At 56.5% G+C, this 57671-nt stretch carries 49 protein-coding genes (2 of these 49 only partly in view); 29 read left to right on the top strand and 20 right to left on the bottom strand.

Features of this window, described 5'->3' with window-relative positions; genetic code table 11:
• From ACZ5AM_RS05425 to ACZ5AM_RS05415, 3 genes are all read left to right on the top strand, one after another.
• On the top strand, positions 1 to 1969 hold the 3' portion of the coding sequence (locus ACZ5AM_RS05425; protein ID WP_464914052.1) for an NB-ARC domain-containing protein. The gene continues 278 nt to the left of window position 1, outside the view; 1969 of the gene's 2247 nt are visible here — the last part of the coding sequence; the start codon falls outside the window, past its left edge; the stop codon is at positions 1967 to 1969.
• 81 nt (positions 1970 to 2050) lie between these two features.
• Positions 2051 to 2674: a type IV toxin-antitoxin system AbiEi family antitoxin domain-containing protein gene (locus tag ACZ5AM_RS05420; RefSeq protein ID WP_464914051.1), complete on the top strand. Its 624-nt coding sequence runs from the start codon at positions 2051 to 2053 to the stop codon at positions 2672 to 2674.
• Positions 2661 to 3611, top strand: a complete 951-nt coding sequence (locus tag ACZ5AM_RS05415) for a nucleotidyl transferase AbiEii/AbiGii toxin family protein (protein ID WP_464914050.1) — start codon at positions 2661 to 2663, stop codon at positions 3609 to 3611. Before ACZ5AM_RS05420 ends, ACZ5AM_RS05415 begins: the two co-directional genes overlap by 14 nt.
• A gap of 378 nt (positions 3612 to 3989) precedes the next feature.
• On the opposite strand, the gene ACZ5AM_RS05410 is transcribed toward ACZ5AM_RS05415, so the two are convergent.
• On the bottom strand, positions 3990 to 4352 hold the full coding sequence (locus tag ACZ5AM_RS05410; RefSeq protein ID WP_464915826.1) for a hypothetical protein: 363 nt from the start codon (positions 4350 to 4352) through the stop codon (positions 3990 to 3992).
• Positions 4353 to 4736: 384 nt separating this feature from the next.
• Between ACZ5AM_RS05410 and ACZ5AM_RS05405 the strand changes: the two genes are divergently transcribed.
• The 8 genes from ACZ5AM_RS05405 (at position 4737) to ACZ5AM_RS05370 (ending at position 24554) form a co-directional block, all read left to right on the top strand.
• Positions 4737 to 5456 carry an MBL fold metallo-hydrolase gene (locus tag ACZ5AM_RS05405; protein WP_464915825.1) on the top strand — a complete coding sequence of 240 codons (720 nt, stop codon included), beginning with the start codon at positions 4737 to 4739 and terminating at the stop codon, positions 5454 to 5456.
• Complete coding sequence (locus ACZ5AM_RS05400) at positions 5456 to 5701, top strand: DUF504 domain-containing protein (RefSeq protein ID WP_464915824.1); 246 nt, start codon at positions 5456 to 5458, stop codon at positions 5699 to 5701. Before ACZ5AM_RS05405 ends, ACZ5AM_RS05400 begins: the two co-directional genes overlap by 1 nt.
• A gap of 85 nt (positions 5702 to 5786) precedes the next feature.
• A complete protein-coding gene (locus tag ACZ5AM_RS05395; RefSeq protein ID WP_464915823.1) occupies positions 5787 to 6545 on the top strand; it encodes a YchF/TatD family DNA exonuclease in 759 nt (252 codons plus the stop codon).
• 16 nt (positions 6546 to 6561) lie between these two features.
• On the top strand, positions 6562 to 6867 hold the full coding sequence (locus tag ACZ5AM_RS05390) for a DUF3216 domain-containing protein (protein WP_464915822.1): 306 nt from the start codon (positions 6562 to 6564) through the stop codon (positions 6865 to 6867).
• A 210-nt stretch (positions 6868 to 7077) separates the two neighbouring features.
• The gene (locus ACZ5AM_RS05385; RefSeq protein ID WP_464915821.1) at positions 7078 to 7905 is read left to right on the top strand and encodes a CGP-CTERM sorting domain-containing protein; all 828 of its coding nucleotides are present in this window, start codon (positions 7078 to 7080) and stop codon (positions 7903 to 7905) included.
• Positions 7902 to 21389 (top strand): Ig-like domain-containing protein, encoded by a 13488-nt coding sequence (locus tag ACZ5AM_RS05380; protein WP_464915820.1) that lies wholly within the window; start codon positions 7902 to 7904, stop codon positions 21387 to 21389. Before ACZ5AM_RS05385 ends, ACZ5AM_RS05380 begins: the two co-directional genes overlap by 4 nt.
• Positions 21390 to 21687: 298 nt before the next feature.
• Positions 21688 to 23082, top strand: a complete 1395-nt coding sequence (locus ACZ5AM_RS05375) for an ATP-binding protein (RefSeq protein WP_464915819.1) — start codon at positions 21688 to 21690, stop codon at positions 23080 to 23082.
• 86 nt (positions 23083 to 23168) lie between these two features.
• Entirely contained in the window at positions 23169 to 24554 is a 1386-nt protein-coding gene (locus tag ACZ5AM_RS05370; protein WP_464915818.1) for an ATP-binding protein, read from the top strand.
• Here the strand turns inward: ACZ5AM_RS05370 and ACZ5AM_RS05365 are convergent.
• Positions 24533 to 26080: a dihydropteroate synthase-like protein gene (locus ACZ5AM_RS05365; protein WP_464915817.1), complete on the bottom strand. Its 1548-nt coding sequence runs from the start codon at positions 26078 to 26080 to the stop codon at positions 24533 to 24535. The genes ACZ5AM_RS05370 and ACZ5AM_RS05365 overlap by 22 nt on opposite strands.
• 90 nt (positions 26081 to 26170) lie before the next feature.
• Between ACZ5AM_RS05365 and ACZ5AM_RS05360 the strand changes: the two genes are divergently transcribed.
• From ACZ5AM_RS05360 to ACZ5AM_RS05340, 5 genes are read left to right on the top strand one after another with little or no spacing between them, the layout of a single operon-like run.
• The gene (locus tag ACZ5AM_RS05360; RefSeq protein ID WP_464915816.1) at positions 26171 to 27841 is read left to right on the top strand and encodes a helicase HerA-like domain-containing protein; all 1671 of its coding nucleotides are present in this window, start codon (positions 26171 to 26173) and stop codon (positions 27839 to 27841) included.
• Positions 27842 to 27850: 9 nt separating this feature from the next.
• A complete protein-coding gene (locus tag ACZ5AM_RS05355) occupies positions 27851 to 29263 on the top strand; it encodes a metallophosphoesterase family protein (protein ID WP_464915815.1) in 1413 nt (470 codons plus the stop codon).
• On the top strand, positions 29260 to 31923 hold the full coding sequence (gene rad50 / locus ACZ5AM_RS05350) for a DNA double-strand break repair ATPase Rad50 (protein WP_464915814.1): 2664 nt from the start codon (positions 29260 to 29262) through the stop codon (positions 31921 to 31923). Before ACZ5AM_RS05355 ends, rad50 begins: the two co-directional genes overlap by 4 nt.
• Positions 31910 to 33160 (top strand): DNA double-strand break repair nuclease NurA, encoded by a 1251-nt coding sequence (locus tag ACZ5AM_RS05345; protein WP_464915813.1) that lies wholly within the window; start codon positions 31910 to 31912, stop codon positions 33158 to 33160. The genes rad50 and ACZ5AM_RS05345 overlap by 14 nt, the downstream gene beginning before the upstream one ends.
• A gap of 5 nt (positions 33161 to 33165) precedes the next feature.
• Positions 33166 to 33888, top strand: coding sequence for a DUF72 domain-containing protein (locus tag ACZ5AM_RS05340; protein ID WP_464915812.1), 723 nt, complete (start codon positions 33166 to 33168; stop codon positions 33886 to 33888).
• Positions 33889 to 33964: 76 nt separating this feature from the next.
• Here ACZ5AM_RS05340 and ACZ5AM_RS05335 read toward each other — a convergent pair whose 3' ends face one another.
• Both ACZ5AM_RS05335 and ACZ5AM_RS05330 read right to left on the bottom strand, forming a co-directional pair.
• A complete protein-coding gene (locus ACZ5AM_RS05335; protein WP_464915811.1) occupies positions 33965 to 34156 on the bottom strand; it encodes a 50S ribosomal protein L37e in 192 nt (63 codons plus the stop codon).
• A 21-nt stretch (positions 34157 to 34177) separates the two neighbouring features.
• A complete protein-coding gene (locus tag ACZ5AM_RS05330) occupies positions 34178 to 34408 on the bottom strand; it encodes an LSm family protein (protein WP_464915810.1) in 231 nt (76 codons plus the stop codon).
• Positions 34409 to 34564: 156 nt separating this feature from the next.
• Between ACZ5AM_RS05330 and glyS the strand changes: the two genes are divergently transcribed.
• Positions 34565 to 36274, top strand: a complete 1710-nt coding sequence (glyS, locus tag ACZ5AM_RS05325; protein WP_464915809.1) for a glycine--tRNA ligase — start codon at positions 34565 to 34567, stop codon at positions 36272 to 36274.
• On the opposite strand, the gene ACZ5AM_RS05320 is transcribed toward glyS, so the two are convergent.
• The 3 genes from ACZ5AM_RS05320 to ACZ5AM_RS05310 all read right to left on the bottom strand — a co-directional run bounded on the left by ACZ5AM_RS05320 (position 36271) and on the right by ACZ5AM_RS05310 (position 37699).
• Positions 36271 to 36588: a HepT-like ribonuclease domain-containing protein gene (locus ACZ5AM_RS05320; RefSeq protein WP_464915808.1), complete on the bottom strand. Its 318-nt coding sequence runs from the start codon at positions 36586 to 36588 to the stop codon at positions 36271 to 36273. The two genes, glyS and ACZ5AM_RS05320, sit on opposite strands and share 4 nt — an antisense overlap.
• Positions 36589 to 36607: 19 nt before the next feature.
• On the bottom strand, positions 36608 to 36907 hold the full coding sequence (locus ACZ5AM_RS05315; protein ID WP_464915807.1) for a nucleotidyltransferase family protein: 300 nt from the start codon (positions 36905 to 36907) through the stop codon (positions 36608 to 36610).
• Between the two features lie 138 nt (positions 36908 to 37045).
• On the bottom strand, positions 37046 to 37699 hold the full coding sequence (locus ACZ5AM_RS05310; RefSeq protein ID WP_464915993.1) for a hypothetical protein: 654 nt from the start codon (positions 37697 to 37699) through the stop codon (positions 37046 to 37048).
• 93 nt (positions 37700 to 37792) lie between these two features.
• On the opposite strand from ACZ5AM_RS05310, the gene engB reads away from it, so the two are divergent.
• A complete protein-coding gene (gene engB, locus ACZ5AM_RS05305; RefSeq protein ID WP_464915806.1) occupies positions 37793 to 38404 on the top strand; it encodes a GTP-binding protein EngB in 612 nt (203 codons plus the stop codon).
• Here engB and ACZ5AM_RS05300 read toward each other — a convergent pair.
• Positions 38351 to 38812, bottom strand: coding sequence for an Lrp/AsnC family transcriptional regulator (locus tag ACZ5AM_RS05300; RefSeq protein WP_464915805.1), 462 nt, complete (start codon positions 38810 to 38812; stop codon positions 38351 to 38353). The genes engB and ACZ5AM_RS05300 overlap by 54 nt on opposite strands.
• A gap of 129 nt (positions 38813 to 38941) precedes the next feature.
• Here ACZ5AM_RS05300 and ACZ5AM_RS05295 point away from each other — a divergent pair, with 129 nt between their 5' ends.
• The 3 genes from ACZ5AM_RS05295 to ACZ5AM_RS05285 are packed head-to-tail and all read left to right on the top strand — an operon-like array spanning position 38942 to position 41302.
• Entirely contained in the window at positions 38942 to 40036 is a 1095-nt protein-coding gene (locus tag ACZ5AM_RS05295; protein ID WP_464915804.1) for a Clp1/GlmU family protein, read from the top strand.
• A 44-nt stretch (positions 40037 to 40080) separates the two neighbouring features.
• Positions 40081 to 40911, top strand: a complete 831-nt coding sequence (locus tag ACZ5AM_RS05290; RefSeq protein WP_464915992.1) for a geranylgeranylglycerol-phosphate geranylgeranyltransferase — start codon at positions 40081 to 40083, stop codon at positions 40909 to 40911.
• A gap of 10 nt (positions 40912 to 40921) precedes the next feature.
• The gene (locus tag ACZ5AM_RS05285) at positions 40922 to 41302 is read left to right on the top strand and encodes a ribonucleoside-triphosphate reductase (RefSeq protein ID WP_464915803.1); all 381 of its coding nucleotides are present in this window, start codon (positions 40922 to 40924) and stop codon (positions 41300 to 41302) included.
• A gap of 22 nt (positions 41303 to 41324) precedes the next feature.
• On the opposite strand, the gene ACZ5AM_RS05280 is transcribed toward ACZ5AM_RS05285, so the two are convergent.
• The 5 genes from ACZ5AM_RS05280 to ACZ5AM_RS05260 all read right to left on the bottom strand — a co-directional run bounded on the left by ACZ5AM_RS05280 (position 41325) and on the right by ACZ5AM_RS05260 (position 45006).
• Complete coding sequence (locus tag ACZ5AM_RS05280) at positions 41325 to 42131, bottom strand: OB-fold nucleic acid binding domain-containing protein (protein ID WP_464915802.1); 807 nt, start codon at positions 42129 to 42131, stop codon at positions 41325 to 41327.
• On the bottom strand, positions 42128 to 42514 hold the full coding sequence (locus ACZ5AM_RS05275) for a replication protein RepA (RefSeq protein WP_464915801.1): 387 nt from the start codon (positions 42512 to 42514) through the stop codon (positions 42128 to 42130). The genes ACZ5AM_RS05280 and ACZ5AM_RS05275 overlap by 4 nt, the downstream gene beginning before the upstream one ends.
• Positions 42515 to 42519: 5 nt before the next feature.
• A complete protein-coding gene (locus tag ACZ5AM_RS05270) occupies positions 42520 to 43599 on the bottom strand; it encodes an OB-fold nucleic acid binding domain-containing protein (RefSeq protein ID WP_464915991.1) in 1080 nt (359 codons plus the stop codon).
• A 125-nt stretch (positions 43600 to 43724) separates the two neighbouring features.
• Positions 43725 to 44321, bottom strand: a complete 597-nt coding sequence (scpB, locus tag ACZ5AM_RS05265) for an SMC-Scp complex subunit ScpB (RefSeq protein WP_464915990.1) — start codon at positions 44319 to 44321, stop codon at positions 43725 to 43727.
• Positions 44322 to 44394: 73 nt separating this feature from the next.
• A complete protein-coding gene (locus tag ACZ5AM_RS05260) occupies positions 44395 to 45006 on the bottom strand; it encodes a CGP-CTERM sorting domain-containing protein (RefSeq protein WP_464915800.1) in 612 nt (203 codons plus the stop codon).
• Between the two features lie 93 nt (positions 45007 to 45099).
• Here ACZ5AM_RS05260 and ACZ5AM_RS05255 point away from each other — a divergent pair, with 93 nt between their 5' ends.
• Positions 45100 to 45906, top strand: a complete 807-nt coding sequence (locus tag ACZ5AM_RS05255; protein WP_464915989.1) for a sugar phosphate isomerase/epimerase family protein — start codon at positions 45100 to 45102, stop codon at positions 45904 to 45906.
• Between the two features lie 33 nt (positions 45907 to 45939).
• Here the strand turns inward: ACZ5AM_RS05255 and ftsY are convergent, their stop codons facing one another.
• Together ftsY and ACZ5AM_RS05245 are read right to left on the bottom strand one after the other, a co-directional pair.
• The gene (gene ftsY / locus ACZ5AM_RS05250) at positions 45940 to 46953 is read right to left on the bottom strand and encodes a signal recognition particle-docking protein FtsY (protein WP_464915799.1); all 1014 of its coding nucleotides are present in this window, start codon (positions 46951 to 46953) and stop codon (positions 45940 to 45942) included.
• Positions 46954 to 47049: 96 nt separating this feature from the next.
• Positions 47050 to 47535, bottom strand: a complete 486-nt coding sequence (locus ACZ5AM_RS05245) for a hypothetical protein (protein WP_464915798.1) — start codon at positions 47533 to 47535, stop codon at positions 47050 to 47052.
• Positions 47536 to 47686: 151 nt separating this feature from the next.
• Here ACZ5AM_RS05245 and ACZ5AM_RS05240 point away from each other — a divergent pair, with 151 nt between their 5' ends.
• The 4 genes from ACZ5AM_RS05240 to ACZ5AM_RS05225 all read left to right on the top strand — a co-directional run bounded on the left by ACZ5AM_RS05240 (position 47687) and on the right by ACZ5AM_RS05225 (position 52515).
• Positions 47687 to 49006: a BMP family lipoprotein gene (locus ACZ5AM_RS05240; RefSeq protein WP_464915797.1), complete on the top strand. Its 1320-nt coding sequence runs from the start codon at positions 47687 to 47689 to the stop codon at positions 49004 to 49006.
• 68 nt (positions 49007 to 49074) lie between these two features.
• Positions 49075 to 50601: an ABC transporter ATP-binding protein gene (locus tag ACZ5AM_RS05235; protein WP_464915988.1), complete on the top strand. Its 1527-nt coding sequence runs from the start codon at positions 49075 to 49077 to the stop codon at positions 50599 to 50601.
• Positions 50570 to 51628 (top strand): ABC transporter permease, encoded by a 1059-nt coding sequence (locus ACZ5AM_RS05230; protein WP_464915796.1) that lies wholly within the window; start codon positions 50570 to 50572, stop codon positions 51626 to 51628. Before ACZ5AM_RS05235 ends, ACZ5AM_RS05230 begins: the two co-directional genes overlap by 32 nt.
• Entirely contained in the window at positions 51628 to 52515 is an 888-nt protein-coding gene (locus ACZ5AM_RS05225) for an ABC transporter permease (RefSeq protein WP_464915795.1), read from the top strand. Before ACZ5AM_RS05230 ends, ACZ5AM_RS05225 begins: the two co-directional genes overlap by 1 nt.
• Positions 52516 to 52527: 12 nt before the next feature.
• Here ACZ5AM_RS05225 and ACZ5AM_RS05220 read toward each other — a convergent pair whose 3' ends face one another.
• The 5 genes from ACZ5AM_RS05220 to ACZ5AM_RS05200 form a co-directional block, all read right to left on the bottom strand.
• Entirely contained in the window at positions 52528 to 53511 is a 984-nt protein-coding gene (locus ACZ5AM_RS05220; RefSeq protein ID WP_464915987.1) for a metal ABC transporter solute-binding protein, Zn/Mn family, read from the bottom strand.
• Between the two features lie 74 nt (positions 53512 to 53585).
• Positions 53586 to 53891: a hypothetical protein gene (locus ACZ5AM_RS05215; RefSeq protein ID WP_464915794.1), complete on the bottom strand. Its 306-nt coding sequence runs from the start codon at positions 53889 to 53891 to the stop codon at positions 53586 to 53588.
• A 12-nt stretch (positions 53892 to 53903) separates the two neighbouring features.
• Entirely contained in the window at positions 53904 to 54551 is a 648-nt protein-coding gene (locus ACZ5AM_RS05210) for a phosphoribosyltransferase (RefSeq protein ID WP_464915793.1), read from the bottom strand.
• Between the two features lie 60 nt (positions 54552 to 54611).
• Complete coding sequence (locus ACZ5AM_RS05205; RefSeq protein WP_464915792.1) at positions 54612 to 54863, bottom strand: hypothetical protein; 252 nt, start codon at positions 54861 to 54863, stop codon at positions 54612 to 54614.
• A 102-nt stretch (positions 54864 to 54965) separates the two neighbouring features.
• Complete coding sequence (locus tag ACZ5AM_RS05200; protein ID WP_464915791.1) at positions 54966 to 55427, bottom strand: hypothetical protein; 462 nt, start codon at positions 55425 to 55427, stop codon at positions 54966 to 54968.
• A 97-nt stretch (positions 55428 to 55524) separates the two neighbouring features.
• On the opposite strand from ACZ5AM_RS05200, the gene sppA reads away from it, so the two are divergent.
• The 3 genes in view from sppA to ACZ5AM_RS05185 are tightly spaced (at most 4 nt apart) and all read left to right on the top strand, a layout consistent with a single transcriptional unit that may run on beyond the window.
• Complete coding sequence (gene sppA / locus ACZ5AM_RS05195) at positions 55525 to 56514, top strand: signal peptide peptidase SppA (RefSeq protein ID WP_464915986.1); 990 nt, start codon at positions 55525 to 55527, stop codon at positions 56512 to 56514.
• A gap of 4 nt (positions 56515 to 56518) precedes the next feature.
• Entirely contained in the window at positions 56519 to 56989 is a 471-nt protein-coding gene (locus ACZ5AM_RS05190; RefSeq protein ID WP_464915790.1) for a PH1570 family protein, read from the top strand.
• Positions 56979 to 57671 carry the 5' portion of an AI-2E family transporter gene (locus ACZ5AM_RS05185; protein ID WP_464915789.1) on the top strand. The gene runs 315 nt beyond the window's last position, so only the first 693 of its 1008 coding nucleotides appear in the window; its start codon is at positions 56979 to 56981; the stop codon falls past the right edge of the window. Before ACZ5AM_RS05190 ends, ACZ5AM_RS05185 begins: the two co-directional genes overlap by 11 nt.

The raw sequence follows: 57671 nt of genomic DNA, 5'->3' as shown, positions 1-57671 counted from the left end.
GGAGGAATCCGGCGAGGTTCTTCTGGAGCTCAAAAAGGCCCCCGGGATAGAGAACTTCGTGGGGAGGGATTCTGAACTCAACCTTCTCCGGAGTTCCAGGGGGGTCGTGGTGGTATACGGGATGGCCGGCATAGGGAAAACCTCGCTGGCGGCTAAGGCGTTTCCATCGGCCTACTGGTACTCTTTCACAGGCCTCGAGGACTTTTACTACCTCGCCAGGCAGATCGGCCTGTTCTTCAACTCCCTCGGATGGACCGACCTGACTGAGTACCTCAGGGGCGGGGGAAGGGAGGAGGCGGACGTTTTCGAGCTCGTCAGGAGGGGGCTCGAAGAGACCGGGATCACCGTGGTGCTAGATGATCTCCACAAGTGCGGCGATGAGAGGGTCTACAGGGCGCTCTCCTACATGGCGGGGAGGCTGGAGAGGGGCAGGGTGGTCGTGACCACGAGGGTAAAGCCAAACCTGGGCGTGGAAGGGGTTACGTACCTTCAGCTCGAGGGGCTGAAACCGGAGGAGGCATACGAGCTAGCGAAGCTCAAGGGGAGGGAGATTAGCCCAGAGGAGTTCGCTGGCATTTACGAGCTAACCCTCGGCCACCCCCTGGCGTTGAACCTTCTAATAGAGAGCAGGGTCAGGGAGAGGAAAAGTGAGAACCTCTTCGACTTCCTCTTCGGGGAGGTTTACAGGGAGCTGGGCGAAGACGAGCGAAAGATGCTCTCCATCCTGGCCCTCTTCGACGAGCCCCTGGAGTACGAGGCCCTCAAATCACTTTACGGCAAGAAAAACGCGTTTTCCGTACTCTACACCCTCCTCAGGCGCGGCCTCGTGGAGAGGAAGGGCGACGAGTACTCGATCCACGAACTGCTGAGGGGCTTCGTGAGGGACGTCGCGGGCGTGGATGAAAGGACTTACTATAGGGCCTACTCGGACTACCTGGCCGGGAAGATGTCCCCCACCGACTTCCTCAAGGCCATGAAGTACGCCATCGCCTCAGGGGACCGCGAGAGGATCCGGAAGCTGGTGGAACTCAGGGCGAAGAAGCTGAGGGCGGTCGTCACGGACTTCCCAAAGGCCTACCTGAGGATCCTCTCGCTACTCCCCGACGAGCCTGCGGTGAAGCTTGAGATGGGCATGGTACACTTCCAGAGGGGACTCTTTGAGAAGGCCAAAGGGCTGTGGCTGGAGGCGGAGCCCGAACTGGAGGGGTTCTTAAAGGGTGAGGTCGAGAGCCTCCTGGTTGACGTGTGCATCGAGATGGGTGATATGGAGTGCGCCGGGGAGAGGCTGAAAGCTTTGAGGGTTATCGCAGAGGAGCTTAACGACCAGTACACCTGGCTCTCATACCACATCGAGAGGACGAAATACGAGTTCTACAGGGACAACTTGGAGGGGGCCCTCGACAGCGCTCTCCGAGAGCTTGAGATCGTCAAGGGGCTGGGGGAGATAGAGGAAGAACCGCTGGTTCTCCTCCACATAGGCGACATATACTCAGAGATGGAGGAGAGGGAAAGGGCGGCCGAGTACTACACCCAGGCGCTTGAGCTCGCGAGGGCTTACGGGATAAGATTTCTGGAGCACACGGCCTACATGGAGCTGGCGAAGGCCTACTACGGCATGGGGAGGTACGAAGAGGCCGTTGAAAACGCCACCAGGGCCGTGGACTACTTCAGGAGGATAAGGAACTACAGGCGGGCCGTTGACTCCATAGCCTACCGCTGCGTGTCCCTCATCGCCCTTGGGAGGCTCGATGAAGCGGAGGAGGACGCTAAGGAGCTCATCAGGATGGCCCACTCAACCGGCTACCCTCTAGGCTGGTCGGGCTACATCTTCCTGGGGACGATAAGGGAGCTTAGGGGAGAGGACGGGAGCGAGTACTTCGAGGCCGCGAGGGAGCACCTCAGGGAGAACGAATGGCTCTACGAGGCTGTTCTTGAGGAACTGGGGAAAGCCGGGCCGAGAAGAAGTTGAGACTAGGAGTTTCAAGTTAACAGCTTTTCTTATTATCGATTAACCATTAACTTTTTTAAGGGTTGATTGATAACATTAGCCATGAAGCTCATAACCCGGTTCATTCTTTCGAGATATGGAGGAAAAGTAATTACCCGGAAGGAGCTGGAGGAAATCTGCAAAAGATTTGGAGAGAGCTCTGAGTACATTGTAAACTACTACATAAGCCGGGGTTACCTCGTTAGAATCCTGCGCGGGGTTTATTATGTAAAAACACTGGAGGAATACAAGTTTGGGAAGACCCCGGATCCAATGGCTCTAATCGCAAAGGCCATGAACAAGTTAAAGCTGAAGTGGTACTTCGGCCTGTACACGGCTCTGAGGTTGAACGGAGCAACCTACGAGTACTACTCCCGGATTTTTCTGGTAACGCCAGTGATAACCAGACCAAAACCGGTTGAAATTCTCGGTGAGAAAGTTCAGTTCGTCAAGCTGAAGGAACCCCTGATAGGCTTTGGAGTGGTTAAACGTGGAGGAATCCGGTATTCAGACTTGGAAAAAACCCTGCTGGACTTCATTTATCTAAGACGGTACAACAAACGCCTTAATGCAGATGCAGTCGTAAGGGAATACATTGCAAAGGCCAGAAAAGAAAAACTGGTGGAATACTCTAAGGCCTATCCAAAGTCAGTTCAAAGGGAGGTTGAGGCCATTGTTTCCAGGTGATGAGTTCACGGGCTTCATAATCCGGAAGACCGGCATCAAAAAACCGCTGCTCGTGAGAAGAGACATCCTCCTGCACGCAATCCTGTGGGGACTCTACGAGGAAGAGAGGTTCCGTGAGCGGTACTTTTTCAAGGGCGGAACATGTCTGGTTAAATGCTATCTGGGCTATTACCGCTTCAGCGTTGACCTCGACTTCACGTTTCCACTACGGGGCAAGCTCTCCCGCTCGGAGAGGAGGAAGTTGATAAGCTCTGAGGTGAGATGGCTCTCGGAAAAGCTCGGTTACACGGCCGAAGAGCTTGGCCTGGACTTCAGGCCTTTTGAAGGAGAATCCTACGATCGAAACTTCGTCCACTTTGAGGGGAACGAGAACAGGAAGATAGTATTTTTCCATCTGTTTATGCCAACGGGTGAAGTTGTGAAGATTGAGGTTAACTTTTTCGAGCCAGTACTGTTCGGAGAAAGGAGAGTGCAAGCTAGAACGCTTCTTGAAGGGGTTAAGCTTGAGAATGAAGAGAGGGCATACTTCTTCGAGGAGCTTGGGAGGTACTCAACGCTTCCAGTCACGGCGTATTCTCCTGAGGAAATTCTGGCCGAGAAGATTAGGGCTATTTTAACGCGGAGAGTTCAGAAACTGAGGGATTTCTACGACGTTTTTATGCTTTACAAGGCCGGTTATGACTACTCGGACGTTATAGATGAGGCCGTTGAGAAGATACGGTTCAGCATGAGGTTCAGTCCTGAAAGGACCAGCGAAAATCTGCGGGCGAATCTGGAATCAATTCGGAATGGCAGGTTCAATGTTACACCCGAGCTTGTGGAAAACGAGCTTGAATTGGTTCTCACAAGACCTCCTGAGTCCGAGTTTCAGGAGTTCATGAATAATTTTCTGGAGGTTCTTTCCGAGATAGACCTGAGTAGAATTCTGAGAAAATAAAAAGAGGACCACATGGGCTCTTCAGCTGAAGTATCTGCATTTAATTAAACTCCCAAGAAGGGACTTAAAGCGGCTAGAGGTTCCAAAACCACTAAGAGGTACGAAACAGAAGAAACATGTAGGTCTTAACATCAAAAAAGGAAGCAAGCTAATTCAAGCGAAAACTAGGGGTTTTTCATAGGTTAGCGTTGTTTGTGAAGGATTGTTTCAGTATCTGTTTTAGAGTTGGAGATGGTGCCATGTGGTTAGTACGACTCTGTCCTAGAGGGTTTCGAGTTTAGATTGAACTAAACTCGAAAAAGCGTATGTATTGCCCCTTTTTGCAAACTTTCTGCTGCCTCGTGGAAACTCAAAATGGCAAAAAGAAAAAGGAGAGACTCACAAAGCTGGGAGAGGATGCTCCACATCCTCCGTAACTGATAGAACATCTTGAAGAGGCTTTTTGAAACTATGTAACGCTGATATTCTCGGGATTAATTGTTCAAGTTCTTCCTCTGAGAGCATGTAGCCTATCGTGTCTCCCTGTGTGGATACAATTAGTACTATTTCGCCGTATCCCTCGAGGTAAAATTCTTCGAGCTTTTTCTCAATGTTGTCATCCAGCCCTTGGATTATCGTCTTCGCGTTTACAGGGATTAACATCTTATGCTCGTTCTTGTTCAAAGTTAGTGAATTTTCTTGGAGTGCAAGTTTTACTGCGCCCTCCGCATACTCATACCAGACTATTATTCTACGCGACATTGGACCTCACTTCATCAAGTAACATTAGTGTTTTGAATAAAAAGTAGTGTAGAATTTTTTAGGGATGGTTTTTTGGTAATGAGACTTAATTTTTCTTGTGATTCACTGAGTTATGTGAGGCGATGAATTTTAACCTGTTTGAAAATTTTTAGGGGATAAAACCTTTTTAAGGCCGTTTGAGAGAGCTAATTAGAATTGAGGCGATGAAAAGGGGAGTGTGGACGATGAATTTCACTCCGCTCTAAGAGCTTTGTTCAGAAAATAAAGCCCGTTTGGGGCTTTTAGATTTTCGGGGCGATGAAGAGATTCATCCCTCCTGACTGGACTGCTCCCCAGAGATGATGACGCGGTCCCCCCTCGAGCCCCCTTTTTGGAGGTGAGAGCTTGAGGATAAGCTCCATAGAGGAGTTCCCGCGGGAACTGGTGCCGGTTGAGATTCCTCCCCACACGGTGATGCTCCGTGGAATCGCGTGGGACTCCAACGTCTATCTCGTTCGGGATAAAAGAGAGGCCCTAATAATCGACACCGGCACCGGTGTGAACTGGCACGTCTACACCGGAATCTGGGAGCGGGAAGGCTATCTCGACGGGGTGAGGAAAGCCGTCATCTTCAACACCCATGAGCACTTCGACCACGTCGGGGGAAACCGGCCGCTGGGAGAGTGGCTGAAAAGCCAGGGCATCGAAGTTCTCTTCGCGGCCCACGAGATAACCGCAAAAACACTGGAAAGAGGCGACGACTACGTTATCCTAGCATACTCCTACGGGCGGAAGTTTGAGCCCCAGAAGGTCGACATCAAGCTCAAGGAGGGGGACAAGCTCAGAATCGGCTCGTTGGAGCTTGAGCTGATCCACACGCCGGGTCACACTGCCGGGAGCTCCTGTCTCTACCTCGGCGACAGGGAAACGAGGGTTATGTTCACCGGCGATACGCTCTTCAGGGGTACCGTCGGGAGAACCGACCTTCCGACCGGAAACGGCCGGGAGCTGAGGGAAAGCCTCGAACGGCTTTCCGAGTTCGAGATTGATTTCGGCCTCCCCGGCCACGGGAGGTACATAGACGACTGGAAGGGGAACCTTAGAGAGATTCTGGGGTGGCTATGATGAGGAAAGGCTCCGTGAAGGAGGTTCTGGCAAAGCTCAAGTACGATCCGCGTGAGGACGAGAGGGATTACTACGTTGTCATCGAGCACCGGGGTGCGTATGGAGACGTCAAGAAGATCCCCGTGGATATGATAGAACTCGGACACGGCTACTTCTTCATTGGAGAAGCCCAGATACCCTACCACCGCATCTTAAGGGTCGTGAGAAAGGACGGAAGGGTGATCTGGGAGACGAGGAAGCTCTGAGGTTCGATTTCGGTGGGCACATCCCGCTTACATTTCGAACATCCCGCAGGAAAAAGCTTTTCTACTCCCCGCTGAATCACCCAGCATGATAGACGCCCACGCGCACATCGAGATGTTCAAGGGAAAAGCCCCAGAAGTCGTTGAGGAGAGCAGGAAGCACATCAGAGCGGTCGTCGATTCCATCACCGAGTACAGGAAGTTCCACGTCTGGAAGAGCTGGGAGCTTCTTAAGCCGTACTTCGGCTTCGTCCAGCCAACCCTCGGCTACGCGCCTAACGAAGCACGAAGGGGCAACTGGGAGAAGGTTAAGAAGGTTGAGGACTTCATCCGCGAGCACTCCAACGAGATAGTCGCCCTCGGCGAGATAGGGCTTGACTTCTACTACGCGAAGACTGAGGTGGAGAGGAGAAACCAGAGGGAGATCTTCCACCACTTCCTCAACCTGGCCGTTGAGCTGAACCTTCCCGTCGTCCTCCACGCGCGCGATGCAGAGCGGGAGGTCTTCGAGGCGATTCAGCGGGCGGGGGTTAAGGCTTACTTCCACTCCTACAGCGGGCCAAGGGATCTGGCCCTTGAGATAGCCGAGAACGGCCACATCATAGGCATAAACACCGGGATAGACTTCATCCCGGCCGTGAGAGAAGCCGCTGAAGTCCTGCCGCTTGAGAGCATCGTCGTGGAAACGGACAGTCCGTACATGAGTCCGTACAAGGGCGAGAAGAACTATCCCTGGAACGTGGAGTACGTGGTGAGGAGAATAGCGGAGCTTAGGGGACTGGAGTTTGGGGAAGTGGAAAAAATCACAGAGAGAAACGCGATCAAGTTTTTCGGCCTCAAGCTCTGAGGAAGGAGGGGATGAAATGGGCATCGGAGTTCCCGAGGTTGAAGAGGTTAGGAAGTTGCTTGAAAAGCTCGACGAGAGGGCACTCATCGCGAGGCTCGACTCCTTCGTGGCGCTCAACGAGGGGCTTGAGACCAAGAAGGGAAAGGAGTTCATAGAGGTCTCGATACTGGGCTTTTTGGAGGGAGTGCTGACAGCGCTAAGGGGGAAGTATCCGGGGAACAAGGACGTTTCGGAGCTTTACAATCAGGTCGTGGAGAGGAGGGCAGAGCTTGACAGGCTCTTTCGGAAGCCGAGGATCCCCTACTTAGAGGAGACCGAGTGAGGAATAGTGAACAATGTGGAGCTGATGTGGGCAGGGAACGCCCATTGAAGCCTTTTCAACATTTTGGAGATCAACCAAAAGGTTATTATAGCATGAGAGCTTATTTTAGGGCATGATGCGGTAGTGTAAGGAGAGCCCGGACTGCGGGCTCAAATAAGTTTTTTGTTCACAACTTTCGCGGCCCAGGCTCTTCTGAGGAGGGTGTGAAAGATGAGAAAGCGCGCTCTACTTTTGATTTGTGTTCTCTTAGCCACTTACTTAATCTGGGGATTCGTTGGTGTTCTGCACGCTGTCCAAGCTGGGGGAGACTACGCCTTCTACGACGACTTCAACGACAACAGCCTCAACACGTCCAAGTGGACCGAGGATTTGGTTGGGAGCGGGAACTCCTTTGCGGAGAAGAACGGAGAGGCGGAATTCGTTGTCTTCGGGCACGGGGGCTGGGAAAAGGGGCACTCAACGCTCGTGAGCAGGTGGATAGAGCTGGGAAACTGGGAGTCGATAACCATCACAGGCAGGTGGAAGTTCACGGATCCGCATACGGCGGAGATGGTCATGGGCATAGACGGGCCGGCAAAAGGGCAACACATCTGGGTGCACTACGTGAGCTGGGAGGGCCCGAAGATAACCTACAGGTACGGCAACGCCTCAAAGAGCGAGGGCAGGGAGATACCCACGGAGTACGTTCTCTTCAAGCTGGTGGTCTACCAAGATCGCTTCGAGTTCTGGGAGGACGGAAAACTTGTAACGACCATCAAAACGGACTGCATGAAAGATGCTGGAAGGATAAAGCTCACGATAGGCGGCTGGGACGCTTCACCCTTGGTCTCTCACGTCTATTTCGACGATGTAGGCGTGAGCTACGAGCCGATGGTCACGAGCACCCCAAGTGAAACGACCACGTCAAGCAACAGTCCAAGCGAGAGCGCAACGACTTCGGAGACGAGCAGCAGGACATCGGGCAAAGGAATCTGCGGTCCGGCGGCTGTGGCGCTTCTTCCAATAACTGTAGCGGCCCTTTGGAGGAAGCGGAGATGAGAAAGGCATCCATTCTGATTATCTACCTGCTGCTTGCTTCATATCTCAACGTGGGGCTTGTTGGGGTTCTCCCCTTTGTGCATGCCGACGGGAGCTATACCTTCTACGACGACTTCAACGACAACAGCCTCGACACAAGCAAGTGGACCGAGGACGTGGTTGGGAGCGGCAATTCCTACACAGAAGCGAACGGAGAGGCCCAGTTCGTCACCTACGGCCACCAAGGCTGGGACAACGGCCACGCGACGCTGGTGAGCAAACCTATTGAGATAGACAACTGGAGTTCGGTAACTCTGTCAGGGAAGTGGAAGTTCACAGACCCAGGGACGGCGGAGATGCTCGTAAAAATCCTCGACGCAGATTCGGACAACTTCGTGGCGGTTCACTATATAAGCTGGCCCTCGGACAAGATATCGTACCGTTATCCGGGCAACAGCATCACGGAAGCGAGAACTATACCGAGGAGCTACATCCCCTTCAAAATAGTCATCTACAAGGATCGCTTCGAGTTCTGGGAGAGCGGAGCCCTCGTAAAGACCATCTACACATCCAGCATGGAGAACGTCACCAGATTTAAGGTCGTCATAGGCGGCTGGGACTACTCTGCCTATTACTCCCACATGTACTTTGACGACATAGCGGTGCAGTACACCCCAGGGGGACCTGCAGAGGAGAAGCTCCAGATAACGATTTACTCCCCAAAGGAGCAGACCTACAACACGACGACCATAGACCTGAACGTCACCGCCAACAAGCCCGTGGACGAGTGGCGCTACTCCCTCAACGGGGGCAAGAACGTCACATTCATCCCCAACACGACGATAGAAGCGCAAGAAGGCGAGAACCATCTCGTCGTCTACGCCATAGCGGGCGACGAAAGCGCAACCGCCCAGGTGGACTTCTATGTTAACCTCTCCAAGGACACCACCCCACCGGGAACCGTTGAGAACCTCACCCACGAGGTCGGGACTGACTACATCCACTGGACTTGGGACAATCCAGCAGACGATGACTTCGAGGGGGCGCTCGTCTACATCGACGGGAAATACCAGGGCGAGACGATGGATGAGGAGTGGTGGCTTGATGAGCTTTCACCCGGAGAGACGCACGAGATAGGAATCCTGACGAAGGACACCAGCGGGAACGTGAACACGACGTGGGTGAACGACACCGCAACGACCCTCGTTCCAGCCGAGACGGTCTACGTAAACGAGAGCGGCTGGTGGTACGAGGGAGGAACTTTAAACCCGAGCGAGACGCCGCTCCAGGATGGAATAGATGCAGCACCAGAGGGCGGAACTGTCGTCGTCCTGGCCGGAACCTACCCGGAGAGCGTGGAGATAGACAGGCCCCTAACGGTTGAAACTGAGGAAGGAGCAGAGGTTCGCGGCGATGGCTCCTACTGGGGCGAGAGCATGAAGCCGGTCTTCTACGTGGATTCAAACAACGTCACCCTGAGCGGGTTCATCATAAACTCCTCCGTTTCCAACATCGGCGTCTGGATCGACGAAGCTGAAAACTGCACCGTTGAAGGAAACACGGTGGCTATAACCGAGGGCGGTGAGGACGTCCGCTACGGAATCTACCTGAGCTACGGCGGAAATAATACGGTGAGGGACAACGAGGTAAGCGTCTCCGGCTTCCAGGGGATAGGGATCTACGTCTATGGGGAGGAGAACGACATTATAAGCAGGAACACAGTGGTCGTTACCGGAGACGGCGCGAACGGGGTAGAGATATTTGAGTCCTCATCGGTCGTCCACGACAACGACGTGACTATTTCAGGCATTGGAGAGAACTCCGGCTACGCGCTCTACCTCTACACCGCAGGGGACTCAGACGTACACGACAACGCCCTCAGCACGAATCTCTCAGAGCTGAGGGCGTGGGCGGTGAACGTGGAGGACAAGTTCAGCGGTTCTCTAAGCGGGAACAGGATAAACGGGATCCTCACGGAGATTACCTGCCCCGGAAACTGCTTGGTTAGGGGCGTTTCCCCGGAGGAGAGGCCCGCACCACTGGAGGGCTACGGAAGCGTCGGAGAGTACCTTGAGGCCTCGATGGACTCCTGGCTCTGGCTGGCGTTCTACTACGACGAAGTTCCAGCGGGCCTCCAGGAGGACACCCTCCAGGTGTGGCGCTTCAACGGAAGCTGGAGGCTTGATGGAACATCTGACCATCAGCTCGAAGCCTCGAAGAACCTCGTTGGGGCGAACCTTACGCAGTCGGGAATCTTTGCGCCGCTGGCGGAGGAAGAGAAAGACGTAACGCCGCCTTCCCTGTCCTTCGTCAGTCCAACACCGGAAAACGGCTCCTTAGTAGACCACTCACACGTGCTCTTTTACATCACCTCGAACGAGAACCTCAGCTCTGCAACCCTTGAGCTGGACGGGGTAAACCACACGATGACCGGTTCCGGAAAGGAGTGGAGCTACGAGACGGACATTCCCGACGGAAGTCACACATTCAGGGCCTATGGCCGGGACTTGGCCGGAAACAACGGAACGAGCGAGGAGAGAACCTTCGAGGTTGACACCGCTGGACCAGCGTACTCGAACATCGGCCAGGACAGAGATGGAATTCCGCGGGGAGGAACGGTTAACGTTCACGCGTTCTGGAGCGACCCCCACTTGATGAAGGCCGAACTCTACTCGAACATTACCGGCTCGTGGGAGAAAACGGACGAGGCGTTCTTTGAGGGAACCGAGGGCTGGAGCAACTTCTCGATAAGCATGGACGAGCCGGGCCTCTACTGCTGGTACATCGTCGCCCTCGACGAGGCCGGGAACACCAACGAGACTCCAAGAGAATGCTTCGAGGTCTACTCACCGCCGGAGATAGTCTCGTATTCGCCCGAAAGCCCCGTTAAGAGCTACGTTGGGGATTCAGTGACCTTCACCGTGACCGCGAACCAGCCCGTGAACGTCACGTGGTACGTCGGCGAGAGCGAGGTTTACAGCGAGGAGAACGTCCTGACGTCGAGCTACACGAACTCAAGCGCCGGCGAGGGTGAATACAGCGTAACGGCAATTATTGAGAATGGAAACGGGAGCGACAGCGTCTCGTGGACGTGGTACGTCTATCCGAGGCAGGGGTTCAGCATAAGCTTCACGGAGCCGACGCCCGAAGACGGGGCGAGGCTGAACGTGAGGAGCGTCGTGATAAACGTTACCTCCTCGATCGACCTAGACAACGCCACCCTCGAGTGGAACGGAGTAAACGAGAGCATGAGCGGCTCGGGAAAGAGCTGGTGGATTGTTAGGGGGAACCTCGCCGACGGAACCTACACCTTCAGGGTCTACGGCTGGGCCGACGGTGTTGTTAACAAAACGGAAGCGAGGACGGTTGAGATAGACACCACGCCGCCGGAACTGGGGTTTGCCCCGCCCACGCCGGAGAAAGGATCGGTTGTGAACGCCTCGTGGGTGGTCATCAACGTCACGGCAAGCGAGGACCTCCTCCAGGCAGTTCTGGAGCTGGACGGCGTAAACCGCACGATGGCAGGTTCAGGGAGGGGGTGGAAGTATGAGGGTGATCTACCGGACGGAACTCATACCTTTGTGGTCTATGGGGAGGACATGGCCGGCAACTGGGGCAAGAGTGAAAAACGGACGTTCACGGTTGACACCAAGCCTCCGAAAGGACAATTCGAGGCGCCGACGCCGGAGAATGGGAGCCTCACTGGGAGCGGCGTGGTGACCTTTAAGCTCGTCTCGAACGAAGAGCTGGAGGATGTGACGCTTTACGTCGACGGGGAAGGTTACGAGATGTCAGGAGGGGGAACGGAGTGGACGCTGGAGCTGACGCTCCCCGAGGGGGTTCACACGTTCCACGCGGAGTTCCACGACCTGGCGGGCAACTTCAACCGTACGGGTGAAATGAGATTTACGATCGACACTACACCCCCGAAGCCGACTTTCCTCCCGCCGACGCCTGAGAACGGCTCCATTACGAGAGAAAGCAGGGTAACCTTTGTGCTGGCCTCGGACGAGCCCCTAAGCAGCGCGACGCTCCACATCGATGGCAGGGACTACGAGATGGCAGGATCGGGGACGAAATGGAGCCTGACTCTGGATCTTGGGGACGGTATCCACGAGTTCTACGCCAAGGCCTCAGACCTCGCGGGGAACTCCAACAGCACCACACCAGTCTACTTTGAGGTTGACACGACACCGCCGGTGCTGACCCTTGTTCAACCCACCCCAGAAAACGGCTCCCTCCTGATGACGTCCACGATCACCGTTAACGTATCGTCAAGCGAGAACCTGAGTTCAGCGATCCTGGAGATCGACGGAAGGGAGGTACCGATGTCCGGTGAGGGGACGGAGTGGAGCCTCACACTCAACGTCTCAGACGGTGGTCACGAACTCAGGGTCTACGGCTACGACAGGGCCGGGAACCTCGGGAGTAGCGCGGGGAGGTCGTTTGCCGTTGACACGGTGCACCCAACGATTAAACTCGTCGGATCGACGCCAAGGAGCGGCTCGGTGCTGAACCACAGCAGACTCACCTTCTCCATATCCTCCAGCGAACCTCTGAGGGGAGCTGTGCTCGTTCTCGACGGGGAGGAACACTCTATGGGAGGTTCCGGTGAATCGTGGAGCGTAACGCTGATGGTCGGGGACGGACACCACGAGTTCCACGTCATCGGAACCGACCTGGCTGGAAACAACGGGACGAGCGAGGGGAGGGTTTTCACGGTTGACACCACGGTGCCCTCCCTCTGGTTCGTGTACCCCAGGAACGGATCCGCCAGAAACAGCCACGAGGTAAGTGTCCGGGTGGCGGCGGACGAAAACCTCATCAGGGCAGTTCTGGAAGTCGACGGGGTCAACCACACCATGAGCGGGTCTGGTGGGACCTGGTACTGCCGGATCCAGGTTTCGGAAGGCATCCACCGCCTCAGGGCGTACGGCCTAGACCTCGGGAGGAACTGGGGCGCGAGCGAATGGCTGAGCTTCACAGTCGACACTACGCCCCCCGAGGCCACCTTTATTCCTCCGACGCCCGAAGACGGCTCCATAACCGGTTCCAGTCCGGTGGAGTTCAGGTTGACGGCCGGCGAAGACCTCTCAGCGGCCACGCTCTACCTGGACGGGATAGACTACCCGATGACGAAGCACAACGCCCACTGGACAGTAACCCTAACGGTAGCGGACGGGAAGCACACGTTTTACGCGGAAGTGACGGACGAGGCCGGAAACACGGGGCTAACGGAGGTTAGAGCCTTTACCAGCGACACCAGGCCGCCGCTCCTGAGCTTCGTTCAGCCGACCCCGGGGAACGGCTCTCTGGTGGGGTCTAGGTGGCTGTGGATCGCGGTGAACTCAAGCGAGAACCTCTCAACAGCCGTGCTCGAATTCGACGGCCAGAACCACACGATGATGGGGGACGGAAGGCACTGGCAGGTTAATATACTGGCCAGCTCGGACGGCAGGCACTCGTTCAGGGCCTACGGGACGGACAGGGCCGGGAACACGGGTGCGAGTGAGCCCCGTGTCATAGAGACCGATTCCAGGCCACCTTCAGTCCAGGAAAACCTCGTGAACCTCACGGTAACGTCCAGGAGGGGGGAGCTGGTGTACACCAGGGCAGAGAGGGAAAGCGTTGCAGGCGTTCTCCTCAACGTAACCGAGGAGCATCCGGGGTGGTACGAGGTTGACTTCAACCCCGACGCCAGCACACCCCAGGAGGGCTGGTACCGGCTGAGTGCCGGAAGTTACGGAAACGGCAGTCCGTTCTTCATCGAGTTCAACACCAGCGAGATTGGCTACGTGATCTACTACATCGTCGTCTCCGATTCGCTCGGCAACTGGGGCTACTCCAACTACTTCTTCCTAACCGTCGAGGACACGACGCCGCCGGCTAAGATCACCCAGTTCGGGGCCAACGTCTTCGTCGGGGGGGCCGAGGTGTGGTGGATAAACCCCACTGACGATGACTTCAACCACACCGAACTGTGGATAAACGGGAACCCCATCGGAAACTTCACGGACGAACCCGGGAGCCTTGGCTCGTACGTGGCCTATCTCAGCCCCGGGGAGACCTACAACATCTCAGTGGTTCCCGTGGACAGGTACGGAAACCGGGGGAGCGCCTCATGGAAGCTCGTCAGCGTACCCTATCCGAGTCTGAGCTCGGCCCACTACTCCCGGCCCACCCCGGAGAACGGAACGGTACTCCCCGCGAACACGAGAAACGTAACGGTGAGCGTCTCATCCGAGGACAAACTGGGGTCGTGCAGGATAATATGGGATGGTGTGGCCTACCCGGTCCCCGTTAAAACCAAGTGGCTGACTTACATCGACGAGAGGGGTAAGAAGCACTCGAAGCTCATCTACACGTGTGAAAAGACCTTCTCCGGCCATCTAAACGGGAACCACAGCTTCAGCGCTATAGTCTCGGACGGCTACGGGCACTGGAGGAGCCTTGAGGAGAGGCGCATAACCGTGGCGTGGCCCTGCTTTAAGGGCTGCACCATCGGTATAACTTCGCCCGAGCCGGAGGGCAACGTCATGAGCCTGCTCGTGCCCATAAACTTCACGATGAACACGAACGCGCCGCCGGTGGACTACGAGCTTATAATAGAGGCCATCGGCTACGACGCCGGGATCTCCCCAAACGTGACGTACTCATGGGACGGCGATAAGCTGAGCCTCAGCGGAAGCTACCTCCTCGACCTGAGGCCGTTCATTAAAGGGCTAGAGAAGGTAGGGGAGAAAGGAGAACCACTGGATGTCCTTTTGATCGCTAAAGGGCCCTGCGGAAGAAGCCTGAGCGCCGAGACGGCCTTCAGGGTATGCCCAGGGAACGAGAGGCCCCGGCTCAAGGTGGAGCTGAAGGAAGAAGTCCGGCCGGGTGAGGCCGTCGTTCCGGTTGTGAACGTTGAAGATCCCAACGGCAACCTCGAAGGCGTCTACATCTCCATCAACGGCGGCCCCTACGTGGAGTACGAAAGCGGCGTGGACATCTCCGGAAATCTGACGCCCTACACGACCAACCTGGTGAAGGTCAAAGCGGTTGACAGCTGCGGGGCAACGACCGTGGAAACCCTCAGGATCGCCGTTGAGGGGCCGCCGGTCAGCGGGGACTGGATCGTCAACGGCACCCAGGCCTGTGATGGAAGGGAGTACACCGTAAACGGGAGCATCCTGGTTACAGGGAGCGGTTCCCTGGAGTTAAGGGGCTGCAAGATCCACGTCCTAGGAGAGAAAGCCGAGGTTAACGGGACGCTGGAGATCCTCGAAGGCTCGCGGATAGAGGGAACCTCCATCGACCTCCTCGGTAGCGGGGGAACGCTCCAGGTGGAGGACTCGGAGCTTAGGGGCTTCAGCGGTGGAACCTTCAGCGGGACTGCCTCGTTCACGCGCTCTCACCTGCTTGGGAACTTCAGGCTCCTCTCGTCCACGGTCTCTATCGCGGACAGCGACGTTGAAGGGGGTGTAACTGCCAGCGGAAGCCTGAGCGTGATCGGGAGCGTCTTCCACGGCGGGAGCGGGCTTGAATACCTCAGGCCCCACTGGAACTCGCCCGGAAGTCTTAGCGTCACCAACAGCACCTTCAGGAACAACGAGAGGGGGCTGAGCTTCGTCGGCACCTTTGCGGACTGGAGCTGGACGGTGGAGAACCTGCTCATAGAGAACAACCGCGAGTGCGGCCTCTACGTGGAAGAAACTGGCTCAAGCTCCAGCCAGAAGACTCTCAGAAACCTTACCGTCAGACACAATGGGGTCGGAGTCTGCGTGAGGAACAGCAAGCTGAGGTTCGAGAACTCAAGGGTGTATTCCAACGGCGAGAGGAACTTCGACCTCGACCTGAGCTGGGGGTGGCTCTTCCTGAGTAATTCCGTCGTCAACGGCAGCAGGTACGCCTTCATAGCGAGAAACGTCGGCGGGATAGAGGCCTGGAACACCAACGTGAGCGGGAGCGTTTCGCCCTACCCGACCTACTTCTTCGTCCACGTTGGCGATGGAAGAAAGGTCACAGTTACTGACGGAAAGGCAGGGGACTTCTACGCCTACGTTGACGGCGAACTGCTCATGAGGGGCTACACCATCGAGAAGGGAAAGATAGAGGTTCGCCCCAACGGGACGCTCCGGGTTGAGGACACCGACGGCATTCCTGCAACGAGCCCTGCCGACAGGGACGCGAGCGTGCTCAGAAACGTCACTGTGGAGGGCCTGACAAACTCCAGCATCATCATCCTGAACTCAAAGCTCGAAAACAGCCACGTGGCGACGATCTCCCCGGATGCCCTCATAAGGGGCTGCCTGGTGAACGGGGGAAGCCTCGCCTTCAACACAGGCCTATGGTGGGATGACAGAAACACGGAGAGCCTGGAAGAGCTGATAAGCAGCGACTCAACGTGGTTCTACTCTACGGAAGGGCCACCAGCGGACTGGATTTACACGGCCTCCTGGGAAGGTATGAGCACCGGGACGGAGCCCTTCTACGCGAACGCCTCCAAGTCCCACTTTGCCAGTGGAACCGAGGTTGGCCAGTTCACAGACCTCTACCTCAAGAAGGTTTTAACCCTCGATGAGCTGCCGGTGCAGGCGTGGCTGAACTACTACGCGATAAGCGGCGTTGAGGTATATGTCAACGGCAGGAAGGTGGTCGACAAGCTCGACCACGAGGCCCAGCTCTCCTTTACCTATGGCTGGGGCGGCGGAGGAATAACCGCCCACCCGCTCATGGAGGTCGTTGATGTGGCCGGCTATTTGAGGCCCGGCGAGAACGTCATAGCGGTGCACGTGAGGAGCCCGAACCGCTACCCTTACCTCAACCTCGGGGCGTTCAAGGCGACCCTCGTAGTAGTTGAGGGAATGGCGGGTCTAACGGACAGCGTCGTGAACGGCGAGGTCAGCGGGGGCTCCGCGAGGCTCATCATGGCGAGGGACAGGGTAGACGGGAACGTAAGGTTCAGCATGTACTCGAGGGTTCGGATAAGCGACTCGACGGTTCACGGGAGCGTCAAGGCCAGCGGCAGGCTGGAAATCATGCGGAGCAAACTGATAGGAGATGGGACGGGCAGGGGAGTGTGGGCCGAGGGCATCTTCAGCGTCCTCATCAACGAAAGCACCGTGGAGGGCTTTGAGGAAGGAACGAGCCTCCATCCGATGGGTTCAACCGGCTCCCTTGCCGTGTACTCAAGCTCCTTCGAAAACAACGGGATTGGAATACAGGTCTACAACGCGACGCTCGATGTGAGGGGCAACTACCTCATGCGGAACGGCAGGGGCATGGTGCTCGACAAGACTGCCGGACTGGTCAGGAACAACCTGGTCGCGGGCAACGGCGGTGGCATCGAGGTCTATGCCTCCAGCCCCGGAATCCTCCACATAGACCACAACACGATAACCGGTGGAGGAACGGGGGTTTCCTTCCGCTACGGCAACGGGGGGCGCGTGATGCTCTCGAACAACCTCATACAGGACAACGGGGTCGGGATACTCTTCAACGGCAGCTCCTCCGTGGCGATGGAGAACAACTCCCTCATCAACGCGAAGGGGATCCACGTGATCTGGAACCCTAGCCCTATGAGCCTGGAGAACACCGACTGGGGTGGGCACGTGCCGGTGAAGGTCGAGAACTACCCAAGGGGCGTTATGTACACCGCCAACGGAGAAGAGAGCGAGAACTACGACATCCTCTGCGACGTTGGAAGCCTAAGCCCCGGAAACACAGTTGAGACCGGCCCCGGCTGGGGTTCGAGCCTTCTCGGGGCATTCCTGGCGGTTTACCCGTCAGAGAAGGGGGTCATGAAGGGCGTCGTAACGCTCGCCGGGAGCGCCCGGTCGCGGAGTAAGATAGTCAAGGTGAACTACACGCTGATCTACAACGGCACGGAGAAGCTCATCGGGAGCGCCTCACCGGACGCCTACGAGTACGGCGACTTCATAACCTTCGACACGGTTGCCGCTAACCTCACCGGCGTCGGCTTCTTCAGGTTTACCGCCCAGAACGCGGAGGGAACGAAGGTCAGCGCGGTGAAGAGGGTCTACTTCGGGAACGCGGAGGTAAGGATAGAGGACTTCTCGGTGAGCCACCCGACGGCGATCTACGTTTACAGGCGCGACCCCAACTACTACGGAACCGCGATGCCCTACGACGAGCGCTTCGCCAACGTCACAGTAACTCTCAGGAACACCGGCGACCTGATGGGCGTGGTGAAGATAGAGCTCGTCCTGCCGGCCTACATAGAGAGGCACACCGGAAGGGTCAGCCTACTTGTGGCCGTTCCGGCAGGGATGAGCGGAAAATTCCATGCCCTGATCCCGATAACCGTCTACGACCCGCTGAAGCTGAAGTGGGATCCCATGCCAGATGAACTGCCGGCCAACCACAGGATACCGATGGACATAAGGGTCTACGACATGGACGGGGTTCTCAGGGACGAGGAGCTGACGGAGATAAGCTTCGACCTCGGGCCCATCTTCAAGCTGAACAAATACGAGGCAACGGTGTACACCCGCGACTGGTGTCATGCATACCCAAACGAATGCCACGTCAAGAACTACGGAACCGAGAGCTACACCTACGACGGCGACGGGGACGGGGACCTCGAGGCCGCTGAGAGCCACCACTTCAACCTCATGATAGAGAACATCGGAAGCGAGGCGGCTTATCTAAAGAGTCTGAACGTCCGCGACTGCATCCCCGAGCCAGACCCGCACTTCCTGAACAAGGTACTCAAGCAGAATTCCGTGACCCTCCTCGGGGGAGGCGATACCACCTTCATGGCCGACGTCTGGTCGAAGAACCTGACGAGGCTCACGAAGCCAGGGGAAAAGAGGTGGGTCTACGGGGCCTGGATGCCGTGGTGGTTCGACCATCCCCCCAAGTACATACCGCCGGTGAACTTCTCGGGCTCGTACCTGAACACGGTCAACATCATATACCGCCCCGTTGAAAACGGCCAGCCCTACGGCGGCTACTACGTCACGATCCCGATAAACTACAAGGAAACGCCAGTTAAGGCGCTCAACAAGACCTTCGTGCCCTTCACGGAGATGATCGGCCCCGTTCAGGTTGATGTCGTGGGCATAAACGGGAACAAGACCTACATGAGGCTCAAAAACACGAACGACAACATCTACTACAGCTACTACGCCGAAGGTGACTACGATATGAATCCCGAAGGCTACCTCTGGTACCACGTCATTCCCCCTGGCTTCGAGTTCAAGGCGATAGCCGACCACAGCAGGGAACCTGGAACGGTTATACCCCACTACCGCGTCACCGTTGGCGCCGAGTACTCGCTCCTCTTCAACGAGCTTCAGCTGGTTGCCATAGGGGCCGAGGGAGCGCTCAAGGTGTTAGATATAGACGTGCCCGTGGAGACGATAGTGATGGGCCTCACGAAGGCGGGCCTCAAGATAACCAACATCGTCGAGAACCTCGACTTCCCTGACGACCAGACGATAGAGGAGTACTCGAAGAGCAGCTCGGCTCCACAGGTCAACTCAATGCTCATCAACGACAACACCACCGTAGTGCCCCTCACCCTCGACGACTTCGCGAGGTGGGAGAAGGACTACGGGATGACGAAGGGCTACTACTACAACCTCACGCACTTCTCGGACATCCCGATGGACGCCAAAATCGCAGTTCTGACAAAGCTTGCAAAGGCCATAGTCACCGACGAGGACCTGCAGATACTCCTCCTTGAGACCGTCCTCGAGGTGGTCGACAACGACGTTGCCAACGATATATACAAGGCCGTGAAGATGGCCCAGAACGGCGGCCCGAGCGTTCAGGACGAAGTCAACGCCGGCCTCGACGACTTCAAGAAGCAGGTGAAGAAGCAGCTGGTCAAGTACCTCAAGGAGCAGATAAAGAAGCAGAAGTCCTTCCAGGAGCTCGATCCCAAGGAGCAGGAAAAGGCCCTGAAGAAGAGCGGAAAGAGCATAGCCGCAGCCCTAGACACCTTTGAGAAGATGGGCGAGTGGGCCTTCTACAACGTCTACGCGGTCCTTACGCAACCCCTGCCGATGAGCATACAGGTTCTCGATCCACCCGCCAACTACACCGTTGAGGCGAAGAAGATGGACACGGCGATAGTCCTCGGCGGTGAGGGCGGAAGCCTCGACGGCTGGGGCAACGTGAGCCTGACCCTCGGGGAACCGGACGTTTACAGGGCCAAGTACATAGTCCCAACACCAGCGACGCGGGTGGGGCCGCTCTTCAACGGCACCCTTGAGAGTATGAGGATCGAGATAAGCGGCCGCGGAAACGGGACCCTCAACGGAAGCCTGAGGATGGAGATCAAACCAGATCCGAGGAACGCCTCGATGGTCTTCGCCCTCTTCAGGAACGAGAGATTCGCAAGGGCCTTCATATCTCCCTACATGGCAAAAATAGGCTCCTTCAGCTCGGAGGTAAAGGACGGCACCATAGTTATCACGGCCGCCGGCGAGCTTGCGGCACTGCCCGAGGACAGGGGGGTAGAGATCAAAATGAGCGTCGGAAGGTTACTCACGAACGCGACCATAGTCCGGAAGGGCAACTACCGGGGCGCGGTAGAGCTCAAGCCGGCCTTCGGCATCGATCCGTCAAAGGTTCAGACCTCCGTGGGTGGCAGCGTCAAGACCCTAACGGGACATACGGAGGACGGGAGCCTCGTGGTCATAAGCTCTGAAAACGGGACGCTTGAGCCACCGGAGATAACCATAAACCCAACCACGCTCTACGCTGGCGGTACCATCTCGCTCAGAACCTCAAGGCCCTGCCCGGTTGAGTGGTCTCTGGCAAACCTAAGCGGGAGCGGGCTGATCGTTAGAACGTATGGCCTCGAACCCGGAAACTACACCCTCACGGTAAGCTGCCCCTACGGGAACACCACCGTGGAAAAGAGCTTCAGCGTCAGGCTCCTTCCAAGGCCCGTTGTTAGAAAGAAAGCGAGCGGAGAAATCGTCTCCAGTGAGGGCAACGAGTGGGTGAGGGTAATAACCAATACCGACCTCTACCGCGTCTACTTCCTTCCGGAGGGGCCGGTTGACGGCATGCTAGCCGTCTACGAGAAGCCGGGGAAGGTTGAGAACTACCTCGTCTACGCCCTCTTCAACGTCACCCATCCAGAGAACTGGTCGATAAGAAATGTAACTCTGCGCTTCCGCGTCCCCAAGGAGTGGTTCAGGGAGAACAACGTGAGTCCGGAGGAAGTCATCCTGCTCAGCTATTCGGAGGAGTGGGAGGAGTTCAAACCGCTCGTGGAAGGTGAAGACCTGAGGTACGTCTACTACAAGACCAGCGTTCCGGAGCTTTCCCTCTTCGCGGTGGCGAAGAGAACCTCCACTCGCCCGCCCGAAACGAACGGGACGACCGAAACCACGACCACCTCAAGTCCGACGGAAACTCAGAAGACGAGCACAATCGAAACCCCAACAGGCCCGGGAAACGCGGGAGGGGCAAACTGGCCCTACTACGTCCTCATTGGGGCCCTGCTGGTTCTCATCGTCGCCTACCTCTACAGGCGGCGGTGATTTCTGCTTTTTTCTTTTTGTGCCTTTCTCTTGAGCAAACCTCAGAGAACCCCCGCTTTCTGGAAGACGCTTTCTATATCATTGAGGACCTCTTGTCAGGAGGTAGTGAGGGTAGCCTTGATGAAGTGATTCACGAGTTCTCTGAGAGCTGACTCGTCTATCTCCTCCTTCTCATCGAAGGGCGTGACGTGAGGGAACGAAGACTCCTTCCAACATAGGCATCGGAGGGAGTAGGCAGAAGAGGAGTTAAGGTTTGCCCCCGAAATTTTTAAATAGTTGAAACGCGAGTATAATACTCATGAGTAGACAAAAGTTCGTCGATAGGGAGCGTGAGCTTGAGTTTTTGGAGAGGAGGTATTCAAGCGGAAAGGCAGAACTCCTCGTAATCTACGGGAGACGGAGGATAGGGAAGACCGAACTGCTCCTCAGGTTCGCCCGGAACAAGCCCCACGTCTATTTTCTGGCAACGGAGAAGCCCTACGCCGAGAACCTCAAGGATTTACAGAGGCTCTTGGCGGAGTTCCTCGGCGACGAGCTCTTTGGGAGGGTTCAATTCAAGAACATCGACGAACTTTTAACCGTCTTTGCGGACAGGATAGGCAAGAAGCGAGTGGTCCTCATAATAGACGAATTCCCGCTCCTGATCGAGAGGTACAGGCCTGTGTTGTCCCTCCTCCAGAAGGCGTGGGACTTAAAGCTCTCGGAGACGGGAATAATGCTCGTCCTCTGCGGTTCAAGCGTCTCGGCCATGGAAACGGAGGTCCTAGCATATAAAAGCCCTCTTTACGGGAGGAGAACGGGGCAGTGGAGGGTGACTGAGATACCGTTCTTCCATATCGGCGAGTTCCTGCCCGACTATTCGACGGAGGAGCTTGTGAAGGCCTACGGCGTCCTCGGGGGCGTTCCCGCTTACCTGCTCCAATTCGATCCGAAAAAGACCTTTGACGAGAACGTGGTTGAAAACGTCCTCTCCAAGGGGGCTTTCCTCTACGAGGAGGCAGAGATACTGCTCAGAGAGGAGCTGAGGGAGCCAGCCAACTACTTCGCCATACTGGAGGCTATAGCGAGTGGGAGGAGCCGCTTCGGGGAGATAGTGAACGCGACAGGTCTTGACAAGAGCCTAGTCTCCAAGTACCTCTCCGTCCTCCAGAGGCTCGAGGTGGTAAAGAGGGAAGTCCCGGTGACAGCCACCTCAAAGGAGGCCACAAAGAGGGGGCTATACTCGATAGCCGACAACTACTTCGCATTCTGGTTCCGCTACGTCCTCCCGAACAAGAGCTACCTTGAGGCCGGCCTCGCAGAGGAGGTCTGGGAGCACTCGCGGGAGGACTTCAATGCCTACATGGGGCATGTCTTTGAGAACCTCGTGAGAAGGCCCGAGGTGTTTTTTGAGATAACTGGGTTCCGCTTCACGAAGATCGGAAGGTGGTGGAGGAAAGGGGAGGAAATCGATGTGGTTGCTTTGAACGAGCGAGAGAAGAAAGCCCTGTTTGTGGAAGTTAAATGGAAAGAGCTAAGCGGGAGGGAAGCAAAGGGTATTTTAAGGGACTTGGAGAGAAAGAGCGAGCTTGTAGGGTTGGATGGATGGAAGAAAAGATACGGACTTGTGGCGAAGAAGGTTGAGGGGCAGGATAAGCTTAGGGAAGGGGGATGGCTGGTCTGGGACTTGGGGGATTTCAAGCGCGGCACATGAACGGGCCCCTATCAGGTACTCGGAAAGGAATGTCAAGGCAGTCACCTGGCGAAACCCTTTTATAAATTTCGACTCACGATTATATTATGAGGATTCGAAAATTTGTCAACCGCAGGAAGGAGCTTCAGACCCTCGAAAGGCTCTACGGGAGGGAGAGTTTTACCCTCGTCCTAGTCACGGGGCGGAGGAGAATCGGGAAGAGCCGTCTCGTTCGTGAGTTTCTGAGGGGGAAGAGAGCCATAGGCGTCCAGTTCGAGAAGAGGCTCTGGGAGTACAACCTGAACAAACTCAACAGGGCCATTGGCGAGCACTTCGGGATTCCTACTCCAAATTTCTCCACCTTCAGCGACGCCTTCCGCTTCATTGCCTCTCAAGCGGAGGGAAGGCTCATCATCTTCCTCGACGAGTTCTCCTACCTGCTCCGCTATTCCGAGGTTGAGGCAGAGTTCCAGAGCATAGTGGACGAGATACTCGCGGAGAGCAACGTCATGCTAATCCTCTCCGCCTCCTCCGTTGGACTGCTCAAGAGGAGCTTCTTCGACTACTCCAGCCCGCTCTACGGGAGGAGCGACGCGACGCTGAACCTACAGCCGCTGAAGTTCAACCACCTCTTCGAGTGGTTCGAGGGCACCTCCCCCGAAGATGCCGTAAAGCTCTACGCCGTAACCTCTGGGGTCCCGCGCTACCTCGAGCTATTCGATGGGAAGAACGTTGAAGATGAAATCAGGGAAAACTTCTTCGACCCGAACGCCTTCCTCTTCCGCGAGGCCAAGGAGCTTCTTGAGGAGGAGTTCCGGGAGCCTGAGACGTACTACACGCTCCTTGAGGCTATCGCCAAAGGAAAGACGAGGGTAAACGAGATAGCCCAGCACGCCTTCCTTGAGCCAAGGAACACTGCGAGGTACCTTAGAATCCTCGAAGACCTTGGGATACTGAGGAGGGAGCTTCCAGTAGGAAGAAAGGCGAAGAAGGGCATCTACCGCTTTAGAGATTTGTACTTCGCCTTCTGGTTCCGCTTCGTTGCACCTTACTTCGAGGAGATTGAGAGCGGCTTCCCCGAGGGCGCGCTGGAGGAGTTCGAGGGGGGGTTCAACCACTATCTCGGCTCCGCCTTTGAAGAGGTGGCGAAGCAGTTTCTGGTTGAGCTTAACAGAGCTGGAAAGCTACCCTTCAGGTTCACCAAGCTCGGCCGCTGGTGGCACAAGAACGAGGAGATTGATTTGCTCGCTTTGAACGAGAGGGAGAAGAAGGCCCTTTTCGTTGAAGTTAAGTGGAAGAAGCTGAGTGAGAGGGAGGCAAGGGGGATTCTGAAGGATTTGGAGAGGAAGAGCGAGCTTGTGAGATTGGATGGGTGGGAGAAGAGCTACGGACTTGGGGCAAAGAAGGTTGAGGGGAAGGATGAGCTTAGGGAAGGGGGCTGGCTGGTCTGGGACTTAGGGGATTTTACACCTCAACCCCTTTTGGAGAAGTAAAACTCTCCGAAGAGCTCGACCTCCTGGACGTAGCTCCGCCTCAGTGTCAATGCCGTCTTCGCCCTCTCCAGCTCCCGGCCAAGGTAGAAAGCATGTCTTGGGCTTATCTCGAAGTGCTCCAGGATGGTGTCGATTATCGCGTTTGGATCTTCTCCGGTTATCGTGAGCACAGCCTCTGTCCCGCGATGGGCATTCACCCAAATCTTACCTTTCTCGACCCAGATCCGAAAGTAAACCGGTTCAAGCTCGACCTGCTTTTCCTCGGCCTCGATGACCTTTTCGGCGGGCTCGAACCGCCATTCGCTCGCCCGCTTCTCCTTCAGGATCAGGAGGTCGAAGCCGAGGTCTTTGGGCATCTCAAAGAGGTTCATGTCAATGGCTCTCCTCAGTTCCCTCACCGAGCCTCTCGCCTTGGGGCTCACCTCGGTTGTAAGGAGCAGGTTTATCGAAAGTTCCCTAGCGATTCCAGCGAGCAGGGCGTTCATGCCGACGCTATCGGCATCGTAGAGCTCAACCACGTTCCCAACGCCCGCTAACAGAACGTCATCGGGATTCCTCTCGCGGTAGAGTTGGAAGGCCGTAACCGAGCGCGCCAGGTGGGGCACATGTTCGAGGATGAGGTCAGGGATAACCATCGTGTAGCCCAAATCAAAGGCCTTCTCCTTCAGTCTCTCAAGGAACTCGACGCGCTCGCTCGGCTTCGTGGGGAAGAAGCCCTCCTTCTGGTTCGTCGGGATTAGAACTACGGGCTTCTCCGTCACAAGTTCCTCAATGTTTCCGGCATCGACGCTCAAGAAAAGGTCGGCGTGTTCTAAAGCCCTCTCGATCTCGGCCGTGTTGAGCGAGTCGAAGCTTATTGGAACGTCGAAGCCGTTTTCCTTCAGCATCTCGCGGATCTCGGGGATTTTTTCGATAAACTCGAGGTTCCTCTCCCCAGCAACCATGCCGATGTCCACTATGTCGGCTCCCTCGCGGAGGTAGTAGAGGGCTTTCTCGACCGTCTTTTCTACGCCCAGCTTCGGGGCATCGACGACCTCACCTAGAATCCTCGCCGGGAAGTCCCTTCCCGCCGGCAGGTTCCCGATGAGAACGTTCCACGGTTTTTTGAGGGCTTTCTCAATGTAGCGCTTGTTCCGCGTTCTGTTCCTTATGTCCTCCACTCTCTTAAGGGCATCGACCGAGAAGAGGTCGTCAGCAGGGATTTCCTTGCTCAGCTTGAAGCCCTCGCTTAATGCCTTGAGAACCTGCGGTATGTCCATCGCGTTTCTCGGTCCCTTGAATGCCGGGATGCCAAGCTCGTCCTCTATGATTTGAGCGGAGCCACGGACGAGGCCGGGGATTAGAATAAGGTCGTAGTCCTCACTCCGGATTCCGGCCTTTTTAAGGTAGCGGGCGATAAGTTCCGGCGTGAGGAAGGCCGCGACGCTAACGGGGGTAACGAAGACGTCGCAGCCCTTACCGTACTTCCTGACGAGCGGCTCGGCGAGCCTGCCGGTGACGAGGAGGATTCTTCCGGCGTTCTCCATGGAAGAACCTCTGCGGGATGGCTTTTAGGGGTTGCGGTTTCGGGCGAAAGGTTTTTGTTCCACCGGGAGAAGTCAACTAAAGGTGGTAATATGGAGCGTGATAACCCCGTTGGAATCGTGTTCGGTGAATCGACCACCGACCATTTCACGTTCATAGTAAACCCGAGGAACGAGCTTCCGCGCTTCGGGGAGTTTCTCATAGCGAGAAACAGGGACGGCGACGAGGTTTTAGCACTTCTGAAGTCGATAAGGAACATCAACTGGCTCATGGATGCAGGCAGGGGAAGCTACGACTACGTGGAGAAGACGGTCAACGTTTTCTCAAAGGGCGTCCTGGACAAGAGTGAGGAGATACTCGCGACGGCGAAAGTTTTGGGCGTGCTGAGGACAGCCGATGGAGAGTTCTTGGCGAAGCCAGCTCCCAACCGCGTCCCGATAAAGCCGGGTGAGAAGGTCTACCTCGCGAGGGATGAAGACCTGGAGAGGATTTTCTCTCAGGGCCACATAAGACTTGGGAGGCTCATAGCGAGGGAGAAAGTCGAGGTAAAGCTCGACGCCAACAGGCTCGTTTCAAGGCACTTCGCGGTTTTGGCAGTTACCGGCGCCGGAAAGTCCAACACGATAGCGGTTCTCACGAAGGAGCTGGTGAGCAACGTCAACGCCACCGTCGTCATCCTCGACCCGCACGGCGAGTACAGGCACCTGAGCTGGCCCGGAGCGCGCGTCAACCCGATAAAGGCCACGATTGATCCTGGCAGGATAAGGCTCAGCGAGTTCGCCACGCTGCTCGGCATAGCGGAGAACGCCAGCCTTCAGAGGCGCTTCCTTGGACTGGTCTACAGGACGGTTAGAGAGGAGATGCGCAGGAACGGGTGCGTCGTCGGCGGAATGGACTTCATCCACGCGATGGAGGACAAGATAGAGGAGTGGATAAGGATATACGAGAACACCGACGACAAGGTCATCTACTACTACGACGAGAAGGGCATAGAAACGCCGAGAAAGATACAGACGAAGGACCTCGACTCCCTGATAAGGCTGAAGGACTATCTGAGCGAGCTGAGAGCAAACTTTGGCGAGTTCATAAGCCCGGTTAACGTCCTCAGCGAGATAAGGCTGGGTATGGTGAACGTCATCGACCTGAGCGGTATGGAAGAGGAGCAGATGATTACGCTGGCAAGCTTCGTCCTGCGCGGAATCCTCAAGAACCGCATCGAGTACATAAAAGCCCTCAGAACGAACGACAGGCCCACCGCGAGGGAGATACTTGACGCCTACCCGGCGGTCAGGAAGCCCCTGCTGGTCATCGTCGAGGAGGCGCACATATTCGCCCCGAGGGGCGAGAAGAACCCCGCAACCCTCTGGCTTGGAAAGATAGCAAGGGAGGGCAGGAAGTTCGGCGTCGGCCTCGGCATAGTCTCCCAGAGGCCGAAGAAGCTCGACGACGACATACTGAGCCAGACGAACACGAAGATCATCCTCAAGCTCGTCGAGCCGAACGATCAGCGCTACGTCCAGCAGGCGAGCGAGCAGATAAGCGAGGACCTGCTCGGAGACATTGCCTCCCTCGGAGTTGGTGAGGCGGTGATAGTCGGCTACGCGATAACGATCCCCGCGATGGTGAAGATATACAGCTTTGAAAGGGACTTTAATGGCCAGTACGGCGGCGGGGACATAGACATCGTTGCCGAGTGGCTCGAAGGGAAGGAGGAGACCGAGGAGATGACAGAAGAGGAGGCCATCAACGCCCTCCCGCTGTGAGGTGTCGTTATGAAGTTCGCGCACATAGCCGACGTCCACCTCGGCAGGGAGCAGTTCAACCAGCCCTTCCGCTACGAGGATTACCTAAGGGCCTTCCGCGAGGCCATCGAGAAGTCGGTGAAGGCCAACGTTGACTTCATACTCATCGCCGGAGACCTCTTCCACGTGAGCAGGCCGTCGCCGAGGACGATACGCGATGCGGTTGAGGTCCTCGAGCTGCCGAGGAGGAAAGGAATTCCGGTTTTCGCGATAGAGGGCAACCACGACAAGACCATAAGGGAAACTTCTGTCTTCGACCTCCTAGAGCACCTCGGACTTATCTACACCGTCGGCCTCAAGAGGGAGCCGAGGAAGGGCGAGTTCCAGGAGAGCAAGAGGCTCTCAGAGAACCGCTATCTGGTGTGGGGGAAGGTTGGAGACCTTGAAATCCACGGGCTGAGGCACCACACGCGCTGGCAGCTCATAAGGAACGACGGGGCGATCAACGTCCTCAGGACACTCTTTAAAGGGAAAAAGGGAATCCTTATGCTTCACCAGGCAATTGACTACCTGGCCAAGGACACGCCCTACCAGGACGCCTTCGACCTGAGACTGAGCGAGCTTCCAGACGGCTTCTCCTACTACGCCCTCGGACACATCCACGTCAGGAGGATAGCAGAGCCTTCGCAGACGGGTTTAAAAGGTCCACTGGCTTACCCCGGCTCCCTGGAGAGAACCGAGGTCAGGGAGGCGAGCCACATAATCCGCTACTCTGCGAGGGACAGAAAACCGAAGGTGCTGGAGAACCGCGAGGGGCCGAAGGGGTTCTACATCGTCGAGAACTTTGTTCCAGAGTTCGTGGAGGTCGAGACGAGGCCCTTCTACTCAGTGCGGGTCGAAGGAAACAGCAAGGCCGAGCTGAGGAGGAAAGTCGAAGAAGTTTCATCGCTCATCCCGAAGGACGCTATTGCCGTGATAACGCTCGAGGGGACGGTTAAGGGAGGAATTGCCCTGGCGGAGTTCAACGACCTGCTCAGGGACTCCGGAATCAGGTACTACACCTTCAGGAGCAGGGTCGTCGGGGAGGCCGTCCTCTCGAAGGAGAGGCTGAGTGAGGAGGAGCTGTTCACGGAGTGGGAGAGGGAACTACTGATGCACCTCCGCGTTGAACCGAAGGAGTTCTCGGAGGGGCTTCCGGAATTCGTTTCCTGGCTGATGGAGAGGTACAAGAAAGGGATACCTGCGAAGGATATTGTCCCGAAGAAGGCCCCGGAGAAGAAAGTGGAACCCGAGGAAAAGACGCCTAAAAAGACCAAAGCCCCCGAAAAACTGCCGAAGGAGAAGAAACCTGAAAAAGAAGAGAAAAAACCCGAAAAGAAACCCGTTCCCAAACCCAAGAACCCGTCGAGCCTAGACGCCTGGCTCAGGAGGGGTAAACCGTGAGAATAAGGCGGATTAAAATCAAGAACTTCAGGGCGCACGAGAAGAGCGAGGTCGAGTTCAGCGACGGCATAAACCTGTTGATAGGCCAGAACGGCGCGGGGAAGAGTTCAATCCTCGAAGCGATCTTCGCGGCCCTCTACATGGGGCACCCGAGCTTTCCCAAGGGCTACCTCCAGGCCAACACGCGGGTCAACGCGAAGGGCGGCATAGCGCTTGCTCTGGAGTTCGAGCACGGTGGGAGGGCCTATAAAATCGTGAGGGACACCAAGAAGAGCGAGCTTCTGGAGGATGGCTCGCTGATAGCGGAGAAAAGCTCTGACATAGCCCGCTGGGTGGAGCGGAACGTCTACCCGATACAGGTCTTCACCAACGCCCTCTACATAAGGCAGGGCGAGATAGAGGGCATAATCACGAACCGCGAGGTAATGGAGAAGGTCCTGCGGAAGGTTTTGGGCATAGAGGACTACGAGAACGCCGAGAGGAACGCGGCGGAGCTGATAAGGGAGCTGAGGAGGAAGAGGGACTACCTCAGGAAGCTCATCGAGAGAAAGGCCGAGGTTGAGGAGAGCCTCCGCGAGGCGGAGAAGCGCTTCTCCGAGACGCTGAGGAGGATAAGCGAGCTGAGGGAAAGGGTAAGAAAGCTCGAGAAGGAATTTGAGGAGACGGAGAAAGAATACGGCCGGCTCAAGGCCCTGAAGGAAGAACTTGATGGACTGGAGAAGAGGAAGGCCGTCCTGGAGCAGAGAATAAAGGCCGAGAGGGAAAGGATAGCGGACTACGAGGGGCAAATCTCCGAGGTGGAGAAGGAGATAGCGGAGCTTGAAGAGAAACTCTCCCGCCTGGGGGAGCTTGAACCGCTCGCGGAGCAGTACCTGAAGCTCAAGTCCCTCCTCTCGCTCAAGGACGAGCTTGCAAAGCTTGAAGTCTCGGAAGCCAGGCTGAGGGAAAAGAAAAAGGCGCTGGAGGAAAGGGCCGCTAAAATCGATGGGGTCTCTTCAGAGATAGCCGGGCTGGAGAAGGAGGAGAAGGCCCTCAGGGAAACCTACGAGGAGCTGAAGCGCAAGAACTCCCTCTATCAGCGCGCCCTTCAGTTAAAGGCAGAGGCGGAGAGGTATAGGAAGGAGCTTGAGAAGGCCGGAACCGCGCCGGAGAAGCTTGAGAAGGAGCTGAAGTCCGTCGAGAGGGCGAAGGAAGAGCTGGAGAAACTCCGCGAGGAGATGGCTAGGATAAGGGAGCAGATGGCGGCCCTCAAAGGGCAAAAGGATAACCTCATCGAGAACCTCTCGAAGCTCGAAGGGGCGAAGGTCTGCCCGCTGTGCAAGAGGCCCATTGAGGAGCACGACGAGGAGGAGATAAGGGCGGAGTACGACGCTGAAATAACTTCCATCGAGAAGAAGCTGAATGGGCTGGAGAAGAAGCTGGAGAAGCTCAGGGAGAGAGAACCGGAACTCAAAGAGACCATCCGGAGAGAGCCAAAGCTCATAAGGCTGAAGAAGATCGCTGACCTTCTTAGAGAGGTCGAGGAAAAGCTTTCCAGGTACGATTTAGAGGAGCTTGAGAAGGCCGCTGAGGAGTTTGAGGAGGCCAAGGCGAGACTCATCGAGATAAAGAAGGAGCTGAGGCACCTCCGGAAGGAGCTTGAGGAGCTTGAGAACGCCAGGAAAGAGTTCGAGCGGATAGAAAAGCGGCTCGCCGAGATAGGGGTAAAGAAGGGAGAGATAGCAAAGAAGCTGAAGGGTGAGGGCTTCGACTCCTTCGACGGGGTTGAGAAGAGGCTTAGAGAACTCGAGCCGGCCTACCGCGAGTACCTTTCCCTGAAGGGCGTTCCGGCGCAACTTGAGAGGGCCAGGAAGAAGCTCGACGTGCTCATGAGGAAACGTGAAGAGAGCGTTAAATCGCTTGAAGAGCTGGAGAAAGAGTCCAAAGAGCTGACGGCGGAAATAGAGAAGCTCTCAAAGGAGTTCTCGGAGGAGGCTTACAGGGAAGCCGAGAAGATGTACATGGAGAGCGCGAAGGGGCTTGAGAAGGCAAAGGCAGAGCTTAAGGGTGCCGAAGAGCTGAGGGACGAGGTCATGAAGCTCCTCGACGAGCTGAAGGCCAAAAGGAAGGAGATTGAAGAAGCGGAAAAGGAGCTTGAGACCGTCGAGAGGGTCATCGCTGACATGGTTGCATTCAGGGAGAAGGTCGCGAGGCTCAAGGCCGAGGAAGAACTCCGCGGGCTGGAGGAGGTTCAAAAACTAGCGGGTGAGACTTTCTCCGAGATGACCGAGGGCAAGTACCAGGGGATAAAGCTCAAGCGCGTGAAGAAGTACGGTAAAGAAAAGATAGAGCTGAAGGTGCTCTACGCGGGCAACGAGGTCGGCCTGGAGTTCCTGAGCGGCGGCGAGAGGATAGCGCTCGGACTGGCGTTCCGCCTGGCGTTATCGCTCTACAAGGTGGGGAACCTTGAGCTTCTCATTTTGGACGAGCCGACGCCCTTCCTCGACGAGGAAAGGAGGAAGAAGCTCGTTGAGATAATATCGAGCCAGCTCAGGAAGATACCGCAGGTTATCATAGTCTCGCACGACGAAGAACTCAAGGACGCCGCCGATTACGTTATCCGCGTGGAGAACGTCGGAGGAAAGAGCAGGGTGGAGGTCGAGAGCCTTGGAGCGTATTAGCGACGTCCACATCAACGAGATAAGGGAGTTTCTCCTGAGGAGCCTGCGGGACGTCGAGAGACTCAGAGAGGCGGTTGGGAAACACTTCGAGTGGAGGCCCCTCCCCGAGCCAAGGGAGGCGAGAGTCTACGCCATAGACGGCAGCAGGATGATGAAGCGCCTCAGCGGGGCGATAATCTACGCCGTCTCTGCCTCGGCCATCGGGGAGAAGCTCTACTACTGGAACGACATCGGCATGGTCTTCCCCTACAAGAGCGTTGACGAGAGGGTTAGAATCCACATGGACATCCTCGAGAAGAGGATGGGCGCGATGATGCTCGAACTCGGCGCCGATCTTGTACTGATGGACGGGACGATAAGCAGCGCCATAATCACGCCGCCGACTTACGTGACGTCGACGACGAGGGAACTCTACGGAAAGCACGGGGAGCAGCTCCTCAGCGCGGCTCTGGAGTTCCTCGACTTCCTCGACGGGCAGTGGGTTGAGTGGAGGGAGAAGCTGGAGGAGGGCGGCGTTTTAAACGGGTTCTCCCTTCCATCAAGGGGATGGGACGGCGAGGAGATATTCTCGATCCTTATGAAGCGCGGGGCGCGGAGCATAAGGGGGAGCTTCTGGTGGGTCAACGACAGGGAGGACCTCATCGTCCTCTTCGAGTACCTCGAGTACCTTCACGCCCTCGACAGGCTCCTCGGGGGAAGGATAGCGGCCATCGCGAAGACCTTCTACAAGGCCGACGTTGTGAAGGCCGTGAAGATGCGCGAGGGGGACAGGCTCAAGGGCACACCAATGATAGTCGATACTCCGGTTGTTGCATCGCTCTCAGACGAGAGGGGCTACCTGGAGTTCAGCTACCTGAAGGAGCCGAAGGGCGGCTTCCCAAAGCTGGTCGCTGGGATAATGGCGCACGGCAGGCTCCAGAATCTCAGGGAGACCCTCATCATGGAGGGCGGCAAGATCATCGGGGCGAGGATAAGGCCGGCCTACGTCCGCTTCGCCGACGGCGGGCTGATATACCTCCTCGAGGTTCCGGAGAAGCAGGACTTTGAGAGGACGCTGGGAGAGATACTCTCCGTTGCCGAGGACGAGTACGTTATACCCCTCGAGTACGCCCACCACTCCGTCGTCATAAAGAAGAAGGAGTTCGACGCCTACGTCAACGCGGTGCTGAGTGCTCTCGTTGGGGAGGACGAGCGCTTCCTCAGCTTCCTGCGCTACGGGAGGGAGCCGCTGGAGTGACGGCTATGATAAGGGTCGGGACGTGCGACTTCTGCGAGGGGCACGCGAAGTACTACCGCGACTTCGACGCGATTGAGATACAGCAGACCTTCTACAGGGTGCTCCAGGAGAAGACCCTCGAGAGATGGAAGAGGGGGGCTCCTGAGGGGTTCACCTTTTCCATCAAGGCCTTCCAAGGGGTAACGCATCCCCCGAACAGCCCCACCTGGCGGAGGAGCAACGTAAAACCGGGCAGAGAAGCCGGCCTGCTCAGGCCGAACAGTGAGGTGCTCCACTTCTGGCGTTTAACGCTGAGGGAGGCCGAAATATTAGGAGCGAGGTTCATACTCATCCAGCTGCCGAGGAGCTTTAAGGAGAGCGAGGAAAGCTTTGCCAACGCGGAGCGCTTTTTTGAGACGGCCGAGAAGAAGGACTTCGAGATAGCGGTCGAACTGAGGGGCTGGAGCGAGGAAGGGATCAAGCGCTTCGTGAGGGAGTTCGACGTGATAGACGTCACCGACCCGCTCGTTAGACTTCCACTCCACAACGGAGATGTAAACTACTACCGCCTTCACGGGCGCTACGAAAACGGGAGGATAATCTACAGGCACTCCTACAGCGAGGAGGAGCTGGAGAACGTAAAGGAGAGGGTTCTCGGCTGGAACCGCTCGGAGAGCTTCGTCTTCTTCAACAACTCGAACATGTGCGCAGATGCAAAGATGTTCAAAAGGGCTCTAAAACAGCTGTAACGCCTCGGTGAAGTCCCTTCTCATCACGGGTCAGCGTGCTGACGTTTCTTCATCGGCAGAGGGAAAAGAAAAGGGTTCAGTAGGCGAGGTTCCTCTTCTTCCTCCACTTGTGGGACCAGCTGTACTTCCTCATGCGCCTGCTCCTGCCGAAGCCGCAGGCGGCACAGTAGCCCTTCTTGACGTTGAAGGCCCTCCTACCACAGCGCCTGCACCTGATGTGAGTTGGAGTACGGTTCCTCCTGCCCTTTGGCTCTGTTCCCGCTCCCATGGTATCACCCCGCTAAGGTGTTCACTCAATCTCGACCGGGGAAATCGCGAGGACGTTGTCTCCCCTAACGACAATTTTACCGTAGCTCTTCACGACCTCGCCGTCCTGAATGAAGTCGGCCTCGGCGAGGACAACGTTCAGGTGGATGTCGTAACCGATGAGCTTGCCCCTTATCTCCCCACCCCTCTTGAGGAGCACGAGCACGTCCTTCTCAAGGGACCTGTGGATAACGTCGAGTGGTCTTTCCGCCATTTTCACGCACCTCCAAATAATCAAAGCTCATAGCCTTAACGAGGGAAACGGTTTATAACTCTTTCCGTTCCGGCGGCGGGAGGGCTGACGATCATACAAAGATAACCCCAAAAGCTTTTTATGAACCCGTCTTACTCCAGTTTCAGGTGGTGAGCGATGGGGGAACCGGATAAGTACGAGATTCTGCAGGATTTGATGAGGAGGAGAGGCTTCGCCTGGGGGAGCTTTGAGATATACGGCGGTTCACGCGGATTCTATGACTACGGCCCGCTCGGGGCTGCGATAAAGCGTAAAATCGAGCGGAAGATAAGGGAGGCCTTCCAGAGGGAGGGCTTCTTCGAGCTTGAGACGCCGGACATAACGCCGGAGAAGGTCTTCATAGCCAGCGGCCACGTCGAGAAGTTCGTCGACCCGCTGGTGGAGTGCCGGAAGTGCGGGGCAAGGTTCAGGGCGGACCACCTCGTTGAAGAGGCTTTGGGCATAGACACCGAGGGCATGAGCGCTGAGCACCTCACGGAGCTCATCAGGGAGCACGGCATAAAGTGCCCCGAGTGCGGCGGCGAGCTCGGCGAGGTCTGGTACTTCAACCTCATGTTCGAGACGAGGATAGGCCCCTACGGCGACCAGAAGGGCTACCTCAGGCCGGAGACTGCCCAGGGAATATTCGTCAACTTCAGGCGCCTCAACGCCTTCGCGAGGAACAAGCTTCCCTTCGGCGTCTTCCAGATCGGAAAGGCCTACCGCAACGAGATTTCGCCGAGGCAGGGGATGTTGAGGCTCAGGGAGTTCACGCAGGCGGAAGCGGAGATATTCTTCAACCCGAAGGAAACCGAGCACCCACACTTCGACGAGGTCAAGGACGAGGTTCTCAGGCTCTATCCGATTGAGCACCAGCTCAAGAACCTCGGCGAGATTGAGGTAACAGCGGAGGAGGCCGTGAAGAAGGGCTACGTAATGAACACCTTCTTCGCCTACTACATGGTGATGGTGAAGAGGGTTCTCCTTGACATCGGCATCCCGGAGGACAAGATACGCTTCCGCCAGCAGCTGCCGGAGGAGAGGGCGCACTACTCACGCGACACCTGGGACGCCGAAATCCACAGCGAGCGCTTCGGCTGGGTGGAGTGCGTTGGAATAGCCAACCGCGGCGACTACGACCTCAGCAAGCACATGAAGATGAGCGGGGCCGATTTAACCGTCCTCATCCACTACGACGAGCCAAAAATCGTGAAGAGGCTTGAAGTGGCCCTCAACATGAAGCGCGTCGGACCCAAGCTCAGGAAAGACGCCAAGAGGATAAACGACCTCATTCAGGGCTGGGACGAGGAGAAGAAGCGCGAGCTGGTAGAGCTTCTCGAGAAGGAGGGCAAGGTTACGATCGAGGGCTATGAGCTCGAGAGGGACGACTTCATAATCAAGGAGGTCGAGGAAAAGGTCACCGGCGAAAAGATAGTGCCCCACGTTTTGGAGCCGAGTTTCGGTATCGACAGGCCCTTCTACCTGCTCCTTGAGAACAGCCTCGTTATCGAAGAAGACCGAACCTACCTCAAGCTCAAGAAGGACATGGCGCCGATTGAGGTCGCGGTGCTCCCGCTCGTCGCCAAGGAACCCCTTAAGAGCATAGCCTACGAGGTCTTCAGAACCCTCCAGAAGGCGGGCTTCATAGCGGTCTACGACGAAAAGGACACGATAGGGAGGCGCTATCTGAGGTACGACGAGATCGGAACGCCCTACTGCGTGACAATAGACAACCAGACGCCGGAGGACAACACGGTGACGATCCGCGACCGCGACACGAGGGAGCAGGTGAGGGTGAAGATCGAGGAGTTGCCAGAAAAGCTGAGGGAGCTGATCTTCGGGAGCTAACACTCCCTCTCGATGATTTTCTCAATTTCCTCCTTCAATTCTTCAAGCTGGGAACTCACGATGACCCAGACCACCGAAAGGTCAACACCGAAGTAATGATGAATGACAACGTTTCTAAGACCTACAATCCGTCTCCAAGGCACGGCGGAGTATTTTCTTCTGATGTCTTCGGGAACGTTTCTGGCCGCTTCTCCAATAATCTCAAGGTTCCTCAGTACCGCATCAACCGTTTTCTTGTCGTTAATGAAGGTTTCAAAGGTGTAGCCACTGGTGTACTCTTCTATCCGACTTATGGCCTCTAAGATATCATTCATGAAAAGGCAGGGATCCCGTTTAGACATAAACCAAATCCTCCCTAATGTGCTCCCACAGCCCTTTTCTGCTCATGGCGGCGTTTTTTGTAATTAAATCTACAGGCAGGCCGAGGAGTTCTTCCAGGTAGTCCCTGAGGTCAACTATCTCCCACCCAACGGGCCTTTCGAACTCAACCAGAATATCAACATCGCTCAGCTCGGTCTCCTCACCCCTTGCGTATGAGCCGAATATGGCTATTGACCTAACCCCAAAGCGCTCCCTAAGCTCCTCCTTGTGCTTTCGGAGGATTGCCTCAATATCCTCAAGCTTCCGGTTCATCTTTCCTCAATAGGCCCCGAGGGTATAAAAGGCTTAAGTCCAAGCCTCGTTCTTCCCAGTGAGAATCACGACATCATCCCATTCAAAACTGTACAGCACAGGGTGAAGGGACCCAAAAGCTGTAAAGGCCTGAAGGGGTCAGATAAACCCCGTCTTCTTCAGGCCCCTCGCGTTGAGCTCCTCGTCTATAACACCCCTCACCGTACTCTCAAGGCCCTCAGAGACCAGCCTCTCAAGGAGCTCCTTCATCTGGTCGATGTCGTGCCTTATGCCCTCGAGGAGCTTTATGTACTCCCTGGCCATCTCGAGCTGCCCCTCCTGCCGGATCAGTTGCTCCTTGAGGTGCTCGAAGTCCTCCTTCATGACCTCGTACCTCCTGAGCTCCCTCTGGAGGTCGTCGAGCTGGCGCCTCAGGTGGGTGTTCTCGTCCTTGAGGCTCTTCAACAGGGCCTCTTTTTCCCTCAGCTGGCTCACGAGTTCCTCGTACTCACTCTGAAGCTGGGACAGCCTTTCAATCTCCCGGATGGGCGGCACCTTTCCGTCCCCGATGATTATGACGTCGGGGCCGACGTTGACTATGTCCCCGGGCTCGATCCTGACTTTGGTCTCGCTTGTAAAAACGCTCTGCCCCTTCCCGAGGTTCTCAACGATCTTCATCTTCAGGATGAAGTAGAACTTAGTTCCCTCGACCTCAACGTTGATATCGGTGACGTAGCCCAGTATCCTGCCGGTCGTCAGCGAGATAACGAACTTGTTTATCAGCTGATTAGCGCGATCGTTCCCAGTTACCATGCACACCACCGCTTAAAGTGGTCTTTTCAAATACTTAACTTTTCCGCAAGAGTTTATTAACCCTCCACCCCTCACTCTAAGGGAGGTGGGAGAGTGATAATATTCGTCGGGAGATCAAACGTCGGGAAGAGCACGCTCATCCACAGGCTCACCGGAAAGGAAGTGAGAAGGGGAAAGAGGCCCGGGGTAACGCGAAGGCCCGTCGAGGTGAACTGGAGGGGCAAGAGGGTAGTGGACATGCCCGGGTTCGGGTTCATGAGCGGCCTTCCGAAGCACGTCCAAGAGCGCATCAAGGACGAGATAGTGCACTTCATAGAGGATCACGCGGAGGAGATAGAGCTGGCCGTCCTCGTGATAGACGGAAAGGCCGCCCCGGAGATAATAGAGAGGTGGGAGAGAAGGGGAGAGATACCGATCGACGTCGAGTTCTTCCAGTTCCTCCGCGAGCTGAAGATACCGACCCTGGTAGCGCTCAACAAGGTCGACCGCGTCAGGAACGTCGAGAGAACTGTGAATTTCCTAGCTGAGAAGTTTGGGATAGACCACACCGAGGCGAGGGAAATAATAATCCCCGTCTCGGCGAAGTTCGGGACGAACTTGGAGAGGCTGAGAAAAGCCATAAACGAGACCCTAGAAAAGGGGAGGAAAAGCTTAGAGAACCTCGAGGACGACGTGGGTGATGGTTTCCCTAACCCCCTCGAGTGAGGCTATCTCCTCCAGTATTTCGTCGAGCTTGCTCTTGTCGGCCTCGATTATAAGGTCTATGTCGCCGGTTACGCGGTATATCCTCTTTATCTTCATCCTCTGGAGGGCCTCGTAGACGTGCTTCCTCTTGGTCGGTTCTATGCGGACGAAGACGAAGACGTCGCCCTTCTTCTCACCGAGGAGCTCGAGGGCCTTGTCGGTCAGGTCTATAAAGCCCCGCCCGGTCCTTATGTAGTTGAGCTCCTTGAGGACCTTAAGGTGGTTGCTGAGAGCCTGCCTGGTTATTCCGAGCTCGTTGGCGAGCTCATCCTGGGTCTTTTCAACGGTGTAAACCTCAATCGGCCTCCCTTCCTCGTAGAGCTTCTTCAGAAGTTTGAGCTGTCTTGGGGTGAGGGATTCCCTTTCCACCTGTTCCACCTCCGCGGAATCAGCTTTACTCAATTAGCGTTTCTGATTTTAATTTGTCAAGTCAAGCAACACTAATTGGATGGAAGAGAATTTTATAAGCCTTTCCCATTAGCTTAGGCGGGGGAGAGCATGGGGGAGGGAACAACCGCAAACAAGGCCTTCTATACCCCGGACGTGCCCGAGGACAGGATCCAGCTCGTTGAAAGGATACTGGGGGAAGGGGCAAAGACGGTCATGTTCATCGGCGACGTAGACAGCGGGAAGACGACGGCCTTAACGTTCGTTGCAAACGAGCTGATAGGGCTGGGCTACAGGGTGGCGGTGGTGGACAGCGACGTCGGACAGAAGGGCATCCTCCCGCCGGCAACGATCAGCCTCGGGATCGCGGAGGAGAGGTTCTCCAACCTGAACGAGGTAGAGGGGGTGGCTCACTACTTCATAGGAACCACGACACCGTCCCAGCACATTGCGGAGATGGTCGTCGGGGTGAAGCGCCTCGTTGAGTTGGGAAGGTCCCTGGCGGACGTGGTTCTCATAGACACGACCGGTTTCGTGACCGGGCCCGGCTTCGAGCTCAAGAGGCTGAAGGTAGAGGCAGTTAGACCGGACTTAACCGTCTTCATCGACCCATCCCCCGAGAGGAAGGCCGGCATGGAGAGGCTCGTGGAGGGCGTTTCAAGCCTGACCACGGTGGTCTCCTTGGAGAGAAGCCCCTCGGTCAGACGCCACGATCCAGAGGAGAGGAGGATGATAAGGAAGGCCAAGTGGGCCTCGTACTTCAGGGACTCGAGGACGGTTGTTCTGGATCTGAACGAGGTGATGGTTTCGGGGACGTCCATGTTCTCAGGAAGGCCACTCACGCGGGAGGAGAGGGAGCTCATCGGGCAACTCCACGAGTGGATCGTCCTCGCCGGCTGGAAGGAGGGGGAGCTCTACACCGTTGTCAAGGCCGACCAGGGCAGGGGAAGGCCCTACAACAGGGCGGCCTTAAAGGCCATCGACTTCGAGACCCTGAGCAACCTCCTGGTGGGGTTCCTCGGAGAGGACGGCCTCTGCCTCGGGCTGGGGATCCTGAAGTGGCCCAACCTCGGAGGGGGGAGGCTGGAGATCCTGACTCCGCTGGACGAGGAAGACGTCTCCAAGACGACGGAAATCAGGTTCGGGAGGATAAGGGTGACCGAAGAGGGTGAAGAGCTCGGGTTGCTGAGACGGGAGGAGCTCTAGCAAAGATTTTTAAAGCCCAAACCAAATTGAATTAGGTGGCCCTAATGAAACTGAAGGCGTTCGTGGAGATAACCCGGCCCCACAACTGCGTTCTGGCGGGTATAGTGGGTGTGCTCGGGTCGATAGTGGCGGCGGGCCACCTCCCTGACCCCGTGAAGACGGTCCTGGTCTTTCTCGTGGTGACCCTTGGCTGTTCCGGCGGGAACACCATAAACGACTACTTCGACTACGAGATAGACAAGATAAACCGGCCGGACAGGCCCCTTCCAAGGGGTGCTATGGGCAGGAAAACCGCGTTCTGGTACGCAATGGCCCTGTTCGGCACGGGGCTTGTGCTGGCGGCCTTGATAAACCTCTACGCCTTCCTGCTCGCCCTCCTGGCGTACGTTACAATGTTCCTCTACGCATGGAAGCTCAAGCCCATGCCTTTCATAGGGAACGTCGCCGTGGCCTCTCTAACAGGGGCCACGCCCCTGTACGGGGCCGTGGCCGTCGGCAAAATAGGCCTGGCCGGAACCCTAGCAACCTGTGCCTTCCTCGTCAACGTCGCGAGAGAGATCGTGAAGGATATCGAGGACGTGGAGGGCGACCTCCAGAAGGGTGCCAAGACGCTGCCCATAGTAATCGGACCAAAAAAAGCCGCTTACGTGGGAGCTACCTTCGGTATTGCCACAGTCATCGCCTCCTTCCTGCCAGTGAAGGCCGGGGTGGGAGTGGGCTACTACGCGATGGTTCCCGTTGACTTGATGATACTCTACGCGGTTTACCTCATCCTGAGGAGTCAGGACAGGGAGACCGCCCATAGATCCCAGATCCTGCTAAAAATCAGCATATTCCTGGCCGTTATGGCCTTCCTGATAGCCGTGCTCCTGTGAGGTGGTGGTTATGGAGTTCAAGGATGAGATAGCTAAGAACCTTGAAAAAGAGGGCCTCTGGACTGTCATTACCTTCAAGACCCCCCACGGGCCTGGAGAGACGATGAAAGAGCTCTCGAGGGCCATAGAGGAGGCGGGCTGGAGGATAACCTTCAAGGCCAACTGGTGGACTGCAGACATACCCTACGGCCTCATAAGAATAGACGCCGTCAAGGACGGGAGGGAGAAGATAGTCCTAGGAAAATGGGTGCTCGGAAGGGAGATGGCCCTGATCAAGATCGAGAACATGGATCTGGAGAAGGGAAAGGAGGAGTTCTTCCGCATGGTGGACAGCATAACCTCTACCCTCATCCACGACCCGGTGATAAGGACGATGAGGGAGCAGTACTGAGAAACGGCAAAAGGAGAAGAGCTCAGAGGGGCTCGTAGTAGCCCGTCTCCGGCTCGTAGATCTCCCCGTCAGCCAGGAGACGCGTTATGGCCTCCTCTATTACCTCCTCGTCGTACTCCTTGGAGAGCTTCTTGACGATGAACCTGTGGGAAAGGGGTTTGCCCTTCTCCCTCAGGAGATCCATGACGGCTTTCTTAGCCCTCTCAAGCTCCGGGTTCTCCTCGGGCTTCTCCTCCTCGAACTCCTCCTCAAAGAGCTCTTCCTCTAGCTCGGCGCTCCTCTGCTCCAGCATCAGGGTGTAGAGCTCGTCTATGGTCATGAGGAGGTCCTCATCGACGCCCTTGTTCTTGGCTATAACTTTAGCCTTCGCCGTTATGCCGTAGCGGTCGTAGATCTCAAAGGCCAGCCTGGCTTTCCTTGCGTGCTCGGCCTTCTCCCTCAGGGTCTCGAACCTGTGGAGGATCATCATGTTGGGGTGCACCTTGGAGACGCCCTCCACAAGTATTTGCTTGTCGTCGCGCCACTCGGCGACCTTCCCTATCACCTGAACCAGATCACCCTTCTTGACGAGCTTGACGAAGCGGGTGTTGTCCCTGAAAGCCAGAACCCAGATGGTAGCGGTGCCGTCATCGATCTGGAACCTGCCGTAGGTCTCGTCGTCGCTAAGGAAAGGATCCCTGACAACTGTGGCCACGACTTTAACGCGGTAGACTTTCCTGGCGTCCTTCGTTATGATGTAGTTCGGCTCGAGGTCGCCGTCGCTCTTGATGTAGTAGCCCTCCACGACGTCCCTGAGGTAGACCCTGCTCGCCGGTAGGCGCTTCTTCATTCCTCCTCACCCCCTTCCCAGAAGGCCACCATCGCCTCTATTTTCGGCAGGTACTTCCTCTCCAGCCCCTGGATCTCCTCCAGAGCATCCAGGTCAACGCCGCTGAAGTCCTGCACGACCTCGCCGTAGATGTGGATTCCCTCCTCGTCGCCGATCACGCGGCCGATGACGCGGACGAGCTGGCCCGGCTCGGGAAGAACGTTCTCCTCGCTCTCTATAAGGATAACACCCGTCCCATCGTCCAGCCAGAAGGTGTAGTCCATTTTGTCCACCTTGAAGGCCTTGCCTATGAGCGCGACCCTCGTATCGTCCTCCCTTATCTCGGCTATCTTCCTCTCGACGGCGGGTTTCCTCCGCCTGAACCGGGGCCCTTGCTCCTCCATTTAGATCACCCCTCAACCCCTTCGAGTTGCTTGAGAGCCTCCTTCAGCTGGGCCCTCTCCATCGATATCTCCCGCCTGAAGTCTATCTCGTCCCAACCGAAGGCCTTCAGCATGAGGCCGAAGAACTTGTCGTCTATGACGTTGCCCCTAACGATGACCTCCTTCCCGAGAACCGTGTAGAAATCCTCCTCCGCTAGCTTTCTCGACGCCTCCTTGGGGGTGTGGCCAGCCTCAACCAGCTCCCTCTGCCTCTCGTATATCTCCTCGGGGTCAACGCCGAGAAGATCAGCCGCCTCGTCTCCAAAGAGGGTAACCCTGATGTAGCCACTGCCGTCGTCGAGGCCGAAGTCGATCACGGTCATCTTAACGGGTTCAACCTCGCCGTGCTCCGGGCAGATCCAGGTCTCGGTGGAGGGGTCGTAGTCGACCTTCCTCCTGCACTGGGGGCAGGCGTCATAAACCGTGACGCGGTAGAGCCTGGCAACGGTTCCCCTCAGCTCAACGAACCTCTCGCCACCAACGAGATCTGCTATTCTGACGCGCTTGTAGTTGTAGCTCCTGACCTCCTCCAGGGGCGGGATCTCCTCGACGCGCGGGTCGTCGGTCGGGTTCACTATCAGCCTGCTCCTGAAGTTGACGTGCACTTCAACGCCGTTCCTGCCCTCGCGGACGCTCGGGTTTATGACCTTGACGACGTCGCCGGGGTTTATCTCGTTGTAGTACTTGCCGACCTGGGAGTCCCAGAGGACGAGCCTAGCCTTTCCGGTGGCGTCGTAGATGATCAGGTTCGCAACGGTGCCCTTTCCACCGTCCCTCCTCGTGTACTCCCTGGGCGGATACTTCCTCAGAACCCTGCCCACGATGTTGACCCCGGTCATCCCCGGCACGAGGTCGGCTATCTTGAGGGCCTCTTCCTCCTCTTCCAGGCTGATTCCAAGTTCCTCAGCGAGGAGAAGAGCGGCCGCGTGCTCCCCTATGCCCTCGCGCCTCATGATCTCCCTGATCTTTTCCTCTATCTCCCCTTCACCCATCCCGGTCTTTGACCGGATGAGCTCAAGGATGGCCTCCTTTGTAAGCACTGCCATAGAACTCACCTAAATGGTAATCGATGGCCCACTATTTAAACTTTTCTCTGAAGGGCCACAATCGGCAGAGAAGAGCGGAAATCCTCGTCTTCAAAAGAAGGGGATAACTAGAAAGTCGGGAAAGGCTAAGCTTCCTCCCCCACGTTTTCTTCTCCAGTCTCCTCGCCCCCTCCCTTCCCCTCGAGCTTCGCTATGATGTCCGTGTACTCGGCGTGAACCACCTTCCTGAAGGCCTCCTTTATGACGTTGGGGTCGTTCTCGGGGAAGCCGTACAGCTCGGCGAACTTCTGGGTCGTGCCGAGGAGTTTGGTCCTCTCGTAGGGTTCAGCGTAGATAAGCCCCATCTCGACGAGCTTCTTGATGTGCTCGTACGCCTGACTCCCGCGGAGCTTTATGATCTTGCTCTGCTCTATGGGCTGGAGGTAGGCAATAAGGGCCAGGGTCTTCAGCTCGCCCGTCCTGAGGTCGGGCCTTGGCATTAAGTGGATAACCCTCTGGCTGTACTCCTGCTTCACCTGCATGACGAACTTGTCCCCAAGAACGCGGACTATTTCGATGGCGCTCTTCCTCTCCGCATATTCAGCCGCTATGAGCTCTATGAGCTTTTCAAGGTAATCGAGGGATTTTATCCCCAGGGCCCTTGAGAGCTCCTTTAAACTCAGGGGCCTGCCAGAAACGAAGAGGGCCGCCTCAACCAGAGCCTTATCCTCGAGCAGTCCCATGATTTTCACCCGGAAAAAATGGGAGGTTCGGCAAATAAAGTTTGCTGGGGAAGAAGGGAAAGGACGATAGGTTTCACCTTCTCCTCCGTAGGAGGAGCGGAATCACCGCCAGCCCAACTATTGCCGCCGGGCCACAGATACCGCTCTTGCCCTTGGTCGACGATGTACTTTCGCTTGAGGAAGACGTTGTAAGCTGTGCTGGCTCTCCAGCCTCAACGAAGAGGTAGTACAGTTTTTTGACCACGTTCAAGCTCTCGGTGCTGTTGTGGGGCAGGAGGTAGGTCCTTCCGCCGACGAACAGGAGTGTCCCGTTGTTCTCAACGGCCGCCCTCACTATCTCCGGCGTAGCCGAGACGTTGTACTCGCCCTCTATAACGGCCACCAGCTGGCCATCGTAGACTATGCCTATAGCAGGAACGCCGGTTATGCCGGTCAGGCGGGAGATGTTGCCGAAAACCCTACCGTTGTGCTGGTTACCGTTGAGCTCGTAGTAGGTGAACCTGTCCATCCCGTAGGCCTCGGGGATCAACTGCTTCATACGCCTGCAGTGCGGGCACGTGGACATGCCGTACATGTAGAAGTGAACCTTTGACTCGTCGAACTTCCAGTTCAAGGCGGACACAGCGGGAAGGAGAAGGAAGGAGAGGGCAACGAACAAAGCCAGCAGGACTTTCCAATCTTTCATTCTATCACCACTACAGGTAGCCCCGGGAGGTTATAACGTTTCCTCCACCAGATTTTTATACTCAGCGGGCGTGCATTAATCAAGGTGAAGTCAATGGAGATAGGGGTCACGGTGTACCCTCAGTTCATAACCAAGGACAAGACCCTCGCCTCGATACTGGCGGACGTCAAGATAAAGGACTACGACTTCGTCTCGGTGTTCCCGCACACGCTGGGCCTCATCGTCAACGGCCAGGTCGTTGAGAAGAAGCTCCGCAACGTCGAGAACACCCTCAGGGGGGTCGGCATAGACTACATAATCAGGATGCCCACCTCAATGAACCTCAGGGATCACATCTACCACACCAGGCACTTCCGCGTCGCAAGGGCCATAGCGGATGTGGCAATAAAGCTCGGGGCGAAGGTAATAGTCATGCAGAGTGGCAAGACGGGGAGGCTCGACCTTGAGATAGAGGCACTCCAGCAGCTCGCCGATATGGTGAGGCCCTTCGGCATAAAGATAGCCCTGGAGAACACCTACAGCGTCAAGGACACCCTCTACGTCGTCGACAACGTTGGCAGGGACAACGTAGGCTTCGCCCTCGACGTGGCCCACGCCTTCCTGAGCGCCCAAGGAGACGACAACAAACTGCTGGAGGACGTGAAGCTCGGAACCGACAAGACGATCATCCTGATGATCCACGACAACTTCGGGAAGCTCTTCCCGCAGGTCGAACCCGAGGACGCTCTAGCCTACGGCGTCGGTGATCTGCACCTCCTGCCTGGGGAGGGCAAGATACCCTTCGGGAAGATCCTCAAGCTCTTCGGCGACGTGCCCATACTCCTGAAGGTCAAGGATCCGGACAAGTTCTCAAAGATACCTACGAAGAAGGGTCTGATAGAGCTCCTCACGAGCCTCTGAGTTCACTTCTATTTTTATGAAAAGGAAAGGGGATTAAGCCTCCCCAAAGATCAGGTCAACGAACCACTTCTCGTCGAAGGGCTTCAGGTCGTCGTAGCCCTGACCGACGCCGACGAAGAGTATAGGAGCTCCAATAGCGTGGCTTATGCTCAAGGCAGCGCCGCCCCTAGAGTCGGCGTCGAGCTTCGTCAGGATTACCCCGTCTATCCTGACGGCCTCGTTGAACTGCCTCGCCTGCTCTATGATCGAGTTCCCAGCCAGAGAATCGCCAACGAAGACGACCAGGTCGGGCTTCGTGACGCGGACTATCTTCTTCATCTCGTCCATGAGGTTCCTGTTGAGCTCGTTCCTTCCGGCAGTGTCGATGAGAACCACATCGATCCCCCTGGCCTTTGCGTGCTGGATGGCGTCGTAGGCCACCGCGGCCGGATCCGCACCGTAGGAGTGCTTTATCACCCTCACACCAACCCGTTTGGCGTGCTCCTCGACCTGCTCTATCGCCCCGGCCCTGAAGGTGTCGCTGGCCGCTATGACTGCACTCAGGCCGTTCTTCTTGAGCCAGTGAGCAAGCTTCGCTATGGTGGTTGTCTTGCCCGAGCCGTTGAAGCCCACGAAGGCTATAACGAATGGCTTCTCCTTTTTCGACCTTATCATCTCAAGGAGATCGATCTTCCTCGGGGGCGTGAGGACCTCAAGGACGGCCTCCTTGACGGCCTCCTCGATGATCTTCCCCTTGTCCGTCCCTATCCTGACCTTCCTGCCTACCAGCTTCCTCTTTATGCTCTCCCTCAGCTCGTCGACCACCTCAAGGGCAACGTCAGCCTCGAGTAGGTCTATCTCAAGATCCTCAAGGGCCCTCTCAACGTCCTTCTCCTTTATCTCCACCTGCATCAGCCTGCCGAGGAGGCCCGGCTTCTCCTTCTCAATGACCTGCGGCTTTACTTCAGCCTCCGGAGCCTTCTCTGATACCTTTTTCTCCTCCTTCTCCACGTTCTCCTCGACCCTTTTCACGAAGCCCTTGAGCTTGTCCCTGAGCTTTCCAAACATGCCCTCACCACCGTGACCGGGGAGGCTTATTCCTATATATGGGTATCGGCCTCAGCGATAGCTGGTGTCATCACGAATCAGCCCCGAAGCCACACATCATCGGCCTCTCCTAATCAACTTCACGGATTCAACGATCTCGCCGTCCCTAAGTTGATAGAGGTTCACGACCTCCGTATCGACGGTCTCCCTCCTGTAGGCGACGAGATAGTCTATGAAGAACCTTATCCTGTACCTGCCTATGGAGTCCCCCACGTACTTCCCCTCGTACAGCAGGACGAGCTTGTCCCTGCTGGACTCAAGCCAGCCGTAGAGCTTTTCCCGCGATTCCTTGGGCCTTGAAAGCGGGTTCACGATAAGGTAAACGTCAAAGCCCGGGTTCTTTAGGGGGTCGCCGATGAAGACCTCCCCGTTGACCTGAAAAGGCAAACTCTCCGTGAGGATCCTCCACCCCTCTCTAACCCATTCGTCCAGGAATATCCTCGCGAGCCTCTTGGGGTTTCCCGTCATCATTATCCTGCCGGATTTGAGGTAGACGAGGTCGGTCAATTTCAACGGCATCCTGAGAGCCCCCTTCACAACCACAGTTTAAAATCGTTAACTCAGATCATTCAAAAGTTTTTCGGCCGAAGCTCGAATCCAACCGATAGGGTTTCTTTTACGGCTTAGCAAACCGCAAACTATATATCCTGGGCAATATCACCATCACCGACAACCAACTTTGAGGTGTTAGCGCATGAAATGGAAGAACCTGTTTGCCCTTTTGGTCGTTGGCCTCGTTGCCTTTAGCGTTGTGGCCAGCGGCTGTATCGGTGGCGGTGGTGGAAACACCACGACCAGCAGCTCCCAGCCGAGTTCCAGCGTGGGTTCTAGCCCATCGGCTTCTTCGACCACGACCACTTCCCAGCCCCAGACCCAGGGTGCGATAGCCATCGTCTACGACGTCGGTGGTAGGGGTGACCTGAGCTTCAACGATATGGCCTACCTTGGAGCCAGCAAGGCCGCCAAGGACTTCAACCTCAAGCTCGTCGAGCTCCAGAGCAACAGCGAGGACGACTACTACAAGAACCTCGAGACCCTCGCCAAGTCGAAGAAGTACAAGCTCATCATCGCCGTGGGCTTCATGATGACCGACGCCACCAAGGCCGTCGCCCAGAAGTACCCCGACCAGAAGTTCGCCATAGTGGACGGTTTTGACCCGGACATGCCCGACAACGTCATGATGATCCTCTTCAAGGAGAACGAGGGTTCCGCTTTGGCCGGTGCCCTGGCAGGCCTCATAGCGGCCAACGACGGCAAGAACAAGGTCGGCATCGTCCTCGGTATGGAGATCCCGGTTCTCTACAAGTTTGAGGCCGGCTACCGCTTCGGTGTGAAGTGGGCCGAGGACTACTACAAGCAGAAGACCGGGAAGGATGCAAAGATAGACGTCATCTACCAGTACACCGGCTCCTTCAACGAAGCTGCGAAGGGTAAGGCCGCCGCAGAGACCCAGCTCCAGGACGGGGCGTGGGTGATCTACCAGGTCGCCGGTGGAACCGGTCTCGGTGTCTTCGACGCGGTCAAGGAGTACCTCGACGCCCAGAAGAAGGAGATGGGCCCGCCGTTTGCAATCGGTGTTGACTCGGCCCAGGACTGGATCAAACCCGGTGTCATCATCGCGAGCATGATGAAGCGCGTTGACGTCGGCGTTTACAACGCCGTCAAGTCTGTCATGGACGGAACCTTCAAGGGAGGAGTCGTTGAGCTCGGCCTCAAGGAGAACGGTGTCGGTCTGAGCACCGTCGACGACGTCATGGCCATGTTCGACTCCCTACCCGAGGACACCCAGAAGAAGAAGCTTCAGGAGCTCGGCTTCAACAGCAAGGACGAGCTCAAGCAGTACCTCGAGCAGGTAAGGGCCCAGGTTCCGGACTGGATATGGCAGGCCGTTGACGAGCTCAAGCAGAAGATAATCAGCGGTGAGATAAAGGTCCCAGCCCCGATGGACAAGTCGGGCATAGAGAAGATAAGGCAGGCCCAGACCTGGCAGGAGATGGAGCAGCTGGCCAGCTGACCTTTCTTTTATTCCTCTTCGTTTTGAAAGGGGGTGTTTCTGTGAGCGAGAGGCAGCCGATCATCGAGATGAAGGGGATAGTCAAGGTCTACCCGGACGGTACAAAGGCCCTCCGCGGTGTTGATCTAACGGTTTACCCCGGGGAGATCCTCGGACTGCTCGGCGAGAACGGCGCGGGAAAAACGACCCTCATGAAGATCCTCTTCGGCATGCTGAAACCCACTTCTGGTAAAATCTTCGTCAAGGGGCAGGAGGTTCACTTCAAGAGCCCCTCGGATGCGATTTCTATGGGTATCGGAATGGTTCACCAGCATTTCACCCTCGTTGAGGTTTTTGACGCCCTCCACAATATAATCCTCGGCATGGAGGGCCACGGCCTCTTCTCGAAGATAGACGTTGAAGAGGCAAGGAAGAGGCTGCAAAAGCTGATGGACGACCTGAACTTCCAGGTCCCCCTAGATGTTCCCGTCGAGAACCTCCCCGTTGGAGTGCAGCAGAGGGTGGAGATCCTCAAGATGCTATACCGCAAGGTCGACGTCCTGATTCTCGACGAGCCCACCGCGGTTCTAACGCCAATAGAGGTCGAGGAGCTCTTTCAAGTCTTAAGGAAGCTCAAGAGAGAGGGCAAGACGATAATATTCATCAGCCACAAGCTCAACGAGGTTATGGAGATCACCGACAGGGTCACCGTCATAAGGAAGGGCGAGGTCATCGGAACGGTAGAGACTAAGGACGCGACGCCGCAGCTTTTGGCCAAGATGATGGTGGGGAGGGACGTCGTCCTGAGGATAGAGAAGCCCCCGAAGGAGCCCGGAAAGCCGATCCTCCAGGTCAAGAACCTCTGGGTCAAGGGTGACAGGGGGGAGGAGTCCGTTAAGGGACTGTCCTTCGAGGTGAGGGAAGGCGAGATATTCGGCATAGCCGGGGTTGAAGGAAACGGACAGACCGAGCTTATAGAGGCCATAACCGGGTTGAGAAAGCCCGAGAAGGGCGAGGTAAAGCTCAACGGCCGCGACATAACTGGGAGGTCCCCGAAGGAGCTCTACGATCTGGGGATGGCCCACATTCCGGAGGACAGGACGAACATGGGGCTTATCCTGGACATGACGGTCACGGAGAACTCCATCCTCGGCCTCCAGTGGAGGGAAAAGTTCCAGCGCTTCAAGGGGGTTATCCACTGGGGCAAGGCCAGAAGGCACGCGAAGGAGCTCATAGAGAAGTTTGACATCTCCGCCCCCGGAACGGAGGCACCGGTTAAGAGCCTGAGCGGCGGCAACCAGCAGAAGCTCATCGTTGCTAGAGAAGTCAGCAAGGAGCCGGTTCTAATAGTCGCTTCCCAGCCCACGAGGGGTGTCGACGTTGCCTCGACCGAGTACATAAGGAACTACCTAGTCAAGCTCAGAAACGAGGGCAAGGCGGTTCTATTGGTTTCAGCTGATCTAGACGAGGTTCTCCAGCTCAGCGACAGAATGGGGATAATGTACGAGGGGGAGTTCATGGGCGTTGTAAAGCCCGAAGAGGTCACGATCGAAGAGATAGGCATGATGATGGGAGGTATACGCTATGAGGAGCTCGGAAAAGCCAGGGGTAAGTGAGATCCTCGAGAAGATAAACTTCAAGGCCTTCGTGGAGAGCATCATAGCCGTAACAATAGGCTTCCTCATAGGGGCCGTGATTCTACTGGCCTTTGGCTACGATCCGGTTAAAGCGTACATCGCCCTCTTTGAGGGTGGACTCGCGTCAACAGACAACATAGCGGCGACGCTCCACTACTCGACGCCTATACTCCTCACAGCGCTTACCTTTGCCGTTGGAGCCAGGACTGGAATCTTCAACATCGGTGCCGAGAGCTCGTTCTACTTTGGGGCGATAGCGGCAATAGCCTTCACGAACATCTGGGGCAACCTCTGGTTCGGCCTCCTAATGGGCATGGTCCTCGGGGCACTCTGGGCCCTTCCAGCGGCACTCCTCAAGGTCTACCGGGGCGTCCACGAGGTCATCTCGACGATAATGCTCAACTGGATAGGCTGGTACCTGGTCATCTGGCTCATAGTAGGGCCCTACGCCAATCCTAGGAACCCCATAAAGACCATCAAGGTTCCGGAAGGGGCGAGGCTCCCGACCATCGGGGAGACGGTCCTCTCGTGGGGCTTCATTATCGCGGTCTTGGCGGCAGTTCTCGTCTACTTCATCCTCTGGCACACGACGCTGGGCTTTGGGATGAGGGCCAGCGGCTACAACCAGAGAGCCGCCAGGTACGGGGGAATAAGTCCGAAGGCGGCAATAGTGTGGTCGTTTGTAATCGGCGGAATGGCCAGCGGCCTTGGAGGGGCCATGAAGATAATGAGCGAGTTCCCGGGATACGCGATAAGCCAGGGAGGGGCCAACATATACGGCTTCGGTTTCGACGGAATAGGCGTTTCCTTGGTCGGCAGAAACCACCCGCTCGGGATAATCCTCTCGGCGATATTCTTCGGAATGCTGAAGGCAGGGACTTCATCAATGCAGCAGGTAGGCGTCCCGCTGGAGATCGTCAAGGTCATACAGGGCATCATAATCATAACCGTCGCCGTTCCGGGCCTTTACGACCTCATAAAGAAGAGCGTTAGGAGGGCTGCCTGATGGACGTAGGGGCGATTATTTTCCTCCTGAAGACTTCCCTCATGGCCATGGTGCCGATAGTGCTCACGAGCGTAGGTGCCGCTTGGAGCGAGAGGGCCGGAGTGGTGAGCATAGGCTACGAGGGGGTTATCCTGGCGAGCGCTTTCTTCGGGGCAATATTCGCCGAGATCAGTGGGCACGCCAGCGTAGGCCTTCTTGGAGGACTTTTCGTCGGGGCCCTCTTCGGAATGCTCCACGGTTTCCTGACGGTCTACCTCAAGGGAGACCACGTCATACCGGGCATAGGCATAAACCTCCTGGCCGCTGGGCTAGTGCCCTTCGGCATCATAGCCTACTGGGGAACCGCCGGCCAGCACCAGCTCCCCTTCACCCTCTGGCACTGGCAGACCAAGTACGGCGAGTTCAGCCCGATGATCCTTGTGACCATAGCCATAGCCATTGCCACCTGGTGGGTCCTCTTCAAGACCCCGCTCGGACTTCGCGTCAGGGCCTGTGGTGAGAACCCCGAGGCAGCCGATGCTCTGGGAATAAACGTCGAGAAGTACCGCTTCTGGTCAACGGTTTACGGCCACGCGTTGGCGGGCCTTGCTGGGGCATACATGAGCGTCGACTGGCTTGGCCTCGTCCACAAGACGATGTCTGGGGGAAGGGGCTTCATAGCCCTAGCGAACATGGTGTTCAGCAACTGGAACCCGCTGGTATCTCTCATCGGTGGCTGGCTCTTCGGCTTCTTCGACGCCTTGGCAACTTGGCTGGCCCCAAAGCACCTAGTGCCGGAGCAGTTCATATACATGCTGCCGTACATCATGACCCTCGTAATCGTGGCAGGGATAATAGGAAAGGCAAAGCCGCCGAAGTGGGACGGAAAACCGTACAAGAGGGAGTGATCCCCTCTTTTTTCAGCTTTTTAATATGTAGCCCAACGCCGTTCCCAGGGAGAGTCCCGCCAACAGGGCCGAGACCAAGTACGCCAGGTCAAAGCCCCCCGAGCCCTTGTTGGCGTAAACGACTTCCTTCCCCGCGGCCTTTAACACGCTAACCGTGTTCTCCTTCAGAACCTCGGTGTAGGGCTTCCCCTCCCAGAAAACCGTTACCCCTGCAACGGGCTTTCCGCTCTTCTCTGAGAGCTCAAGTGTTGCTTTCTTCAGCTGCTCCGGGCTCTGGAGGGAGTAAACTATTACATCTGAGTCCTCTGCCTCTGGCAGGACGTCATCGATGCCCAGGGCAGGAACCTCCTCCTCGGGCTTTATTGAGGCAACAGCCCTTATGCCGAGCCACTCTATGGCGTACTGAACGGGGGGCATGTTTATTACAGCGCTCCTGTTTCCATCGAAGAAACCGGAGTAGGCGTATTTTATCGCCTCGATCCTGGCCTCGAATTTGTTAAGCTCGGCTCTGTACGCAGGGGCGTTGGCAGGATCGACCTTCTCCAGAGCCCTTTCAGTCGCCGTGGCTATTGCCATGGCGTTGTCCGGATCGAGCCAGGTGCCGTGGGGGTTGTCCTTGTCGTTGTACCACCTCTCGGGCAGGTAGTGGAAGCCCTCCCGCTTGTAGTCGTCTATGAGGAGGAGTTCGCCGGTGATTATACCCTCCTTCTTCAGCTCCGCTATTTTGCCCTCCACCGGGAGGTGGCCGCCGGTTGTCACTATGACGCTCGCCCTCTGGAGGAGGGAGACCTGCTCCGCCGTCAGCTGGTACTCGTGGGGATCAGCCCCAAGCGGGATCAACGTGACGACCTCTACCGAGCTCCCGAAGGCCTCGCTTACTATCGACGCTATAGGCCCTATGCTCGCCACCACGAGGGGTTTCTCCTCCGAGGCCCCCGAAAAGGGCACGACCATCCCTGTGAGCAGGAGTATCAGCAGTAACGTCCTCACCTTCATTTCGGTCACCCTAAAAATCTACGGGGGACTGCTTTTAAGGATATTCATGGGAGAAAAGACAAGAACAGGGGTATTCAATCGGAGGTCTTCCCCTGCTTTCCCCCGTTCCCGTTGCTCTTTATGTGGGGCTTGCCGATGGCTATGGTAAAGCCCTTGAAGCTGTCGTCCTTCCTGTTGAACTCTATGGCCAGTGGGAGACCGTTGTCCTCGTTGAAGACGATCCTGACGATCCTCGCGCGGGAGTGGTCGTTGAGGTAGTCCTCTTTAAGATCCTCGTAGTTGTCTATGACTTCATTGATGCTCTCGCTGTGCATCTCGTATATCTCGTTGGCGTAGACGCTGTGGTTCCTTATCTCCTCGACCTTCTTCTCCCTGTCCAAGCTACCACTCCCTCAGGCTTTGCGCCACTTCCCGTCGGAGAGCTTAAAAATCTTCCTCCTCTCGGCCATCCTGAGGGCCTCTTCGAGCTTCTCCTTCGGGACCTCGAGGTTGTGGAGCTCCTTGAACAGGCCGACGATTTCATCGGTGGTTAGAGCGTCCTTCTCCTCGAAGAGGTTGTTGACGAGGTTTATCATGTCCTCGACGAAGTTCCAGGGGAAGACTATCCATGCCCAGTCTATTTCTTCGCCGTAGTAGTCGGGCTTGAAGCGCGAGCCCTTGATGGTGAGAAGCGTTGCGGCCTTGACCTCCGCCGGGTTCTGGCTTTCAACGTAGTTCTTCGCTAGGGTGAGGCTCTCACCGGTGTCGCTGATGTCGTCGACTATGAGAACCCTCTTGCCCTCGAGGCTGTAGTTGCTGCCGTACTTGAGCCTCGCCTTCCCGTCGGGAGTAGCTGTAACGCCCCAGTGCTCGACCTTGAGGCTGACGAGGTCTTTGACACCGAGGTAGTCGCAGTACAAGCGCGCGGCGACCCAGCCTCCCCTTGCGAGCCCAACAACGACATCGGGCCTCCATTCGCTTTCCAGAACCTTCCAGGCACCTTCCTTCGCCCACTTCTCTATCTCGTCCCAAGAAGCTAGGTAAGCCGGAAACTTCTTCATCGGATTTCCCTTAAGAAACCGGGGAGGCAACCCTATTTAAGTTTTCCGATAAAAATGAAATCAGCCGTGGCTGAGCTTCACGTAGAGGTTTACCCCGCTCTGGAACGCCGCGAGGCTGTTCAGTGCCGTGAATATCCAGTCGCGCTGGGCGTAGGCGTATATCGTCAGCAGCGTCGAGGCAACAACGTAGACCAGTATGAACTCCAGGTTGAGGGGACAGTGCCTTTTCTTTATCGTCTCTACAGTCTGAGGAACCCATGAAGCAACGAGGAGCAGCATTCCAAGGAGTCCAACGATCTCTATCGGCCCCATCTTCTCACCCCCTAACGGGGCCATCAGAAGCTAGAAAAATGTTTTTGAACTCGTCCTAGGCAATGGAGGCGTTAAAAATGGGGCTTTTTGAGTGGAAGTTGCTCAAACGGTCGTGGCCATCCTGGACATCGCCCACGTCTTCACGTCCTCGTCCATTATGTCGTTGATGATCCTCATCGCCTCTGAAACCTTTCCTCTCCTGGCCAGATCCAGGGCCACCTCGGCCTGTATCTTCGAGCGGTTGGGGAGGTCGTGGATGAACTCGGCTATCCTGAGGGCCTCGTCGTGGAGGCCGAGCGAGAGGAAGTCGAAGGCGAGGGCCATAAGGGTTTTTGTAGCGTCCGCAGAGGGGAGGTCGGAGGTAACGTTAACGACCCTCTCAACCGCCCCGGAGTAGTCCCTGCCATCCTTGGCCAGCTGGACGGCTATCTTTGAGAGGGCCTTGGCCTTGACCTTGTCGTCGGGTATGCCGTCGGCCATCTCGATGGCCTCCTCGTAGCGGCCCGAGTTAAGGAGCCTCATGACGGTATCGTAAAGAGCCCGCGACCGGTACCACACCTGCATGATCCTTCCCCTTTAACCCTACGCGGAAGGGGTTTTAAAACTCCCGGTCGGCAGGTTTAAAAGAACGCTGGCCATACTAACTCGGGTGGGCTTGGGGATGCGAAACGAAGTCTGGAAGTACCTCACTTTCATCCTCGTCCTCGTTCTGGGCGTCTTCGTGATGTCGACCACGCTCCTCTACCTCCAGAACCAGAGCATCACGAAATACGCCCCGACCAACGCAACTTGCAGGGCCAACGCAACCGCTGGGAACGAGATCCTTGAGACGGCGTTACAAGCTAGGGTCTCCGAGCTCGAGGCACAGATAAGGGCGATGATGGCCGGGAGGAAATCCTCAAACGCCACCAACGTCACGGTGGCGGTGGTCCCGATCTTCGGGCTCATAGACGAGAACACGGCGCTCGAAACGATTTCGACCCTCGAGAGGATCTCCCGCGACGACTCGATCGGCGGCGTCCTGCTGTGGATAGAGAGCCCGGGGGGCGATGCTGGAGCAGTGAGGGCGATATACCACGAGGTTTTGACGGTGAGGGCCAAGAAGCCGGTTGTGGCTTACACCGGCGAGATAGCCGCTTCCGGGGGCTACTACATAGCGGTCGCCTCCGACAGGATAATAGCAGACCCCCTGGCTGAGATAGGGAGCATCGGAGTAATCTACGTCCACTACAACATGGAGAAGAACTACCGGATGAACGGTATAGACGTCGATGTATTCAAGACCGGGCCCCACAAGGATATGGGCGCCGAGTGGAGGGCCCTGACGGACTACGAGAAGGAAAAGATCCGGAAGATGATAAACGTCTACTTCCAGAGCTTCCTGGACGCCGTCAGCATGGGCAGGAACATGACGGTGAACGAAACCAAGGGATACGCCACCGGCGAGACGTGGCTGGCCACCGAGGTCAACGGCACGCTCATCGATGGGACCGGCAACCTCCAGACTGCGGTTCAAGAGCTCGAAAAGCTTATGGGTGTCGAGAGCGCAGAGGTGAAAATGTACGAGTCGCCAACCCAGAGCTACTCCCTCGGGGTTCTCGGGGACGAGGCGCTCTACCTCGACCCGAGGTACCTCACTCTGAGGGGGTGAGGGCATGCTCTGCGAGGAGAAGCTGGAGGTGTTTGAGAACGGCTTCCAGGACGACAGGTTCAACCTGCGCGTGGAGTTCTACGGGAGGGACGCCAGAAGGGTTCTCCTCGCGGTGATCAGGGAGCTCTACCTGCCGGACTACGGAGAAACTTACGTCTACCCCTTCGAGTGCGCCAAGGAGTTCTGGGGGATAAGCCTCGAAGCGGAGGAGATAAAAGAGGACGAGTTCAGGCCGAGCCCGGTAAAGTTCATGAACCAGAGCATCAGGAGCAGACTCGAAAAGGCCCTCAGGGAGATTGAAGCACCGGTCAGTCCCGACATTGAGAGGGCCGAAGTCCACAAGCTAAAGACGGGCTACCTTGCGCTTGGAAGGGACTTCATCCTGGACGAGGGAAGGAAAGTGCTCTTCGTCTTCAACAAGCCGAGCGCAAGGGAGATCCTGTTAAAGTACCTGGGGATGCTGGATGAGGAGTGAGACTGTAGCCTGGGCGGTAGTTTCGGCGGTAGTTATTTACCTAGTCTGGCTGGTGATCAGGCCAGTGCTGTCGCCCATACTGCTCGCCCTTACCGTGGCCTACGTAACATACCCCTTCCACGAACGCCTCTCGGGGAGGATAGGAAAGAGGGAGTCAGCCTTCGCCCTCACCTCCCTGATGGCGGTTCTTTCCTTCCTCTTCCTCCTGGGCTTCGTCCTATGGATAAACGACGTCAAGTACCAGATCGTCATGTACCTCGAGATGTTCTTCAAGTGGCTGCAGTCGGTTACCCTGTCCTCAGCGAGCATAAACGAGGTCCTGACGGCGATAACAGAAGGAGTGAGTTCGAGGATCGAAGCCTACGTGACCAGCTACACGTACTCCATACCAAAGCTCACCCTCGAGATCTTCGTCATGCTCTTCGTCTACTACGGCACCCTCGTCAACGCGGAGGAGATAAAACGGGAAGTTTACTCCCTCCTGCCACCCCAGAGGAGGGAGTTCGGGCTGAGGCTCATAGAGGCCGCTAAGTACACGCTCGACACCCTCCTGAAGAGCTGGCTCACCCTCAGCGTCATGAAGGGAACCTTCACCGCCCTCGGGTTCTGGGCCTTCGGGATCGCCCAGCCGAGCGGGGCAATAGCCCTTGGAATCCTCACAGTGTTCGTGGAACTCCTCCCG

The organism is Thermococcus fumicolans (assembly GCF_055386755.1).
The sequence above is the reverse complement of the archived record's forward strand: the minus strand, read 5'-3'. Positions and strand labels throughout refer to the sequence as shown.

Excerpts from the sequence above, each read along its gene's own strand:
- ACZ5AM_RS05375 (WP_464915819.1), top strand. The coding sequence starts at position 21,688 with ATGAGTAGACAAAAGTTCGTCGATAGGGAGCGTGAGCTTGAGTTTTTG.
- ACZ5AM_RS05310 (WP_464915993.1), bottom strand. The coding sequence starts at position 37,699 with ATGGTAACTGGGAACGATCGCGCTAATCAGCTGATAAACAAGTTCGTT.
- ACZ5AM_RS05340 (WP_464915812.1), top strand. The coding sequence starts at position 33,166 with ATGATAAGGGTCGGGACGTGCGACTTCTGCGAGGGGCACGCGAAGTAC.
- ACZ5AM_RS05390 (WP_464915822.1), top strand. The coding sequence starts at position 6,562 with ATGGGCATCGGAGTTCCCGAGGTTGAAGAGGTTAGGAAGTTGCTTGAA.
- ACZ5AM_RS05335 (WP_464915811.1), bottom strand. The coding sequence starts at position 34,156 with ATGGGAGCGGGAACAGAGCCAAAGGGCAGGAGGAACCGTACTCCAACT.
- ACZ5AM_RS05270 (WP_464915991.1), bottom strand. The coding sequence starts at position 43,599 with ATGGCAGTGCTTACAAAGGAGGCCATCCTTGAGCTCATCCGGTCAAAG.
- ACZ5AM_RS05380 (WP_464915820.1), top strand. The coding sequence starts at position 7,902 with ATGAGAAAGGCATCCATTCTGATTATCTACCTGCTGCTTGCTTCATAT.
- ACZ5AM_RS05290 (WP_464915992.1), top strand. The coding sequence starts at position 40,081 with ATGAAACTGAAGGCGTTCGTGGAGATAACCCGGCCCCACAACTGCGTT.
- ACZ5AM_RS05190 (WP_464915790.1), top strand. The coding sequence starts at position 56,519 with ATGCTCTGCGAGGAGAAGCTGGAGGTGTTTGAGAACGGCTTCCAGGAC.
- ACZ5AM_RS05230 (WP_464915796.1), top strand. The coding sequence starts at position 50,570 with ATGAGGAGCTCGGAAAAGCCAGGGGTAAGTGAGATCCTCGAGAAGATA.
- ACZ5AM_RS05280 (WP_464915802.1), bottom strand. The coding sequence starts at position 42,131 with ATGAAGAAGCGCCTACCGGCGAGCAGGGTCTACCTCAGGGACGTCGTG.
- ACZ5AM_RS05420 (WP_464914051.1), top strand. The coding sequence starts at position 2,051 with ATGAAGCTCATAACCCGGTTCATTCTTTCGAGATATGGAGGAAAAGTA.
- ACZ5AM_RS05365 (WP_464915817.1), bottom strand. The coding sequence starts at position 26,080 with ATGGAGAACGCCGGAAGAATCCTCCTCGTCACCGGCAGGCTCGCCGAG.
- ACZ5AM_RS05275 (WP_464915801.1), bottom strand. The coding sequence starts at position 42,514 with ATGGAGGAGCAAGGGCCCCGGTTCAGGCGGAGGAAACCCGCCGTCGAG.
- ACZ5AM_RS05370 (WP_464915818.1), top strand. The coding sequence starts at position 23,169 with ATGAGGATTCGAAAATTTGTCAACCGCAGGAAGGAGCTTCAGACCCTC.
- ACZ5AM_RS05200 (WP_464915791.1), bottom strand. The coding sequence starts at position 55,427 with ATGCAGGTGTGGTACCGGTCGCGGGCTCTTTACGATACCGTCATGAGG.
- ACZ5AM_RS05295 (WP_464915804.1), top strand. The coding sequence starts at position 38,942 with ATGGGGGAGGGAACAACCGCAAACAAGGCCTTCTATACCCCGGACGTG.
- ACZ5AM_RS05320 (WP_464915808.1), bottom strand. The coding sequence starts at position 36,588 with ATGAATGATATCTTAGAGGCCATAAGTCGGATAGAAGAGTACACCAGT.
- ACZ5AM_RS05225 (WP_464915795.1), top strand. The coding sequence starts at position 51,628 with ATGGACGTAGGGGCGATTATTTTCCTCCTGAAGACTTCCCTCATGGCC.
- ACZ5AM_RS05210 (WP_464915793.1), bottom strand. The coding sequence starts at position 54,551 with ATGAAGAAGTTTCCGGCTTACCTAGCTTCTTGGGACGAGATAGAGAAG.
- ACZ5AM_RS05255 (WP_464915989.1), top strand. The coding sequence starts at position 45,100 with ATGGAGATAGGGGTCACGGTGTACCCTCAGTTCATAACCAAGGACAAG.
- ACZ5AM_RS05315 (WP_464915807.1), bottom strand. The coding sequence starts at position 36,907 with ATGAACCGGAAGCTTGAGGATATTGAGGCAATCCTCCGAAAGCACAAG.
- ACZ5AM_RS05355 (WP_464915815.1), top strand. The coding sequence starts at position 27,851 with ATGAAGTTCGCGCACATAGCCGACGTCCACCTCGGCAGGGAGCAGTTC.
- glyS (WP_464915809.1), top strand. The coding sequence starts at position 34,565 with ATGGGGGAACCGGATAAGTACGAGATTCTGCAGGATTTGATGAGGAGG.
- ACZ5AM_RS05410 (WP_464915826.1), bottom strand. The coding sequence starts at position 4,352 with ATGTCGCGTAGAATAATAGTCTGGTATGAGTATGCGGAGGGCGCAGTA.
- ACZ5AM_RS05395 (WP_464915823.1), top strand. The coding sequence starts at position 5,787 with ATGATAGACGCCCACGCGCACATCGAGATGTTCAAGGGAAAAGCCCCA.
- ACZ5AM_RS05205 (WP_464915792.1), bottom strand. The coding sequence starts at position 54,863 with ATGGGGCCGATAGAGATCGTTGGACTCCTTGGAATGCTGCTCCTCGTT.
- scpB (WP_464915990.1), bottom strand. The coding sequence starts at position 44,321 with ATGGGACTGCTCGAGGATAAGGCTCTGGTTGAGGCGGCCCTCTTCGTT.
- ACZ5AM_RS05235 (WP_464915988.1), top strand. The coding sequence starts at position 49,075 with ATGAAGGGGATAGTCAAGGTCTACCCGGACGGTACAAAGGCCCTCCGC.
- ACZ5AM_RS05330 (WP_464915810.1), bottom strand. The coding sequence starts at position 34,408 with ATGGCGGAAAGACCACTCGACGTTATCCACAGGTCCCTTGAGAAGGAC.
- ACZ5AM_RS05400 (WP_464915824.1), top strand. The coding sequence starts at position 5,456 with ATGAGGAAAGGCTCCGTGAAGGAGGTTCTGGCAAAGCTCAAGTACGAT.
- ACZ5AM_RS05360 (WP_464915816.1), top strand. The coding sequence starts at position 26,171 with ATGGAGCGTGATAACCCCGTTGGAATCGTGTTCGGTGAATCGACCACC.
- sppA (WP_464915986.1), top strand. The coding sequence starts at position 55,525 with ATGCGAAACGAAGTCTGGAAGTACCTCACTTTCATCCTCGTCCTCGTT.
- ftsY (WP_464915799.1), bottom strand. The coding sequence starts at position 46,953 with ATGTTTGGAAAGCTCAGGGACAAGCTCAAGGGCTTCGTGAAAAGGGTC.
- ACZ5AM_RS05220 (WP_464915987.1), bottom strand. The coding sequence starts at position 53,511 with ATGAAGGTGAGGACGTTACTGCTGATACTCCTGCTCACAGGGATGGTC.
- ACZ5AM_RS05285 (WP_464915803.1), top strand. The coding sequence starts at position 40,922 with ATGGAGTTCAAGGATGAGATAGCTAAGAACCTTGAAAAAGAGGGCCTC.
- ACZ5AM_RS05260 (WP_464915800.1), bottom strand. The coding sequence starts at position 45,006 with ATGAAAGATTGGAAAGTCCTGCTGGCTTTGTTCGTTGCCCTCTCCTTC.
- ACZ5AM_RS05385 (WP_464915821.1), top strand. The coding sequence starts at position 7,078 with ATGAGAAAGCGCGCTCTACTTTTGATTTGTGTTCTCTTAGCCACTTAC.
- ACZ5AM_RS05240 (WP_464915797.1), top strand. The coding sequence starts at position 47,687 with ATGAAATGGAAGAACCTGTTTGCCCTTTTGGTCGTTGGCCTCGTTGCC.